Annotated in this window: 48 protein-coding genes (1 of these 48 cut by a window edge); 28 read left to right on the forward strand and 20 right to left on the reverse strand. The window is 64.6% G+C overall.

Annotated features, from left to right (window positions below; all coding sequences use genetic code 11):
* The first annotated feature begins 231 nt into the window (after positions 1-231).
* Positions 232-945: an MgtC/SapB family protein gene (locus ACSMEV_RS14055; protein WP_296268108.1), complete on the forward strand. Its 714-nt coding sequence runs from the start codon at positions 232-234 to the stop codon at positions 943-945.
* A gap of 110 nt (positions 946-1055) precedes the next feature.
* Here the strand turns inward: ACSMEV_RS14055 and ACSMEV_RS14060 are convergent, their stop codons facing one another.
* The gene (locus tag ACSMEV_RS14060; protein WP_459205694.1) at positions 1056-2621 is read right to left on the reverse strand and encodes a GGDEF domain-containing protein; all 1566 of its coding nucleotides are present in this window, start codon (positions 2619-2621) and stop codon (positions 1056-1058) included.
* A 220-nt stretch (positions 2622-2841) separates the two neighbouring features.
* Here ACSMEV_RS14060 and ACSMEV_RS14065 point away from each other — a divergent pair, with 220 nt between their 5' ends.
* Positions 2842-3108: a hypothetical protein gene (locus tag ACSMEV_RS14065; protein WP_459205695.1), complete on the forward strand. Its 267-nt coding sequence runs from the start codon at positions 2842-2844 to the stop codon at positions 3106-3108.
* A gap of 18 nt (positions 3109-3126) precedes the next feature.
* On the opposite strand, the gene ACSMEV_RS14070 is transcribed toward ACSMEV_RS14065, so the two are convergent.
* Positions 3127-4152: a DNA-binding protein gene (locus ACSMEV_RS14070; RefSeq protein WP_459205696.1), complete on the reverse strand. Its 1026-nt coding sequence runs from the start codon at positions 4150-4152 to the stop codon at positions 3127-3129.
* Between the two features lie 373 nt (positions 4153-4525).
* On the opposite strand from ACSMEV_RS14070, the gene ACSMEV_RS14075 reads away from it, so the two are divergent.
* The 3 genes from ACSMEV_RS14075 to ACSMEV_RS14085 all read left to right on the forward strand — a co-directional run bounded on the left by ACSMEV_RS14075 (position 4526) and on the right by ACSMEV_RS14085 (position 8139).
* On the forward strand, positions 4526-6874 hold the full coding sequence (locus ACSMEV_RS14075) for a putative bifunctional diguanylate cyclase/phosphodiesterase (protein WP_459205697.1): 2349 nt from the start codon (positions 4526-4528) through the stop codon (positions 6872-6874).
* A gap of 67 nt (positions 6875-6941) precedes the next feature.
* Positions 6942-7892 carry a site-specific integrase gene (locus ACSMEV_RS14080; protein WP_459205698.1) on the forward strand — a complete coding sequence of 317 codons (951 nt, stop codon included), beginning with the start codon at positions 6942-6944 and terminating at the stop codon, positions 7890-7892.
* Positions 7893-7956: 64 nt separating this feature from the next.
* Positions 7957-8139 (forward strand): hypothetical protein, encoded by a 183-nt coding sequence (locus tag ACSMEV_RS14085; RefSeq protein ID WP_313739264.1) that lies wholly within the window; start codon positions 7957-7959, stop codon positions 8137-8139.
* Positions 8140-8212: 73 nt separating this feature from the next.
* Here ACSMEV_RS14085 and ACSMEV_RS14090 read toward each other — a convergent pair whose 3' ends face one another.
* Positions 8213-9223, reverse strand: a complete 1011-nt coding sequence (locus tag ACSMEV_RS14090; RefSeq protein ID WP_459205699.1) for an alpha/beta hydrolase family protein — start codon at positions 9221-9223, stop codon at positions 8213-8215.
* Positions 9224-9421: 198 nt separating this feature from the next.
* Complete coding sequence (locus tag ACSMEV_RS14095) at positions 9422-10030, reverse strand: FMN-dependent NADH-azoreductase (RefSeq protein ID WP_459205700.1); 609 nt, start codon at positions 10028-10030, stop codon at positions 9422-9424.
* Positions 10031-10260: 230 nt separating this feature from the next.
* Here ACSMEV_RS14095 and ACSMEV_RS14100 point away from each other — a divergent pair, with 230 nt between their 5' ends.
* A complete protein-coding gene (locus ACSMEV_RS14100; RefSeq protein ID WP_459205701.1) occupies positions 10261-11190 on the forward strand; it encodes a LysR substrate-binding domain-containing protein in 930 nt (309 codons plus the stop codon).
* 32 nt (positions 11191-11222) lie between these two features.
* Here the strand turns inward: ACSMEV_RS14100 and ACSMEV_RS14105 are convergent, their stop codons facing one another.
* Positions 11223-11492 carry a DUF1294 domain-containing protein gene (locus ACSMEV_RS14105; protein ID WP_459205702.1) on the reverse strand — a complete coding sequence of 90 codons (270 nt, stop codon included), beginning with the start codon at positions 11490-11492 and terminating at the stop codon, positions 11223-11225.
* Between the two features lie 250 nt (positions 11493-11742).
* Positions 11743-12573: an undecaprenyl-diphosphate phosphatase gene (locus ACSMEV_RS14110; protein WP_459205703.1), complete on the reverse strand. Its 831-nt coding sequence runs from the start codon at positions 12571-12573 to the stop codon at positions 11743-11745.
* A 286-nt stretch (positions 12574-12859) separates the two neighbouring features.
* Here ACSMEV_RS14110 and pnuC point away from each other — a divergent pair, with 286 nt between their 5' ends.
* From pnuC to ACSMEV_RS14125, 3 genes are all read left to right on the forward strand, one after another.
* Positions 12860-13426, forward strand: coding sequence for a nicotinamide riboside transporter PnuC (gene pnuC, locus ACSMEV_RS14115; RefSeq protein ID WP_459205704.1), 567 nt, complete (start codon positions 12860-12862; stop codon positions 13424-13426).
* Positions 13423-13953, forward strand: coding sequence for an AAA family ATPase (locus tag ACSMEV_RS14120; RefSeq protein ID WP_459205705.1), 531 nt, complete (start codon positions 13423-13425; stop codon positions 13951-13953). The genes pnuC and ACSMEV_RS14120 overlap by 4 nt, the downstream gene beginning before the upstream one ends.
* A 125-nt stretch (positions 13954-14078) precedes the next feature.
* Positions 14079-16310 (forward strand): LTA synthase family protein, encoded by a 2232-nt coding sequence (locus ACSMEV_RS14125; protein WP_459205706.1) that lies wholly within the window; start codon positions 14079-14081, stop codon positions 16308-16310.
* Between the two features lie 69 nt (positions 16311-16379).
* Here ACSMEV_RS14125 and ACSMEV_RS14130 read toward each other — a convergent pair whose 3' ends face one another.
* Both ACSMEV_RS14130 and ACSMEV_RS14135 read right to left on the reverse strand, forming a co-directional pair.
* Positions 16380-17678 carry an ATP-binding protein gene (locus ACSMEV_RS14130; protein ID WP_459205707.1) on the reverse strand — a complete coding sequence of 433 codons (1299 nt, stop codon included), beginning with the start codon at positions 17676-17678 and terminating at the stop codon, positions 16380-16382.
* A 6-nt stretch (positions 17679-17684) separates the two neighbouring features.
* Entirely contained in the window at positions 17685-18386 is a 702-nt protein-coding gene (locus ACSMEV_RS14135; protein WP_459205708.1) for a response regulator, read from the reverse strand.
* Between the two features lie 157 nt (positions 18387-18543).
* Here ACSMEV_RS14135 and ACSMEV_RS14140 point away from each other — a divergent pair, with 157 nt between their 5' ends.
* The 3 genes from ACSMEV_RS14140 to mobA are packed head-to-tail and all read left to right on the forward strand — an operon-like array spanning position 18544 to position 23486.
* Positions 18544-19719: an efflux RND transporter periplasmic adaptor subunit gene (locus tag ACSMEV_RS14140; protein ID WP_459205709.1), complete on the forward strand. Its 1176-nt coding sequence runs from the start codon at positions 18544-18546 to the stop codon at positions 19717-19719.
* Between the two features lie 11 nt (positions 19720-19730).
* Positions 19731-22856, forward strand: a complete 3126-nt coding sequence (locus ACSMEV_RS14145) for a multidrug efflux RND transporter permease subunit (RefSeq protein WP_459205710.1) — start codon at positions 19731-19733, stop codon at positions 22854-22856.
* A 60-nt stretch (positions 22857-22916) separates the two neighbouring features.
* Entirely contained in the window at positions 22917-23486 is a 570-nt protein-coding gene (gene mobA / locus ACSMEV_RS14150; protein WP_459205711.1) for a molybdenum cofactor guanylyltransferase MobA, read from the forward strand.
* A 30-nt stretch (positions 23487-23516) separates the two neighbouring features.
* Here the strand turns inward: mobA and ACSMEV_RS14155 are convergent, their stop codons facing one another.
* Complete coding sequence (locus ACSMEV_RS14155; protein WP_459205712.1) at positions 23517-24716, reverse strand: amino acid aminotransferase; 1200 nt, start codon at positions 24714-24716, stop codon at positions 23517-23519.
* Positions 24717-24832: 116 nt separating this feature from the next.
* A complete protein-coding gene (locus tag ACSMEV_RS14160; protein WP_459205713.1) occupies positions 24833-25852 on the reverse strand; it encodes an Ldh family oxidoreductase in 1020 nt (339 codons plus the stop codon).
* 303 nt (positions 25853-26155) lie between these two features.
* Between ACSMEV_RS14160 and ACSMEV_RS14165 the strand changes: the two genes are divergently transcribed.
* The 7 genes from ACSMEV_RS14165 to ACSMEV_RS14195 all read left to right on the forward strand — a co-directional run bounded on the left by ACSMEV_RS14165 (position 26156) and on the right by ACSMEV_RS14195 (position 30761).
* On the forward strand, positions 26156-26569 hold the full coding sequence (locus ACSMEV_RS14165; protein ID WP_459205714.1) for a hypothetical protein: 414 nt from the start codon (positions 26156-26158) through the stop codon (positions 26567-26569).
* Positions 26570-26943: 374 nt separating this feature from the next.
* Positions 26944-27756 carry a gamma-glutamyl-gamma-aminobutyrate hydrolase family protein gene (locus ACSMEV_RS14170; protein ID WP_459205715.1) on the forward strand — a complete coding sequence of 271 codons (813 nt, stop codon included), beginning with the start codon at positions 26944-26946 and terminating at the stop codon, positions 27754-27756.
* A gap of 174 nt (positions 27757-27930) precedes the next feature.
* A complete protein-coding gene (locus ACSMEV_RS14175; protein ID WP_459205716.1) occupies positions 27931-28254 on the forward strand; it encodes a hypothetical protein in 324 nt (107 codons plus the stop codon).
* A gap of 347 nt (positions 28255-28601) precedes the next feature.
* Complete coding sequence (locus ACSMEV_RS14180) at positions 28602-29438, forward strand: bifunctional allantoicase/(S)-ureidoglycine aminohydrolase (protein ID WP_459205717.1); 837 nt, start codon at positions 28602-28604, stop codon at positions 29436-29438.
* Between the two features lie 234 nt (positions 29439-29672).
* On the forward strand, positions 29673-29882 hold the full coding sequence (locus tag ACSMEV_RS14185) for a hypothetical protein (RefSeq protein ID WP_459205718.1): 210 nt from the start codon (positions 29673-29675) through the stop codon (positions 29880-29882).
* A 171-nt stretch (positions 29883-30053) separates the two neighbouring features.
* A complete protein-coding gene (locus ACSMEV_RS14190; protein WP_459205719.1) occupies positions 30054-30302 on the forward strand; it encodes a cytoplasmic protein in 249 nt (82 codons plus the stop codon).
* A 72-nt stretch (positions 30303-30374) separates the two neighbouring features.
* Positions 30375-30761, forward strand: coding sequence for a VOC family protein (locus ACSMEV_RS14195; RefSeq protein ID WP_459205720.1), 387 nt, complete (start codon positions 30375-30377; stop codon positions 30759-30761).
* 11 nt (positions 30762-30772) lie between these two features.
* Here the strand turns inward: ACSMEV_RS14195 and ku are convergent, their stop codons facing one another.
* From ku to ptrR, 3 genes are all read right to left on the reverse strand, one after another.
* Positions 30773-31645, reverse strand: coding sequence for a non-homologous end joining protein Ku (gene ku / locus ACSMEV_RS14200; protein ID WP_459205721.1), 873 nt, complete (start codon positions 31643-31645; stop codon positions 30773-30775).
* Between the two features lie 93 nt (positions 31646-31738).
* The gene (locus tag ACSMEV_RS14205) at positions 31739-31921 is read right to left on the reverse strand and encodes a KGG domain-containing protein (protein ID WP_414707845.1); all 183 of its coding nucleotides are present in this window, start codon (positions 31919-31921) and stop codon (positions 31739-31741) included.
* A gap of 159 nt (positions 31922-32080) precedes the next feature.
* A complete protein-coding gene (gene ptrR, locus ACSMEV_RS14210; RefSeq protein ID WP_459205722.1) occupies positions 32081-32953 on the reverse strand; it encodes a putrescine utilization regulator PtrR in 873 nt (290 codons plus the stop codon).
* Positions 32954-33058: 105 nt separating this feature from the next.
* Here ptrR and ACSMEV_RS14215 point away from each other — a divergent pair, with 105 nt between their 5' ends.
* The gene (locus tag ACSMEV_RS14215; protein ID WP_459205723.1) at positions 33059-34444 is read left to right on the forward strand and encodes an aldehyde dehydrogenase family protein; all 1386 of its coding nucleotides are present in this window, start codon (positions 33059-33061) and stop codon (positions 34442-34444) included.
* 16 nt (positions 34445-34460) lie between these two features.
* On the opposite strand, the gene ACSMEV_RS14220 is transcribed toward ACSMEV_RS14215, so the two are convergent.
* Together ACSMEV_RS14220 and ACSMEV_RS14225 are read right to left on the reverse strand one after the other, a co-directional pair.
* Positions 34461-36374: an AAA family ATPase gene (locus ACSMEV_RS14220; RefSeq protein WP_459205724.1), complete on the reverse strand. Its 1914-nt coding sequence runs from the start codon at positions 36372-36374 to the stop codon at positions 34461-34463.
* Between the two features lie 74 nt (positions 36375-36448).
* Complete coding sequence (locus ACSMEV_RS14225) at positions 36449-38965, reverse strand: UvrD-helicase domain-containing protein (protein ID WP_459205725.1); 2517 nt, start codon at positions 38963-38965, stop codon at positions 36449-36451.
* Between the two features lie 176 nt (positions 38966-39141).
* Here ACSMEV_RS14225 and ACSMEV_RS14230 point away from each other — a divergent pair, with 176 nt between their 5' ends.
* From ACSMEV_RS14230 to ACSMEV_RS14250, 5 genes are all read left to right on the forward strand, one after another.
* Entirely contained in the window at positions 39142-39840 is a 699-nt protein-coding gene (locus ACSMEV_RS14230) for a pirin family protein (protein ID WP_459205726.1), read from the forward strand.
* Positions 39841-40009: 169 nt separating this feature from the next.
* Positions 40010-41251, forward strand: coding sequence for a multidrug efflux RND transporter periplasmic adaptor subunit MexE (gene mexE / locus ACSMEV_RS14235; RefSeq protein ID WP_459205727.1), 1242 nt, complete (start codon positions 40010-40012; stop codon positions 41249-41251).
* Between the two features lie 12 nt (positions 41252-41263).
* Positions 41264-44446, forward strand: coding sequence for an efflux RND transporter permease subunit (locus ACSMEV_RS14240; protein WP_459205728.1), 3183 nt, complete (start codon positions 41264-41266; stop codon positions 44444-44446).
* Positions 44443-45858: an efflux transporter outer membrane subunit gene (locus ACSMEV_RS14245; RefSeq protein ID WP_459205729.1), complete on the forward strand. Its 1416-nt coding sequence runs from the start codon at positions 44443-44445 to the stop codon at positions 45856-45858. The genes ACSMEV_RS14240 and ACSMEV_RS14245 overlap by 4 nt, the downstream gene beginning before the upstream one ends.
* Positions 45859-46127: 269 nt before the next feature.
* Positions 46128-47132, forward strand: coding sequence for a FecR family protein (locus ACSMEV_RS14250; RefSeq protein ID WP_459205730.1), 1005 nt, complete (start codon positions 46128-46130; stop codon positions 47130-47132).
* Between the two features lie 3 nt (positions 47133-47135).
* On the opposite strand, the gene ACSMEV_RS14255 is transcribed toward ACSMEV_RS14250, so the two are convergent.
* Positions 47136-48455, reverse strand: coding sequence for a Na+/H+ antiporter family protein (locus tag ACSMEV_RS14255; protein ID WP_459205731.1), 1320 nt, complete (start codon positions 48453-48455; stop codon positions 47136-47138).
* A gap of 391 nt (positions 48456-48846) precedes the next feature.
* Between ACSMEV_RS14255 and ACSMEV_RS14260 the strand changes: the two genes are divergently transcribed.
* Complete coding sequence (locus tag ACSMEV_RS14260; protein WP_459205732.1) at positions 48847-50994, forward strand: methyl-accepting chemotaxis protein; 2148 nt, start codon at positions 48847-48849, stop codon at positions 50992-50994.
* Positions 50995-51147: 153 nt separating this feature from the next.
* On the opposite strand, the gene ACSMEV_RS14265 is transcribed toward ACSMEV_RS14260, so the two are convergent.
* Both ACSMEV_RS14265 and ACSMEV_RS14270 read right to left on the reverse strand, forming a co-directional pair.
* Positions 51148-52329, reverse strand: a complete 1182-nt coding sequence (locus tag ACSMEV_RS14265) for an MFS transporter (protein ID WP_459208352.1) — start codon at positions 52327-52329, stop codon at positions 51148-51150.
* 102 nt (positions 52330-52431) lie between these two features.
* Positions 52432-53106, reverse strand: coding sequence for an RraA family protein (locus ACSMEV_RS14270; RefSeq protein WP_459205733.1), 675 nt, complete (start codon positions 53104-53106; stop codon positions 52432-52434).
* Positions 53107-53337: 231 nt separating this feature from the next.
* Here ACSMEV_RS14270 and ACSMEV_RS14275 point away from each other — a divergent pair, with 231 nt between their 5' ends.
* Complete coding sequence (locus tag ACSMEV_RS14275) at positions 53338-54321, forward strand: hydroxyacid dehydrogenase (protein ID WP_459205734.1); 984 nt, start codon at positions 53338-53340, stop codon at positions 54319-54321.
* A gap of 85 nt (positions 54322-54406) precedes the next feature.
* Positions 54407-55735, forward strand: coding sequence for an MFS transporter (locus ACSMEV_RS14280; protein WP_459205735.1), 1329 nt, complete (start codon positions 54407-54409; stop codon positions 55733-55735).
* A gap of 156 nt (positions 55736-55891) precedes the next feature.
* Here ACSMEV_RS14280 and ACSMEV_RS14285 read toward each other — a convergent pair whose 3' ends face one another.
* Positions 55892-56605 carry an IclR family transcriptional regulator gene (locus ACSMEV_RS14285; RefSeq protein WP_459205736.1) on the reverse strand — a complete coding sequence of 238 codons (714 nt, stop codon included), beginning with the start codon at positions 56603-56605 and terminating at the stop codon, positions 55892-55894.
* Between the two features lie 189 nt (positions 56606-56794).
* Positions 56795-57671, reverse strand: the 3' portion of a protein-coding gene (cysS, locus tag ACSMEV_RS14290) for a cysteine--tRNA ligase (RefSeq protein ID WP_459205737.1). It continues 506 nt past the right edge of the window; only the last 877 of its 1383 coding nucleotides appear in the window; its start codon lies beyond the right edge, outside the window — the gene reads right to left on this strand; its stop codon occupies positions 56795-56797.

Below are 57671 nucleotides of genomic sequence, written 5' to 3' on the forward strand. Positions count from 1 at the left end.
TACAGGAGTCCTGCATTGGACAGTAGCCCCAGTCATGTGCGACAGGCCCGTAGGGCGCGCTAGTCCGGCAGTGCAACCGCCAGGCTCGGCGCCCGCGCCGTCCCTGGTAACCCCGGCCCTTGGGCCAGGCTTCCCATTCCGTACCCTCGCGGCCCTGCGCATCTCTGGTTCGATCCCTGCCGCCCCGTGCGGCAAAGACGCAGGCAGTGGCCTGCACAGAGGTTTGTTGTCATGGAATGGAACGTCTTTCTGCTTCGCGCGGCCACCGCGCTCCTCCTCGGGGCGCTGATCGGCGCCGAACGTCAACTGCGCCAGCGCCTCACCGGCCTGCGCACCAATGCGCTGGTCAGCACCGGCGCCTGCCTGTTCGTGCTGATGACCCAAGCGGTGCCCGGCATGCAACCGGCCGATGCCTCGCGGGTGGCAGCCTATGTTGTGTCCGGCATCGGCTTTCTTGGTGGCGGCGTGATCATGCGCGACGGTTTCAACGTCCGCGGCCTCAACACGGCCGCCACGCTGTGGTGTACGGCGGCAGTCGGGGTGCTGTGCAGCCTGGGTCTGCTGCTCGAAGCGGCATTGGGCAGCCTGGTGGTGCTGTGCGCCAACATTCTTCTGCGCGAGGTCGCTCAGCGCCTCGATCGCCAGGACGTGGTGCCCGCCAGCGAAGTGGAGCAGCACTTCGAAGTCCGGGTGATCTGCCGCGCGCAGGATGAGATTCAAGTGCGCAGCCTGATGCTGCACAGCCTCAACGATCCGCAACTGCGCTTGCAGTCCTTGCACAGCGAGGACCTGGCCGACAGCGACCGCCTCGAGGTGCGCGCCGAATTGCTGGGTGGCGCGCAAGCGCCCTTGCAATTGGAACGAATGGTGAGTCGAGTGAGCTTGGAGAAAGGCGTCAGTTCGGTACGCTGGCAGTTGCTGACACCTGCTTTGGCAGTCGACTGAACGAGCGTTGGTCGCGCTGTAGACCATATCGGGTTTACAGACCGCTCCTGCGTCGTGGGGTGCGCCTTGACGAGCGACCGAGCAAAGAAGGCATGGCGGATCAGCCAGGATCAGCCAACGCCGTCCGCCACGTCGCAGGTCACGTGCAGGCGGTCGCGGCCTTGCTCCTTGGCGGCATACAACGCGCCGTCGGCCGCCGCCATCAAGGTTGCCGCCGTCAAGGCCTGCCGCGCCGGATAATCCACGGCGATACCGGCGCTGATCGACACGATGCCCAAGGGGCTGGCCAGGTGTTCGATGCCCAGTCTGCGCAGGTTGTCGAGGATCTCCTGCACCAGGGCAATGGCGCCGTCCACGCCGGTGTCGGGCAACAACAGGGTGAACTCTTCGCCGCCATAGCGTACCGCCAGATCGCCTGGACGCTTGAGCGCCGCCTGCAACACTTCCCCTACCCGCTGCAAACACCGATCGCCGGCTGGATGCCCGTAGTGGTCGTTGTAGCGTTTGAAATAGTCCAGGTCGAGCATCACCACCGCCAACGAATAACCCTGGCGCCGCGCGCGGCCCAATTCCGAGTCCAGTACGCCGTCGAGTCGGCGACGGTTGCCAAGGCCTGTTAGGGCATCGGTCAGCGCCAGGGATTTCAATGTCTGATGCGCCTGCAGCAATGCCCGCTCGATGGCGATGCGCTCGCGTAACTGACGCAGCACGATCCAGCCGAAGGCAGAGAGGCCGATCAACAGCAGCACCAGGATCAATACGCTTTTGATCATGTCATGGCGCCACGGCTCCACGATCGACGCTCGCGACAAACCTGCTTCGGCCACCAGAGGGTAAGTCGGCAAAGCCTGAAAGCCATAGATGCGCTGGGTACCGTCCACCACCGCCGTGGCTTCGGCCACGCCTTGGTCGGCATTGGGCAGATGCTTGAGGAAGATGTCGCTCTTGGCCAGGCTGGTGCCGATGATCTTCTCGCTGAACGGCCGGCGCACCAGGATGGTCCCGTCGCGCATCGCCAGCACCAATGCACCGCGCTGGTCGATCTTGAAGTCACCGTAATACTGCAGGAACCAATCGACCTTGATGGTCCCCAGCAACACGCCGGCGAAGCTGCCGTCAGGGGCATCGAGGCGGCGCGAGATGGGGATGATCAGTTCGCTGGTCGAGCGGCTCTTGATCACCGGGCCGATGTGCACGTCGCGCGAAGGGTGGGTGCGGTGGTACTCGAAGTAATCGCGATCGGCATTGTTGGCGTTGGGCGGAACGGAGGTCTTGTCCGTCACCAGCCAGTAGCCCTGAGCGTCGTAGATGAACAGTCCGTGCAGTTGCGGCATGATCTGCGCCTGTTGATGCAGCAGACGATGCAGACGCTTGCGATCGAGGTTGAGTATCCCGTCACCCTCCACTCGCTCGGCCAGCGCGGCGGTGATGGCATCCACCTGGCGGATGGCGTCCTCGGCATGCTGGGCGGTCGCGCGAGCCAGGTTGCTGACCGAGTTCTCGGCATTGACGAAGGCGTGTCGGTAGTCGCGCCAAATGCGCCAACCCTCGACCAGCACGAAGGCGAGCATCACCACCGCCATGAAACTGGCGACAAGACGGAACAGCGTCGCCGCGCGCGCTTCCCCACTGGCGGTAAGCAGGCTTTCGTCGTCCTGTGGTTTGCCTGAACGCATTGCGATCCCTGTTGTAGAGCTATCCGGCCGTGACTATAGCGCCCGCGACTCAGCTACGCAGCGCTTGTGTAGCATGGGAACCGCGAGCGAACGGCACGGTTCCTTCGCAGTGCACCAACGTGGCGCAGAAAAAATTCAAACGTTTGCGCTGCGACAGGCTCAACCGTACTGCACATGGCGGCCATCGCTGTTCAGATGAACCCAACCTCGAGGTAACTACATGAGCAACCAAGCACTGCAATCCGAACTGCTGACGCGTCTCCTGCATGCCCATCCCCACGGGCTGGGCAAGGAGATCCTCGATAACTACCGTGGCGAAAAAGCCGTGGCCGGTATGCTCAAGACGTTGCAGGACCAAGGTCTGATCCATGATGGCAGCGTGACGGTGGACGAACACAATGTCAGCGTCAGCTATCCGATCAAACTGTCCAGCGCGGGTGTGGAGTCGGCCAAGGCCGCCGAAGCGGCCAAAGATAGCGAACACTGATTCCGACCGGCCCCTCGCCTAAGGCGTGGGGCCTTCTTGAGTCTGTATCCCAGCTTGAAGCCGCTTCTCTAGTCGATCCACGTGCGTCCTGCACGCCTGCCATCCTTCCCTGGCGCTCTGCAACTCCACCTGCAAACGCTCCAGTTGCCGAGCTTGCTCCGTACAGATGCCCTGCCGCTGCTCCAACGCTTGCGCCTGGCTGCTTACCTGTCGCCGCAGTTCGTCGCTGGCCCCCTGCACTTGCGCGAGCATCGAGCGCAAGCCGTCGATCTGCGCGTCGCGTTGTTCGAGATGCTCGTCACGCACCTTGAGCTGCGCAACGGCTTGACGCTGCTCGGCGAGCAGACGCTCGTTGTCGCGGTGCAGGCGGGTCAGCTCGTCCTGCTTGACGACGACGCTCTGCTGCACCTGGCGCAGTTCGACCTGCAGCTGTTGCACCTGTCCTTCGTGGCGACGCTGGTCCTGCTCGCGTTGTTCGCGGGTAGCGGCGCGGTAGTGTTCCAAGGCGTCGCGGGCATGCCGATGCTTCTCCTCCAAAGAGCGCAGGTGTTCGTCCTTGTCGGTCAAGCGTACCTGCAACTCGCCCAGGGTCTGGTTGAGGCTGGCATTGCGCAATTGTTCGGCTTGCAGGGAGGCGGCGGTCTCGTTCAGCCGCTCGGACTCGGCAGCCAACGCCTCTGCTTGCACCTGCTGCTGCTGATGGGCTGTCGCGAGGGCCTGCTGAGCCAGGTCGAGTTGCGTTTGCAGGTGTTCGCGCTGCTGGTCGAATGCCTCTTGCGCATTGTTGAGCTCGGCCCGCGCTTCGTCTTCCACCTGCCTAGCCAGCAGCTGGACGAAATGGGTGAGCTGTTCGCTGAGCGTGGGGGCGCCGCCAGCGGCCGGGTCTTGCGCTTCCAGCTCTTTGAGATAGCGGTGGATGGTGGTTTTCGAGCCGGTATTACCCAGTTCGACGCGGACCGCATCGATGCTGGGATTTTCCCCTCGAGCCACTAGCGCCTGACGCGCCTGTTTCACCACTGCCTTGTTTATGCCGCCTCTGGCCATACGTACTCCAACAATTTCGTACTGTATTACGTACTATGTAATTACGATATATATTGCTCTGAAAATTACAAATTTTAAAGCGATTTATCACATTGAATAATCACGGCTTATCGCATCTGAGAGGCTATTTGCGGCTTTGTACAGGTATTCCCGGTAGCGACCAGTACGAAATGGCCGGTTTAGGCGCTCCTGGAAAACGCCCGTAGCGTGGCGTTCGAGACACACGTCTCGTTAGATGTCGAAACGCAGGCCTCACAGAAGGTTGAAAAAGGTGATGAGATCGACAGCAGACAGGCATTTCGCCACTAGTCATTCGGCTGTCATGTGCCTGCCGTACCTTCCCGGCCACCCTCCAGGCCGAGATGCCCTTGCCGTGACCCGTCGTACGTTCTCTTCCGCCGGTCTGCTTCCACAGCTGCTGCTGACGTTATGCGTCGTCACCCTGCTGTTTCTTTGGGGGCTGCATTTTTCGCAGAGGACCGCCCTGCGCGAACAGGCGTTGCAAGCCAAGGCTGCCGAGCACTTGAACCTTGCCAGCGTGATGGCCCAAAGCTTGCGTCAGGTCGTCGACCGCGCGCAGGTGATCGGGCGGGTGGCGCGTGCGAGCGCCGATGACCAAGGACCGGCACCGTTCAATTTGGCGCTGTTGCTGGCACAGGACCCTGTCTTCGCGCGCATGTCGCTCTACGATCGGCAAGGCTTGCTGTTGTCGTCGAGCCAGCCGGATGACAGGGTCAGTCTTCCTCGGGCTTGGATGGCGCAGCTGATCCGGCAGGTCGGGCGCAGCGGCTTCGCGCCACTGCTGGTCCACCTCGATCTACCGACCAATGCGTCATCCGCCGCGCCGCGCTTGCTGTTCATGCTGCCGCTCAGCGCGCCTGCGCGCCGTCACGCAGGCCGTGAACCCGCGCGCTCACTGGACAGCGTCCTGCTGGTGGAACTGGATGCGGGTTATCTGGCGGCGCTGTCCCACTACATCGATCTGGGGCGCAGCGGCCTGGTACGTGTTCTGCAGGACGATGGTCAGGAGCGGCTACGCATCGACCATCAAGGCGTGACGGCAGCGGGCCAGATGCTGATGCCGACGCTGCCCGCCGATGCTGGCGATGCCGGTTTGATCACCCAAGCCAACGCGCAAGGCGTCTATCAGAGCCTGTATCGGCGCTTGCCCGACCACGGCTTCAGCGTGGTGGTCAGTCAGCGCCACGAAGAAATCCTCGCGGGTGCCAGCGCGGCCACGGCACGCCAGCTCTGGCTGAACCTGTGCATGACCGCGCTGATCCTCGCTTGTCTGGCATGGGGCTTGCGCCTGCTGCACAAGCGTCAGGACGCGTTCAATGCGCTGGAGCAGGCACAAGGCATCAACCAGCAATTGATCGGCCGTCTGGAAGACGCGCACCGGCTGAGTAGCCACGCCGCGGCCACCGACCACCTGAGCGGCTTGCTGAACCGGCGGCAGTTCGTCGAACAAGCCGGCCAGACGCTGATCGTGCAACGCGGTCGGCGACAGTTGCTGGCCATCCTGTTCATCGATATGGACCGCTTCAAGTCGATCAACGACTCACTCGGACACAAGGTCGGCGATCTGTTGCTGCAAGCCGTCGCCGGGCGCATTCGACGACTGCTGGCAGACACCGACCAAGCCTCGCGCTTTGGCGGCGACGAATTCGTCGTGCTCCTGGCCGGCGAGCGCAGCGAAGAGCAAATCGACGCTTGGGTGCGCACCCTGGTGGAGAAACTCTCGGCCACCTACGCCCTGGACGGACAGGAAGTCAACACCAGCCCTAGCGTCGGCGTGAGCATCTGCCCGCGCGACGGCCAGGACATCGACAGCCTGATCCGCTGCGCCGACGCCGCGATGTATTCGGCCAAGCAGGCCGGCCGGGCCCAGTACCGCTTCTTCGACCCGTCGCTGAACCTCTCCGACATCCAGGCGTTCACCTTGGAGCAAGCTTTTGGCAATGCATTGGCCGAACGCCAGTTCGTCCTGCACTATCAGCCCCAGGTGCGCCTGGACACGCTGCAGGTCACCGGCTACGAAGCCTTGGTGCGCTGGCAGCATCCGCAATTCGGGCTGCTCTATCCCGACCGTTTCATCGGTCTGGCCGAACGCAGCGGCTTCATCGTCGCCTTGGGCTGGGAAGTGTTGCGCATGGCCTGTGTCGAACTGGTGCGCTGGTCGCAGCGCGAGGTGGCGACACGCTTGGCGGTCAACGTGTCGGCCTTGCAATTGCGCCAGGGCGATTTCAGCCAGCGGCTGCTGGCCAAGCTGCGCCACCATGGCCTGACACCGTCGCAACTGGAACTCGAGATCACCGAAACCACGGTGCTCGACGGCGAAGGCATGGCGCTCGAACATCTGCGCCGGCTGCGCGCGGCTGGAATGGCCATCAGCCTCGACGATTTCGGTTGCGGCTACGCCGGTTTCGCCCATCTGCAAGCGCTGCCTTTGAGCAAGCTGAAAATCGACCGTGCCTTGATCGCGCCGCTGTGCAACAGCTATGACGACAGCCCGATCGTGTCCTCGACCATCATCCTGGCCAAGCGCCTGGGCCTGGAAGTGGTGGCCGAGGGCGTGGAAACCCGCGAGCAGCTGGTGTGCCTGAAGCTCGCCGGCTGCGACATCGCCCAGGGCTATCACTTCAGCCGCCCGCTGTGCGCCACGCAACTGGAGCAGTACCCGCCCTTTCGTGGTGCCGCGCGTATAGCGTGCAGCCATTGAGCCATGCGCTTGGCCGTGACCGGGCACTGGTTTAAGGTGGCGGCATTTCCTGCTTGAAGCCGCCACCATGACCGACATCGAGCGCTACGTACGCGCCGCCACCCGCGACAACACGCGCCGCAGCTACCAGGCGGCCGTGGAGCATTTCGAGGTGCACTGGGGCGGCTTTCTGCCGGCGACTGCTGACAGCATCGCCCGCTACCTGGCCGAGCACGCCGACGTACACGCCGTCAGCACCTTGCGCCAGCGCCTGGCGGCACTCAGCCAGTGGCATGTCAGCCAGGGCTTTCCCGATCCGACCAAGGCCCCGCTGGTACGCCAGGTGCTGCGCGGTATTCGCACCCTGCATCCGGCGCCACCGCGCCAGGCGGCGCCGTTGTTGCTGCAACACCTGCAAAGTGCCATCGATTGTTTCGAACGCGAGGCGGCCAAAGCCCTTACCGAGCATGACCTGCCCAGCCTGCTGCGGGCCCGGCGTGACGGCGCCTTGCTGCTGTTGGGCTTCTGGCGTGGCTTTCGCGGCGACGAACTGGCCCGGCTGCAGGTCGAACACATCCAGGCCCAGGCCGGGGTCGGCATCAGCCTGTACCTACCGCGCAGCAAGGGCGACCGTGAGGCCCAGGGCGTGCAGCACCGCACTCCGGCGCTGAAGGCGCTGTGCCCGGTCAATGCCTATCTGCAATGGATAGAAGTCGCAGGCCTGGCCCACGGCCCGGTGTTCCGCAAGCTCGACCGCTGGGGCAACCTGGGCGACGCACCTCTCAACAGCAACAGCCTGATCGGTCTGCTGCGGCGCATGCTCGAGCGTGCGCAGGTGCCCGCAGCCCTGTACACCGGGCACTCGCTGCGGCGTGGTTTCGCCACGTGGGCCACGGCCAACGGCTGGGAGCTGAAGTCGCTGATGAGCTATGTGGGGTGGAAGGATGCCAAATCGGCATTGCGCTACATCGACGCCGCGCAGCGCTTCGGTGAATTGGCCATCGCAGCGCCGCCCGTCTTGCTCGCCTCGAAAGACTGAACACCTAGGCGCGTGTGCGGACCTAAGGTTCTGTCGTCAATGCAAAACCTGAAGGAGACTGGCCATGGCCGATCCACGCGACACTGACCCGTACATCGACAACGACCTGCACATTCCAGGCGAACCCAAACACGACAACCCCAACACAGATCCCAACCGTAGCGACACCACCTCGGATCAGGACGCTCCACCCGCACCCGAATGGCCCGAAGGCCAAGTGCCGCCGGAAGATCAGTCCGGCGGTTGACCACCCGCCTGGTCCGCCACCTGTCCGGCTCGCAAGGGGCCGGTCGGTGGCCTGAGGCACCGACCCCATCGAGTCAGCGCTGCACCTGCTGTTCGTCGCTCTGCAAAGCCTTCCTGAAGAATTTCGCCGCCTCGCGCTGCAACGTGCGATGGACGCGCTGCCTGTCCACGCCTTCGGCGTCCTCGCACAAGACCTTCATGCGCTGCGCCTGCTGGGGGTCGCACGGCGCCATGAAGACGAAGTGCCCTGCGCCTTGCAGCAAGCGATAATCGGGCGGCTGCGGCAGTTTGCGCGCCAAGGCTTCGGCGTTGCGTTCGAGCATGAGCAGCTGATCGTGGTCACCGCTGTAGATCAGCGCTGGCACCTGCACCTGAGCGAGGGACTGGCGACCGAACAGCAAACTCAGCGGCGCCATCAACATCACCGCGCCTACCCGTGGATCGGCCTGCGGCTTCAGCTCTGCATGGTCCACACGCAACACGCCCTGATGCTGGCAGGCGTCGGTGTCGTCGGGGTATTGCGCGCAGTGCTGTTGCAGGCGGGCCGGGTCCGGCTCGGCGCCGGCCAGGATCAGCGCCGTTTCGCCGCCCGCCGAGTAACCGATGACGCCTACTTTGCCGTGGTCGAGGACGGCGCCCAAGCGGGCGTCGGCACGCGCCGCAGTGATCGCAGCGCTGACCTGCAGCGGTCGGCCATACAGGTTGCTCGATGCGCCCAGACGGCTGTGGTCGCGGGCGTTGTCGCCTGGATGCTCCACCGCCACCACCACGAAACCTCGCCGTGCCAGAGCCGTGGCCAGATCGTGCAAGGCCAGGGGGCTGCCGCTGTTGCCAGGCGACATCACCAGCAACGGAAAACGCCCGACCGCCAACGGCAGCCGTTCGGCGGCCTCGACCCGGTAGCCATCGAGCAAGGTCGAGGCAGGGGCCGCCTCGGACGGATAGAACGCCAGTGCCTGCATGGGCAGACCGTCCACCGGGTCCACCACATTCAGCGTTTGCAGGCCGACGCTCGACGCGCTCGCCTGAGCGGGCAGGATCAGCGTGTTCAGGGCCAGGATGATTGCGAGACGCAGCGAGCCCATGTCGCGATTCCCATGCAGGGTTGCAGTAAGGTCAGAACGATGTTCCGGGCGTCTGTCCCGATTGGGATACAGAGGCGTTCGGCGTTGACTGAATAATGCAGAGGCTAGAGCTTGGCGCAGCACATCCAGATGAAATTTCAATGAAAAAAACCGGCTGATGCAGGAAGCGCCAGCCGGTTCGAGACACACGCATTTCGATCAGGCGGCGAACAGCCCATCGGCGATCTGCGCCTGGGCTGCGGCCAGCGCTGCGTCGCGTTGCTCAGGCCCATAGGCCAGGCCCTGGGCGCGTACGATCTGCAAGTCGGTGACACCTATGAAGCCAAAGAAGACTTTGAGGAAATCCTCGTGACCTACGCCGCTCGCCTGCCCTTCGTGCAGACCGCCGGCGGTGGACACCAGCACCACGCGCTTGCCGCCGCACAACCCCTCGGGGCCGGATTCGGTGTAGCGGAAGGTCTGACCAGCTACGGCGATACGGTCGATCCAGGCCTTGAGCTGGGTCGGTACGCTGAAGTTGTACATCGGCGCACCGATCACCACGGCATCGGCCGCGAGGAATTCGGCCAGGGTTTGCGAGCTGAGCTGGGCCTCGAAGGCTTGGGCAGCGTCACGCGCGGCTTCGGCGGTGCCGGCGGCGAGCAAGGTAGCGGACGAGAAGTGGCTAATGGCATCGGCAGCCAGGTCGCGATAGGTGACCTCGACGCTGGGGTCCGCCGCCTGCCAGGCCTGTACGACTTGCTGGGTCAGTTGGCGCGAGGCGGAATGTTCGCCGAGGATGCTCGAGTCGATGTGCAACAGTTTCATGGAAGTCTCCTATAGGGCAGGCAAGCAGCAAGCTGCTCTGGATGCTGGCCATCCTAAGGGAGATAGCAATGACTGATAAGTTGGCAAAAATACGCTTGATCGTCCTATTAGTAGGACGATCGATTCCGGCACGCTTGGCGCTGCTAAGATGTTCGGTGCTGCAGGCGTGCTCTTTTCGATACTGGGTTGTGCTGGCTATGATGCCGTCCTTTCTGCGAACGGCCAGCGCCATGACCTCTGTACGCCTCCACTCGACCGCGCGAGACCTCAACGATCTGTTCTATTTCGCCGAGGTGGTAGCCGCCGGAAGTTTCGCCGAAGCCGGCCGGCGCCTGGGCATTCCCAAATCGCGCCTGTCCCGGCGCATTGCCGAGTTGGAAGAGCGGCTGGGCACACGCCTGCTGCAACGCACCACGCGCCAGCTCAAGCTGACGGCGGTTGGCGAGCGCTACTTGCAGCATTGCCAGGCGATGCTGCTGCAGGCCGAGGCGGCCGACGAAGTGGTGGCCAGCATGAGCAGCGAGCCACGCGGGCGGCTGCGGGTGTCATGCCCGGTGGCGCTGGGCCATGCTTTCCTGCCGAACATCGTCAGCGGCTTTCTGGCGCAGTACCCGCAAGTGCAGCTGGATCTGGTCCTGGTCAACCGCCGGGTCGACCTGATTGCCGAAGGCATCGATGTGGCCTTGCGCGTACGCGAGCCGGGCGACGAAGATGCGGCACTGGTCACCCGCCGTCTGGCTCAGGCGCAGATGCAACTGGTGGCCGCGCCGGGTTTTGCCACTGGCTTGAGCGACCCCGCGCAGTTGGCCGGTCTGCCGGTGCTGGGCGCGGTCGAAGCGGATCGCCTGGTGCACCTGCGTCTGCTGCACGAAGATGGCCGTCGCCATGAGCTAGCCCTGGAGCCGCGCCTGGCGGTGGACGACTTCGTCATGCGCAATGCAGCGGTGCGCGCGGGACTGGGCTTCACCGCGCTGCCCAGCCTTTCCTGCGAGGCGGAACTGGCGCGTGGCGAGCTGGTGCGTCTGCTGCCTGATTGGTCGTTGCCACTGGCCTGGTTACAAGCGGTCTACCCGCATCGACGCGGACTGCTGCCGGCAGTGCGCGCCTGGATCGATCACCTGGCGGCGTCGTTCGAAACCTGTGGGGAGCGGTATGTGTGATGCCCAAGCCGTCGGCCGGCAGGCGGACGTGATCAGCCGGCCAGCCTGGCATTGAGCACTGGCATCAGCCAAACCCCTTGATGGATGGCCACGATCAGCCAGAACACGGCCTGATACGTCAGCTTGCGCGTCTTGTGCCGCCACAGTTGCTGCGCCAAGAGTGCGCCGGGCCAACCTCCGCACAGTTCCAACAGGTGCAGCCAACGCTCGGGTATGCGTTGACCTTGCAAGCGCGCCTGGCGTTTTTCGTACCCATAGAGCGCCAGGGTAGCGAGGCTGGCGGCCAGGTATGCGCCCAGCATCCATGGCGCCAGCCAGGCCTAGGTGCCGGCCGTTGCAGCCAGATGCACCAGGCCAATGCCCGGTAGTCCACACAGCATGAGGAAAACGGTCAGCTTGACCCATGGGTGGCGCAGGCCCGACGTCGAATCGGGCGCTTGCCGTCGAGATGGCGCGGCCCTTTCGGCCGAGGGGTGGCTGGAGCGTTCGCCGGTCGCCGGCACGCGCCGACCAGCCGCTTGCGTTGGCCGCTGTCGTCCTTGTTTCGCCATCTCAGGCGCTCGCCGTCGACCAGTCGACCCAACCGAATTGCCAAGTGGCCAGGATCAGCAGGCCGAAAACGATACGGTACCAGGCGAATACGGCGTAGCTGTGGTTGGCGATGAACTTGAGCAACGCCCGCACCGCGATCATGGCGAAAATGAACGACACCACGAACCCGATGGCGAACACCGGCAGATCGCTCGGCTGGAACAGATGCCGGTATTTGTAACCTGAGTACACCGCTGCGCCGACCATGGTCGGCATCGCCAGGAAGAAGGAGAACTCGGTCGCCGCCTTGCGCGACAAGCCGAACAGCAAGCCGCCGATGATGGTCGAGCCGGAGCGCGATGTGCCGGGAATCATGGCCAGGCACTGCACGAAACCGATCTTCAGGGCATGGTCCCAACGCATCTGGTCGACGTGCTCGACCTCTATGCAATGCTCGCGCTGCTCGGCCCAGAGCATGATCACGCCGCCTATGACCAGGGCCGCGGCCACGGTGATGGGGTTGAACAGATACTCATGGATCGTATCGGCGAAGATCACCCCAAGCACCACTGCCGGCATGAAGGCGATCAGCAGGTTGAGGGTGAAGCGTCTGGCGGGGGCCCGGGTCGGCAGGCCCACCACCACGTCCAGGATCTTGCGGCGAAACTCCCAGACCACCGCGAGGATCGCGCCGAGCTGGATGATGATGTTGAACGCCATGGCCCGATCGCCGCGGAAGTCGATCAGATCGGCGACGATGATCTGGTGACCGGTGCTGGAGATCGGCAGGAACTCGGTGAGCCCTTCGACGATGCCCAGAATGATTGCCTGAGCGGCACTCCAAAAATCCATCCATACCTCAGTCGATGCGAGAGTAGTCGTTGTCGGCCGGCACGAAGGCACGGACAAATGCAGGTGGCATGGCTCGCCCGTGTCTGCGTGATAAGCCTGCAAGCACGAAGAAACGCGCCTTTTTACAGCGACCCTTGGGACCAATACCAGCAGAAAAGTTCAGCGTCACAAAGGTTTCATCCAATTCCTACGGTATAGGCACAAAGCAGGGTCCAGCTTCTGGACGGTAGCATTGTCTGTATGCCGGGTTACAATCGCGGCCCCTCTACCCGTTACAGGAATGCCGATGTCCGGCCTAGAACTGTTCGCTGCCGCGCTCGGCGTCGTCGCCGTCTGGCTCACGGTCAAACAGAACCCTTGGTGCTGGCCCATCGGGCTGGTCATGGTGGTGCTTTACAGCTGGATCTTCTACGAGGTGAGGCTGTATTCGGACATGCTCCTGCAACTGATCTATGCCGTGTTGCAGCTCTACGGCTGGTGGCAGTGGACCCGCCCAGGCCGCCCTGCCGAGGCCCGCCATGTGACGCGCCTGGGGCTGCCGGCGATGGGCGCCGGGTTGGCGCTGGGCCTGCTCGCCAGTCTGGGTCTGGGCGCGGCCATGGCGCACTGGACCGACGCCGCGCAGCCCTGGCTGGACGCCGCCCTCACCGCCTTCAGCCTGGTGGCACAACTGTGGATGGCGCAAAAGCGTCTGCAATGCTGGACGCTGTGGGTGGTGCTCGACGTGATCTTCGTCGGTTTGTTCCTTTACAAGGGGTTGTACCTCACCGCCGGGCTGTATGCCCTGTTCACCCTGATCGCCGTGCGCGGGTTCCTCGAATGGCGACGTGATCCTGCGCTGGTGCCGGCATGAAAACGGTGGTGTTGTGCGGCCCGGAATCGAGCGGCAAGAGCTGGCTGAGCGGCGAATTGCAGCGGGTGTTCGGCGGTGTGCTGGTCGGTGAGTACGTGCGTCATTTCATCGAGCGCGAGCAACGCGACACCTGCTATGCCGACATTCCTGCCATCGCCGAGGGGCAACTGGCCTGGGAGGACCAGGCCCGTGCCCAGGCGCCCGACCTGCTGATTCTCGATACCCATCTGCTCAGCAACATCCTTTGGAGCCGAACGTTGTTCGGCGACTGCCCAGGCTGGTTGGAGGAGGCGCTGCTGGCCCGACGATATGACCTGCATCTGCTGCTGCGGCCCGAGGGCGTGGATTGGGTCGGCGATGGCATGCGCTGCCAGCCGGCGCTGAGCGAGCGCCAACGGTTTTTCGATGACAGCCTGCAATGGCTGATCCTGCACCAGCGTCCCGTGCAGACTCTCGAAGGCGCCTGGGAGCCACGTCGGCAGGCGGCGATCGAGGCGGTGGCGCAGCTGTTGGGCCGCTCGACCTGAACCAGCGGGTGGCTCAGCGCTGAAACACCGATCCAGTGCAGGCCGACCTTGCTGTACCACTTGCCGCTTCCGGCTCGCCCGCAGCGGTGCCCTGTTATCATCATCCAGATGTTTGTGACCACCCGATGACAACAAGGACTTTGCTCGTGAGCCACCCTACCGGCACGCCGCTGCGTTACGGCGCCCGCACCCTCACCTTGACCGCCCTGGTGCTGTTGATTCCGCTGGCCAGCCGTGCGCTGCTGGGCTGGTCGAACCCGGCCGGCTACCTGTCGGACCTGGCCATCGGCAGCGCTTTACTGCTGCTCGTGCAGCGCCGGGCCTGGTGGGTGGCATTGCCAGTATTGCTGTTTTGGTCCGTGCTGCTGGTAGCTTCGGCCGAACTGGTCAGTGCCGTCGGCCGACTGCCGACCAGCGCCGACCTGGGCTACCTGTTCGACGCGCAGTTCCTGGAGAACTCCGCCGGCGGTGCCCTCGCCCACGGCTGGTTGCCGCTGCTGCTGGGCGCTGGCGTGCTCGCCTGGCTGCTGAGCCGCTGGCGCGGCAAAGGTGTCAGCGAGCGACCGCTGCCAAACGCGCTGTGGGCGCTGCCGCTGGTACTGCTCGGCGTGCACTGGGCCGGCCAACATGTGTTGCCGTCCGAGGCCGAGCCTTGGCGGCAATACAACTTGAGTCACCAGTTGCTGGCCGCCGGCACCGGCGAGGTGCAGCGCGAGGTGAGCCACTGGCTGGGTACCGATACGCCGGCGCCGGCGCTGTCCACGGCCGGGCTGACCCAGAGCGATCTGATCGGTCAACGGCTGTTCGACGGCCCGGGCCAGGCGCGCAACCTGCTGCTGATCACCCTCGAAGGCATTCCCGGCGCCTACCTGCGGCCCAACCGCGAAGCACTGCACAGCCACTTCGACCAGGACCTGATGCCCAACCTCAGCCGCTGGGCCGAGCGCGGCATGAACACGCCCGACTATGTGTTGCACAGCCACCAGACCATTCGCGGCCTTTACGCCATGCTGTGCGGCGACTACGACAAACTGGCCGATGGCACGCCCAAGGGCGTCGAACTGTTGACCCAGCAAGCGCGCAACCGCGATTGCCTGCCAGCCCAGCTGCGCGAAGCAGGGTTCGCCACCCACTACCTGCAAGCGGCCGGGCTGCGTTTCATGGCCAAGGACCGCATCATGCCGCACATCGGCTTCGAGGCCGTACACGGGCAGGAGTGGTTCGCCAACGACAATTACCTTGAGTTCCCTTGGGGCAAGGACGACCGCGCTTTCTTCGAAGGGGCGCTGGACTACATCGGTGAGCTGCGCGAGCGGCCGCAACCCTGGATGCTCACCCTGCTCACCGTCGGCACCCACCAACCCTATGCTGCGCCCGACGCCTACCTGGAGCGCTATGGCTCGCCCAAACAGGCCGCCGTGGCCCATCTGGACGATGCACTGGGCCGGTTCCTCGATGAGCTGGAGCGTCAAGGCGTGCTCAAGGACACGCTGGTGGTGATCACATCCGACGAGTCCCACGGCATCGATGGCGTGCGTCTGGCGTCCTCGTGGGGCTTCAACCTGACTTTGGCGCCTGAGCAGGCGCAGTTGCCGCGGCTCAAGCCAGGTACCTTCGGCCATGTCGATCTGACCGCCTCGCTGCTCGACTATTTCGCCCTGCCCATCCCGGCCTCGCTCGGCGGGCGGTCGCTGTTTCGCAGCTATGACACGGGCCGCGAGATGATCTCGTTCACCAACGGCATGCTGCGCTACCACGACGGCCACGACACCTTTACCGAATGCGATTTCCAACAACGCTGCCGACGCTATGCCAGCCGCGGCTTCATCGCCGACCGCGCCACCTATCTGGGCCAGGCCGACTACAGCCGTGGTCCGCAGATCGCGGGGCTGGCCGAGGCCCTGGATCAGTCGCTGCTGAACACGCCGCTGAACCTGCGCTATCAGTTCGGCGGCCCCAGCGCCATTGCCCTGCAACCGCAGATCCGCGACGACTGGGCCGATAACTTGATCGGCGCCCAGTACCTGGAAATGCCCAAAGGCAGCCGGACCCGTGTGCACCTCAAAGTGCGCATGCTGGACCCGGCACACACCGCTTACATCCAGCTCAAGGCCAAGGAGTTCGAGCAGGACGTGCAACTCGGCTTTCCTGAAGAGATGCAGGTCACGGCCGAGCAACCGCTGGACGTGCAGTTCGACTTCGACAACCCCACCCTGCGCAAGGCCTTTTCCTTCCACCTGCTGGGTTACGGCGGCGGCGAAGTGGAGATCAGTGACTTCAGCGTGATCACTGCACTGCCCGACGAAGAGCTGCCGATGGACGAGCTGCAGGACAGCGCACTGGCCCACTCCAGCTAAGGCCTGCCCGCCAGGTGCAAGGCCCTGGCAAAACGCGGCAGGGGCAGGCCGTCGAGGCAGCGCCCCGCCTCAGGCCCCTGGCAGCCTGATCACGAAGCGTGCGCCACCCAGTGGTGACTGTCCGACCGTCAAGCTGCCGCCCTGGCCTTCGATGGCGCGTCGGCTGATCGCCAGCCCCAGACCGAAACCGCCGGTGCTGCGGTCGCGGCTGCGGTCCAGGCGGTAGAACGGTTGGAAGATACGTTCGCGTTCTTCGGGCGGAATGCCGATACCGTCGTCCTCCACCGTCAACACGCAACCGCCATCGGCCTCCAGGTGCAGGCGCAGCAGCAGGCGCCCGTCGCAATAGCGCATGGCGTTGCGCACCAGATTCTGCACAGCGCGGGCGGTCAGCCGTGGGTCGAGAACGAAGCGCGGCAGGGGCTCGTCGGCGCACACCTCCCAGGCGATAGCGCGGCTGTCCAGTTCCTCGGCGAAACCGCCGAGCACGCTGTCGAGCAGTTCGGGCAGCGACACTTCAACCCGCTCGCGGACCTGCTCGGCATTCTCCAGACGGCTGTAGGACAGCAGCTCCAGCACCAGCGCGTCTAGCTCGCGGACGTGCCCGACCAACTCCATCAAACGCTTGCGGCTGGCGGCGGGCACCTCGTCGTAGAGCAACACCAGGCCGAAGTCCAGGCGCGTCAGGGGCGTGCGCAACTCGTGCGAAACCGCGTTGAGCAGCTCGCGCTGCTGGTTCAGGTGGCGCTCCAGGTCGCCAGCCATGGTGTCGAACACCCCGGCCAGTTCCCCGATGTTGGAGTGCGCCGAGATGTGCGTGCGCTCGCCGAGCTGCCCGCGACCCAGCCGCCGTGCGGTGTGCTTGAGCCGTTCCAGGTCGCGCCAGTGCGGCCAGGCCCAGATCAGGATGCAGCCGAGCAAGGCGGCGCCGATCAGCACCGTCACGCCCCACGACAGCAGATTGATGTCCAGCGGGTCGGGCGGGTTATAGAGGCGCACTGCCCAGGTGTCGTCGATCGGCGCGAGCGCCGTTTGATAGAAGCCCCAGTCACCGAGGCGCACCACGTTCAGGCCCTGGCGCAGGCGCTGGCGCTCTTCGCTCGACAGGTTGGCGTCTTCCAGGGCCAGCAGACTGACTTGCAGCGGGGCGAAACGCTCGTCGAGGTCTGCCGCTACGGCCGGCCACTGCGCCTTGGGCATTTGGCGGAATTGCTGGACCAGCAGCGATTGCACACCCTTGGCCATTTCCAGGTTGTAGGCGGTGTACCGGCTGTTGAAGACACTGACGATGGTGTCGGGAATGAGCAGGATCGCGCTGGCGTAGGCCACGATGATCAGCAGGTACAGACGAATCAGCAGCTTGAGCATGGCGGCTCAGAACTCCCATTCGCTGCGGCTGAACAGATAGCCCTTGCCCCACACGGTCTTGATCTTGCGTGCTTCGCCCGCGCTGTCGTCGAACTTGCGCCGCAGCTTGGAGATGGCCACGTCCACCGAACGGTCGGTGCCGTTGAACTCGATGCCACGTAGTTGTTGCAGGATGCGGTCGCGGCTGAGCACTTCGCCGGCATTGCGCGCCAGCACCACCAGCAGGTTGTATTCGCCGCTGGACAGCTCCACTTCCTCGCCACGCCAGCCGACCCTGCGTTCGGCGAGGTCGATGGACAGCCCGCCGATCTGGATCTGGTCGTGGTCCAGGCGCGGTTCGTTGACGCTGCTGCGGCGCAGCAGGGTGCGGATGCGCGCCAGCAACACCCGCGGCTCGCAGGGCTTGGTGACGTAATCGTCGGCACCCATTTCCAGACCCAGCACTTGATCGTGGCTGTCGTCGCGCGCGGTCAGCATCAGGATCGGCAGGCTTTGCGTTTCCTGGCGCAGCCGCCGGCACACTTGCAGGCCGTCGAGGCCGGGCAACATCAGATCGAGCACGATCAGGTCCGGACGCTCGCGGTGCACGGCCTCGAGTACCTGATCGCCCCGAGCGATGACGTGTACGTGAAAATCGTTGCGGCGCAGGTAGCTGGCGATCAGCTCGGACAGGGCGCTGTCGTCTTCGACCAGAAGAATGTTCGGCATAAGGGGTCCGTCAGCGATGGCAGTCGGCGCAGGATAAAGAATCCTACGCAAGTAAAGGCCGACTCTTTACAGTTTTTCACACTCGTCCTACAGAGCTTCACAGCTGGACGGCAAGCCTTGCCGTAGCATACGGCCGGTCAATCTCGGGAAAGTCCGTATGCCCACCTCACTCCCCCTGCACCTGCGGCGCTGCGCGCTGCTCGCCCTGCTGGGCCTGGCACTGGTCGGCTGCAACGATGCCGCCGACCAGGAAAAACAGCCCCCGGCGCCCAAGGTGCGCGTCGAAACCCTTCAACCACGAGCGCTGGCCATCAGCACCGAACTCAGTGGCCGCCTGCTCGCACCCCGTGTGGCCGAAGTGCGCGCCCGGGTCGCGGGCGTGGTGCTCAAGCGCGTGTACCGCGAAGGCAGTGACGTGAAGCAAGGCGACGTGCTGTTCCTGATCGACCCGGCGCCGCTCAAGGCCGACCAGGACAGCGCCCGCGCCGCCTTGGCCCGTGCCGAAGCCACGCGCTACCAGACACGCCTGCAAGACCAGCGCTACCGCCAGTTGGTGGACGAAAACGCCATCAGCCGCCAGGAAGCCGACAACGCCCACGCCGCCGACCTCCAGGCCCAGGCAGCCGTGGCCGAGGCCAAGGCTGCGCTGGAGCGGGCGCGGCTGAACCTGGGCTACGCCACGGTCACCGCGCCGATCTCCGGACGCATCGGCCGTGCGCTGGTCACCGAGGGCGCGCTGGTTGGCCAGGGCGAAACCACGCCGCTGGCGACCATCCAGCAGCTGGACCCGATCCATGCCGACGTCACCCAGTCGACCCGCGAGATCAACGCCCTGCGCCGCGCTCTGCGTGCCGGGCAGTTGCAGCAGGTGGGCCAGGACCAGGCCGAAGTCACCCTGATTCAGGACGACGACCAGCCCTACCCGCGCCCCGGCAAGCTGCTGTTCTCCGACATCAGCGTCGATGCCAGCACCAACCAGATCACCCTGCGCAGCGAATTCCCCAATCCCGACCTCGACTTGTTGCCCGGCAGCTACGTGCGCGTGCGCCTGGAGCAAGCGGTGCAGCCCCAGGGTTTGAGCGTGCCGCAGCGCGCCATCAGTCGCGACACCGCAGGTCTGCCCAAGGTGATGGTGGTCGACGAGCAGTCGCGGGTCAGCGAACGGTCGATCACCCTGGGGTCGGTGCAGGACGACCGCTGGATCGTCACCGCCGGCCTCGAGGCCGGCGAACGCGTGGTGGTCGAGGGGCTGCAGCACATCAAGCCAGGCGACCCGGTGCAGGTCGAGGCGGCCGATGCGGCGCCTGACCTCGCCACGCACAACGATCAGTGAGGCGCTGACACATGCCGCAGTTTTTCATCGACCGGCCCATCTTCGCTTGGGTCGTGGCGCTCTTCATTCTGCTCGCCGGGGCCTTGGCCATTCCCAAGCTGCCAGTGGCGCAGTACCCCAACGTCGCGCCGCCGCAGATCGAAATCTACGCCGTCTACCCCGGTGCTTCGGCCACAACCATCGACGAGACCGTGGTGAGTCTGATCGAGCAGGAGCTCAACGGCGCCGATAACCTGTTGTATTTCGAATCCCAGAGCAGCCTGGGCAGTGCGACCATCACCGCGACCTTCGAGCCTGGCACCTTGCCGGACCTGGCCCAAGTCGACGTACAGAACCGCCTGAAGGTGGTCGAGTCGCGCTTGCCGCGTGCCGTGACCCAGCAGGGTTTGCAAGTGGAAAAGGTGTCCACCGGTTTTCTGTTGCTCGGCACCCTCACTTCGGTGGACGGCAGCCTCGACGAGACGGCCCTGAGCGACATCCTGGCGCGTAACGTGATGAACGAGATCCGCCGCCTCAAAGGGGTTGGCAAGGCGCAGCTGTACGGGTCGGAGCGGGCCATGCGCATCTGGATCGACCCGCGCAAGCTCGTGGGCTACAACCTCACGCCTGTCGATGTGACCGATGCCATCGCCGCGCAGAACGCCCAGGTGGCACCTGGCAGCATCGGCGACCTGCCAGGACGCAAGACCCAGGAAATCACCGCTAACGTGGTGGTCAACGGCCAACTGAGCACGCCCGAAGCGTTCGCTGCGGTGGTGCTGCGGGCCAACCCCGATGGTTCGGTGGTGACCATCGGCGACGTGGCGCGGGTGGAAGTCGGTGCGCAGGAGTACCAGTTCGGCACGCGTCTGAACGGCAAGCCCTCCACCGCCTTCGCCGTGCAACTGTCGCCGGGCGCCAACGCCATGCAGACGGCGACCCTGGTGCGCAACAAGATGGAAGAGCTGGCCAAGTTCTTCCCCGAAGGCACCCAGTACGACATCCCCTACGACACCTCGCCCTTCGTCAAGGTATCGATCAAGCAAGTGATCACCACGCTGTTCGAGGCCATGCTGCTGGTGTTCGCAGTGATGTTCCTGTTCCTGCAGAACGTGCGTTACACCCTCATCCCCACGTTGGTGGTGCCGGTGGCGCTGGCAGGCACCTTCGCCGTGATGCTGGGGCTCGGCTTTTCCATCAACGTGTTGACCCTGTTCGGCATGGTCTTGGCCATCGGCATCCTGGTCGACGACGCCATCGTGGTGGTGGAGAACGTCGAGCGCATCATGGCCGAGGAAGGCCTGCCACCGCGTGACGCGACGCGCAAGGCCATGGGCCAGATCAGCGGCGCGATCGTCGGCATCACCCTCGTGCTGGTGGCGGTGTTCCTGCCCATGGCCTTCATGAGCGGTTCGGTGGGCGTCATCTACCAGCAGTTTTCGGTATCGATGGCGGTGTCGATCCTGTTCTCGGCGTTCCTGGCCCTGAGCCTGACGCCGGCCTTGTGCTCTACGCTGCTCAAGCCGCTGGCCAAGGGCGAGCACCAAGAAAAACGTGGTTTCTTCGGCTGGTTCAACCGCCGCTTCGCGCGCATGACCGAGGGCTACGAGGGCTGGGTCGGGCAGGCCCTGACCCGGTCCGGGCGCTACCTGCTGGTGTATGCGGCGTTGCTGGGCGCGCTGGCCTATGGCTTCAGCCAGTTGCCCAGCGACTTCCTGCCGACCGAGGACCAGGGCTACACCATCACCGACATCCAACTGCCGCCGGGCGCCAGCCGTGCCCGCACCGAGCAGGTGGCGGCGCAGATCGAGGCGCACAACGCGCAAGAGCCGGGTGTGGCAGATACTACTGTGATCCTGGGCTTCAGTTTTTCCGGCAGCGGGCAGAACGCCGCCCTGACCTTCACCACGCTCAAGGACTGGTCCGAGCGCGATGGCGACGCCAGCGCGCAGTCGATCGCCGATCGCGCCAATGCGGCGTTCGGCCAGATCAAGGATGCGGTGGCCTTTTCCGTACTACCGCCGCCGATCGACGGCCTGGGCGAATCCACCGGCTTCCAGTTGCGCCTGCAAGACCGCGCCGGCCTCGGCCATGCGCAGTTGATGGCGGCACGCGACACCCTGCTCGCTGCGGCGGCCGACAGCAAGCTGCTGACCAACGTACGCGAAGCATCGCTGGCCGAGAGCCCGCAGGTGCAACTGGACATCGACCGGCGCCAGGCCAACGCATTGGGCGTCTCGTTCGCCGATATCAGCGCGGTGCTCGATACGGCGGTGGGCTCGGCCTATGTCAACGACTTCCCCAACCAGGGCCGCATGCAACGGGTGGTGGTGCAGGCCGAGGGCGACCAGCGCAGCCAGGTCGAAGATTTGCTGAACATGCACGTGCGCAATGCCAGCGGCAAGATGGTGCCGCTGGCCGCCTTCGTCAGCGCGCGCTGGGTGACCGGCCCGGTGCAGTTGACCCGCTACAACGGCTACCCAGCCGTGTCGATCTCCGGCGAGCCGGCCGCGGGTCTGAGTTCCGGCGAGGCCATGGACGAAGTGCAGCGGTTGGTCGATCAATTGCCGGCGGGCGTGGGCCTGGAATGGACCGGGCTGTCGTTGCAGGAACGCTTGTCCGGCAGTCAGGCGCCGCTGCTGTTGGCGCTGTCGCTGCTGGTGGTGTTCCTGTGCCTGGCGGCGCTGTACGAAAGCTGGTCGATCCCGACCGCAGTGCTGCTGGTGGTGCCGCTCGGGGTGTTCGGCGCGGTGCTCGCGGTGACGCTGCGTGGCATGCCCAACGATGTGTTCTTCAAAGTGGGGCTGATCACGCTGATCGGCCTGTCGGCGAAGAACGCCATCCTCATCATCGAGTTCGCCAAAGCCCTGGTGGACCAAGGCCTGGACGCGCGCGATGCGGCCTTGCAGGCCGCGCGTCTGCGCCTGCGGCCCATCGTCATGACTTCGCTGGCGTTCATCCTCGGCGTGGTGCCACTGGCCATCGCCACGGGCGCGAGTTCGGCCAGCCAGCAGGCCATCGGTACCGGGGTGATCGGGGGCATGCTCAGCGCCACCTTGGCGGTGGTGTTCGTGCCGGTGTTCTTCGTGGTGGTGATGCGCCTGGCCGGCCGTCGCGTGGCGGCCGATGCGCCGCAAGCCAGCGTGGAGCACGACTGACTGGACACGGCGCTGGCCACATGGGAGGGTTCCGGGCGTCATCGCTCGGAGCCCTTTTTCATGTCGAATGTTTCTTGCTGTTCGGTGTTGATCCTGGCGGGTGGCCGCGGGCAGCGCATGGGCGGCCGTGACAAGGGGTTGGTTCCTTGGCACGGCCAGCCGTTGATCGCCCATGTGCATGACGTCGTGCGGCCTTGGACCGATGACCTGATCCTGTCCTGCAACCGCAATGCCGCGCTGTACGCCACCTACGCCGACCAGGTGGTCAGCGACGAGCAAGCGGATTTTCCAGGCCCGCTGGCGGGCGTGTTGGCGGGGTTGGCGGTAGCGCGCCGACCCTGGATGGCGGTGCTGGCCTGCGATGCGCCTCGCATCGACCGGGCGCTGCTGGACGCGCTGCTGGCCCGGGCCCTTGCGGGTGGAAGCGCGGCGATGGTGCGCCAGGGTGGGTTCTGGCAGCCGATGTTCAGCGTCTTGCCACGCACCAGTCTGGGCATGCTACGCGAGGCTTGGGATGAAGGGGAACGCAGCTTGCACCGGGCCTTGGCCCGTGGCGCGTTGCTGGCGGTGGAGTGCGCCGAGGGCGATCCGCGCCTGGAGAACTTCAACAGCCCGGAGCATTACCTGTAGAGGCGACCGGGCGGCCGCCCCTACAGGTGTTCAGCCGTGCTGGACGGCGGCGAACGCCTCGGCGACGCGGCGCAGGTTGTCCTTGCGCAGGCCGGCCATGCACACGCGGCCGCTGTCGATCAGGTACACACCGAACTCGTCGCGCAGACGCTGCACCTGGGCCACGCTGAAGCCGGTGTAGCTGAACATGCCGCGCTGGCGCAACAGGAACTGGAAGTCCTGCTCGGGCAGCAGCTCGCTCAGCTGATCGACCAACGCTTGGCGCATGTCCAAGATGCGCTGGCGCATGGCCTCGACTTCGGCCACCCAAACGGCAGTCAGCCCGGCATCGTTCAGCACCCCGGCCACCAGTTGTGCGCCATGGCACGGCGGGCTGGAGTAGTTGCGGCGTACGGTGGCCTTGAGCTGGCCGAGCACGCGTTGGGCGCTGTCGGTGTCGTCGCTGACCACCGACAGGCCGCCGACGCGCTCGCCATACAGCGAGAAGATCTTCGAGAACGAATTGCTGACCAGGCACGGTACGCCGGCGCGGGCCATTTCGCGGATGGCGAAGGCGTCCTGCTCCAGGCCTTCGCCGAAGCCCTGGTAGGCGATGTCGAGAAACGCGATCAGCTCGCCCGTCTTGACCACTTCGACCACTTGCTGCCACTGCTGCGGGTCAAGGTCGACACCGGTCGGGTTATGGCAGCACGGGTGCAGCAGCACGATGCTGTGCTTGGCCAGCCCTCGCAGGGTGGCGAGCATACCGGCGAAGTCCAGACCACGGGTGCCCGCGTCGAAGTACGGGTAAGTGTTCACGGTGAAACCCGCGCCTTCGAAGATCGCGCGGTGGTTGTCCCAGGTCGGGTTGCTGACCCACACCTGCGACTGCGGGAAGTAACGCTTGAGGAAGTCGGCACCCACTTTCAAGGCACCGGAGCCGCCCACGGTCTGCACCGTGGCGATGCGGCCGGCCTGCAGGGCCGGGTGCTCGGCACCGAACAGCAACGCCTGGGTCGCCTGGCGATAGGCGGCCAGACCTTCCATCGGCAGATACAGCGACGCCTGATGCGGCTGGTCGGCCAGGCGCCGCTCCATCTCGGCGACCGCCTCCAGTTGCGGAACCACCCCGCCCTCGTCGTAGTAGAGACCGATGCTCAGATTGACCTTGTCGGCGCGCGGATCGGCCTTGAAGGTTTCCATCAATGAGAGGATCGGGTCGCCCGCATAGGCATCGACATGTTTGAACACAGCGCACAGCTCCTTGGCTCAGGTCGGGGGGAAAAGCTGCCTGAGCATACCCGTCCTGTCGGCCGAGGAACATCACCGCGACGCAATGCGCGCCTGCAACCGCGCAAGCGCCGTATTCAGAGCTCGCGAAGTTGAGCCAGCGCCTCAGCCGCCAGCGCCACGCCTTCACGCGAGGCGATGGCGCGTTCGTGGTGTCGGCGCTCGCCTGGCAGCCGGCTCAGGCCCGCTTCCTGCATCCGTTCGAGCAATGCGCGGCTGCGCTGGGCGAAACGCTGGCCTTGGGTCTTGCTGGGGTCGATGAGCACGAGCAGCTGCCCGGTCCAAGGCGTTTTCGCGCCTGGGTGGCGGGTCCAGTCGAACTCCCAGGAAAAATGACCGCCGGTGAGCGCGGCGGCGAGCAGCTCGACCATCATCGACAACGCCGAGCCTTTGTGATCGCCGAAAGGCAACAGCGCTCCGCCCTCCAGCACCGCTTGCGCATCGGTGGTCGGCTCGCCTGCGGCGTCCACGCCCACGCCTAGGGGCAAGGGCCGGCCGGCGCGCGCGGCGAGCTGCACGTCGCCATGGGCCATGGCGCTGGTGGCCATGTCGAAGACGATGGGCGCTTGCCCTTCACAGGGTGCAGCGAAGGCGATCGGGTTGGTGCCGAAGACCGGCTTTCGCGCGCCGTGGGGCACCACACAGGTCATGCTGTTGACCACGCTCAAGGCGATCAGGCCTTGCTCGGCGAACGGTTCGACGTCGGGCCAGAGCGCTGCGAAATGGTGGGAATTGTGGATCGCCAACGCGGCCACCCCGGCACTGCGCGTCTTGTCGAGCAGCAGGTCGCGCGCTGCGGCCAGCGCAGGCTGGGCGAAGCCGCCGCAGGCGTCGACGCTGACCAAGCCTGACGCCACGTCGCTGACGCGCGGCTCGGCCTTGCCGTCGACCCAGCCGCTGTCCAGCGTCGAGACATAGCCCGGAACACGGAACACACCATGGCTGTGGGCACCGTCGCGCTGGGCGCTGGCGCAGTTGTGCGCCAGTAGGGCGGCGACTGAGTCGCTGCAGCCATGGCGCTGGAAAATGCCTCGCAGCAGCGCTAACAGTTCGGTGAAGGGAATACGCACGGTCGAGGCGGAATCAGGGACAGACACAGGGAGCTCCTTCCAGGGGGCGAGATACACCAGCATGGCCGTGGCCCAGGCATGACGCAACCAGGGAGCGCAGCGGAATGAGGCCGTCGATGGCTCGGTTCGATTCAGTAATGACTTGGCCGGACCAAAAGCGTTGTGTGTAGCGATTCGGCGCTTGCCGTGGATCGGTGCTGACCGCTCGGCGCTCTGTCAGGGCGGGTTGGTTGAGTAGGCGCCAGGCAAGCGGTGCGTCGGCCTGGCATCGTGCTAGCATCGGCCCGGATTGCCCTATTCCCGGCGGCAACATCTAGGAGTGACATCGGTATGGCTGTGCCTTCTCGCTTTGCGGTCTTGGTCTTGGGCCTGATGGGCATCGCGTCGCTCGCGGGCTGTCAGTCGACGGACGATGTGCTGCCCCAGCGCCTCCCAATCCAGGCGCCTGAAGTCGAGCCTGCCCCGCCGCCCTCCGAGGTCTCCGCCGCGCTCCAGATCATGCTCCCACGGCGCTTGGTCGAGCAGCGCTCGCCGGCGCTTGGCCAGCAGCTGCAGTCACTGGGCGAGCAGTTGGCCAGTCATGGCGAATCGAGTCTGGTGACCATCGTCACCACCGATCCTGCGACATTCAGTTACTTGCAGAGCCTGATCGCCGTCGGCGCTGGAAGCAGTCCATCGGTGCAGTACGCACTGCAAGAACGACCGGATGCGCACCAGAGCCTGGTCCTAGTCAGCCATCCCTGATGGCCTTGCCTGGGTGCGCATCAGTTTCCGCACATAGGTGCATAGCTCAAGATTTCCAATACGTTAGCGAAACATCATTGCAGCTGCGCAATGATTCGACTGCGCCCGTCAAGTATTGTTGACTAACCAAGGGGGGCAAGCCTTGCCGGGCAAGGCCTGCGGCGTGCAAACGCTTGGCCGGTCCGGCCGTGGCGATAGCCAGTGGCCTTGTAGGTCGTTTGACATATCGAACGGCTCTGGCAAGCTGTGGCCACCCCCCGACCGGATGACAGCGTTTCCCGCTGTACCGGCAGTGCTCGGGGTGTCAGGCGCGTCGAGCCATCCGGTTCCGCCCTGCACGATCATGACGGGCCGTGCCTGTCCCAAGGTGACATATGTCCAACAGCAACATTGGCAGTACCTCCACTTCCCTGCGCAAACCTGTGGTCCTGATGACCATGGGCACGCAAGAGCGCAAAGGCCATGACTATCAGGTCATGACCCACAAGTACATCACCCCTTTGGTCGATTTCGGCGGATGCGTGCCCGTGCTGGTACCCACCTGCTGCGGCATCGACGAGTTGGAAACCTATCTGTCCATGGCCGACGGGGTGTATCTCACCGGCGCTGGCAGCAACATCGACCCTGGCCTGTACGGGCAGGAGAACCAGACCCCAGGCAAGGCTCAGGACAAACACCGCGACGTGTTCGACATTGCCTTGGTGCAATTGGCGTTGGCACGTGGCCTGCCGATCTTCGGCATCTGCCGTGGCATGCAGGAAATCAACGTTGCGCTGGGTGGCGACATCTATCAGAAGGTGTATGCCGAACCCGGCTTCAACGATCACCGGGAAAACCCCGACGATCCTGTCGAGGCTCAATATGCGGCGGCCCACGGGGTGCAGATCGCTGCCGGCAGTTGGCTGGAAACCGCGCTGGGCACCGACCGTATCCGCGTCAACTCGCTGCATGGCCAAGGCTTGCGCACGCTCGGTCAGGGTCTGGAAGCACTGGCAGTGGCAGAAGATGGCCTGGTCGAAGCGATTCATGGCCCGAGCCTGTCGCCCTTCCTGTTCGCAGTGCAGTGGCATCCTGAGTGGCAAGCGGCCAGCAATCCGAATTCCATCGCTTTGTTCAAGGCGTTCGGTGACGCTTGCCGTGCACGCGTCAACCAAACCCAGGGTAGGCCTTGCGCTGTCGTGGCCTGAAGTAGGCTACTTCGATCGAGCGCCACGCAATGTGGCGCTCGATCAAGTGGAAACACTGTGAGACGCCGTTCGTCGCTACAACCCGCCCTGAGCTCATCTGACAGCATTTTGCTGGCCCTGCTCTATCCTTGATACAAGCAAAATCCTGGCTATACAAATGCTTAGGACAACTACATGCGGCTTTTTCTACTTTCACTCGGTGCCCTCACCTTACTGAGCGTCCAGGCTCATGCCCGGCCGTTGACCGAGCATGATCGGCAGCTCTGCAAATGGGGTGGGCAGATCGCCGGCAGTGCGCAACAGGCCAAGCTGTCAGGTGTAAACCTGTATACCCAGCGCAAGCGCCTGCAGAACCACAGGTTCGCGAAATCCTGGATGCGCATGACGGCGATGGGGATCACCGAGCAAACCTACAGCAGCCGCTCGCAGCTACCTCCGGCGGATATCAACAAGACTTACACCGAACAATGCATCCAGCATTCTAAGAATAAAAAATGAATAAATTCAGTCAGTTGCGTGTATTTCATAAAGTAGATTACTTAATGTCGATTCTAGCTTGAACCCGTGAATCCGCTGGGCAGGCCACCTAATCTATTCAAGTGTTGTGATGTGGCCAGCCCCTTCTAGGGTCTTTCGAGCGCTCGATGTATCGCATGTGGCCGCAGAACGGCCCATCCATGGGATCTATAAACGTCTATGCTCATTCATAAAGTAAATACCTAAAATTTTCACATTTAATTTGTAGATATTCGCTCCTCGCCCCTATGCTCGCCCTACCTTCCTGGCGGCGCACCGGCCGGTGTGGTCCACGGCACGGGAAGATAACAACAACGTCGAGACCGTCCATGTCCAAGCACTCCTATTTCGCTCCCCACGGTGGTCATCCGGGTCAAACCGAACTGCTGACCGACCGCGCGATGTTCACCGAAGCCTATGCTGTCATTCCCAAAGGCGTGATGCGCGACATCGTCACCAGCCATCTGCCTTTCTGGGACAACATGCGCATGTGGGTCATCGCGCGACCCCTGACCGGCTTCGCCGAAACCTTCTCGCAGTACATCGTCGAAGTCGCTCCGCAAGGCGGCAGCGAGCGTCCGGAACTGGACCCCAACGCCGAAGCGGTGCTGTTCATCGTCGAAGGCCAGTTGGACATCACCCTGGACGGCCAGCAGCACACCCTGACCCCAGGCGGCTACGCCTTCATCGCCCCTGGCGCCGAATGGAGCCTGCGCAACCGCAGCGCCAGCAACGTCAGCTTCCATTGGCTGCGCAAGCATTACCAGCGCGTAGAGGGCCTGGACGCTCCGGCCTCCTTCGTGACCCATCGCGACAACGCCACCGTGATCGAAATGCCCGGCACCGAGGGCTGCTGGATCACCACGCGTTTCGTCGACATGGCCGACATGCGTCACGACATGCACGTCAACATCGTCACTTTCAAGCCGGGCGGCGTGATCCCCTTCGCCGAAACCCACGTGATGGAACACGGCCTTTACGTACTCGAAGGCAAAGCCGTGTACCGCCTGAACCAAGACTGGGTCGAGGTCGAGGCCGGCGACTTCATGTGGCTGCGCGCATTCTGCCCTCAGGCTTGCTACGCCGGGGGGCCTGGTCCGTTCAGCTATCTGTTGTACAAAGACGTCAACCGTCACGCACACCTCACGCTCAACCCCAAACGCTGATGCTTGCGCTGCTGCCTGGCTTACGTCGGGCAGTCCCCCAACACTTGCGTCAAGGCATAGCCTGGCATTTCTGTCAGTTGCCTGCATCGGAGCGGTCGACAACACTGACGGCCATACGCCACGTTCGCAGTTCGCGCATCGAGCCGCGAACATGGTCATCCGCGACGCGGCTCCGGGTCGTGCCTACCGGCCGGGCCCAATGCTGCGTCTCCTCGCTGCCAGGAGCTTTTAGCCATGACCCAATCACGCGTCAGTACCCAGTTTTTCTATCAGAACGATAAGTTGATTTCGTTGGTCCAGCCCGGAGCGAACCGCACAGTCTTTCGCGGCGAGGGCGTACCCTTGGCGGAACTCGCGCCCGATGACGACGCAGGCAACGTTCAGTTACTCGTGACCGACCAGCAGCAGTCGGTATTGGGCGTGAGCGGCGAATCGCAAGACTGACTGCCCCCGGGGCAGAGCCCCCACCGCCCTTGCCCTTCCCGCCGTTGGTCACGCGGAACCTTCCGCCCGTCGCGCCTATCTCACAGGCATGCAGCCAGGGCGCCGACGTCGTACCCGTCAACCGGGTCTACCGCGCTTGCGTCCGTCCCCGACCCCTGACGGAGCAGATTCGTGAACCATGACATCCTCAATGCTCACCGCTTTTCTTCGTGGAATCGCGAGCAATTGCTCACCAGCAAATATTGCGCCTGCTTCGCCTGCCTGGCCCGCTTCACCCCGGTCAAGATCAGCGAATGGACCGACGACGACCAGACCGCAGTATGTCCCGAGTGCCACGTCGACGCCGTATTGGGCAGCGCCTGCGGCGTCGATCTGACTGACGAATTCTTGCAGCGCATGCATGAGTACTGGTTCGAATAACACACCGTTTGAACGGTCCTTACCGCTGAAAAGCTTTACCGACACGAACAATCACAACACCAAGGAAACGCCATGAAGATCGTGGTGACGCGAATTTTCGTCGATGACCAAGCTAAAGCCGGCACGTTCTACCACCATGTCTTGGGATTCGAGCCCAAACAAGATGTTCCGATGGGCCAACACCGCTGGCTGACCTTCACTGCACCGGGAGACTCACACGGCGTCCAACTGTCGCTTGAACCCAATCTGCACCCGGCCGCCAGTGCTTTTCAGGCAGCTCTCAAGGCCGATGGCCTGCCTGCCATCACTTTCGAAGTAAGGAACGTCGAAGGTGAATACCGGCGTTTAACAGAGGCAGGGGTGGAATTCGTCAAACCGCCTACCAGCGACGAAGGTTTCATCGTGGCTGTTTTCGACGATACGTGCGGGAATTTGGTACAGCTTGCGCAACGGCAATGACACCCCGCCGGTCAGGACGCTTTACGTGAGCGCTTGGCCGGCTTCTTCTCGGCAGACGTCGAGCTTTTCTTCTCGCCGGTTTTCTTGGCAGCGCCTTTGCCCGCCAGGCTGCGCTTGAGCAGTTCGGTGAGGTCGAGAATGTCCGCACCTTTGCCAACACCACCGGCCTTGGGCTTTTTCACGGCACTGAGTTTGCCCTTGCGCGCCTTTTCCCGCACCAGCTGCATGATGGTGTCGCGAAAGGCGTCATGATATTCGTCCGGCGACCAGGGGCCACTCATGTCCTCCACCAGGCGTTTGGCCATGTCGCGCTCCTGCTTGGTCAGGGTCGCCTTGGTGACTTTCTGATTCAGCTCGAGGGTGTCCAGGCCGCGGACCTCGTCAGGCCACCGCAGTGTGATCATAACCAGGGCATCGTTTAGAGGGCGCAGCAAGGCCAAGTGCTGACGGGTATGCAACACCACCGTAGCCAAAGCCACTTTTCCAGAGGCTTCCAAAGTTTCCCGCAGCAGGGCGTAGACTTTGCCGCCACGTTTGTCGGGGCTCAGGTAATACGGGGTGTCGAAGTGCTGTAGGGGGATTTCGGAGGCTTTGACGAAGGAAAAAATATCGATGGTCTGCGTCGCTTCAGGCCTGGCTTTGCGAATTTCGTCTTCGCTGATCACCACGTAGCGGCCTTTTTCGTACTCCACACCCTTGACCACGTTGTCTTTGTCGATGTCCTTGCCGGTGGTCTTGTTAATGCGCTTATAGCCCACGCGGTCCATGCTGCGCTTGTCGAGCCAGTCGAAGTCGACACGCTCGTCGCGTACCGCGGTATTGAGGCTGACGGGGATGTGGACCAAGCCAAAGCTGATGGCGCCCTTCCAGATCGCTCTCGCCACGGGCAGCTCCTTCATGACAGGGGGGGTGCTGCATAAAACGGAGGGGTGAAAAATCGCAGTGCCAGCTAGGCTGACACTGCGTCTGGGTCGGTATTAGGAGCGTCCGCCCTTGCCACCGCCCGAACCTGAATTGTCTTTGCTCGTACCGCTGGATGCCTTGCCGCCTTTCCTACCGGCTTCCGACGCTTTTTGCGGGTCGTTGGCAAAGTTGCCGCCGTTACCCTTGCCGCCGTGGCTACCCGACTTCTCACTCGTCTTGCTGTCTTTCTTGTCCATGATCTTTCACCTATAGGGCTTCAGAAAATGCACGACAACATGCCGTACATAGCCTGGGAGTACGGCCAATGAAAAGGATTCGATACTCTGTGCCGTTGCCGGACCGGTGGCACTAACAGACGCTTGAGGGTTAATTGCGACGCCAAGCAACCGCCTGCATTAGAGCTGCTGCGAGACGTTTTCTTCGAGCAACTGGATGAACGTACTCAAACTGCGCGATACCGTCCCACGCCGCCAGACCAGCCAGGTTTTCAAATAGCGGAAGTCCTCGGACATCGGCCAGGCGCTGACCATGCTGCACCCGGGCATGTTGTCGAGCATGCTGCGCGGCAGCATGGCCAGGCCTGCGCCGGCACTGACACAGGCCAACATGCCATGGTACGACTCCATTTCGTGGATTTTGCCCGGCACGGCATCGTCCTGGACGAACCAGTTGGCGAAGTGGTGGCGATACGAGCAGTTGGCGCGAAAGGCGTAGATGCTTTCGCCGTTGACGTCCTGGGCGCGGGTTACAGGGGGGTGGTTGAGAGGCGCGATGATGACCATCTGCTCTTCGAACACCGGCATGCCTTCCAGCGTGGGGTGGAGCACCGGCCCGTCGACGAAGGCGGCAACCAGGCGCCCGCTCAGTACCCCTTCGAGCATGGTCCCAGAGGGGCCGGTGGACAGGTCGAGGTCCACTTTCGGGTAGCGCTGGTTATAGGCCGCGAGCACCGCTGGAATGCGTACGGCGGCGGTGCTCTCCAAAGAACCCAAGGCGAAGGTGCCTTGCGGGTCTTGGCCGGCGACTGTCAGCCGGGCTTCGTGTACCAGATCCAAGATGCGCCTGGCGTACTCGAGAAAATTCCATCCTGCCGGTGACAGGCGTAGACGGCTCTTTTCGCGGATGAACAAATCGACCCCGAGGTCTTCTTCCAACTGTTTGATGCGGGTCGTGAGGTTCGACGGCACGCGGTGGATCTGCTGCGCCGCTGCGCTGATGCTGCCGTGCTCGGCGACGGCCTTGAACATTTCCAGTTGCACCAAATCCACAGCCATTCTCCAAATGTGAAAGTTTCGCTCATTATTATTCAGTTTTCAGTAGTCAGGTGAACCATTAGTCTGGCCTTACTCATCCATGAGCAGAGGAAGTTCGCCATGACCACCATCAGCAGCCAGACCCACGCCATCTCCGTCGATCCGTTCACTGGCGAACAGATTGGCCACTACCCGTTCGACGGTGCCGCCACTCAACAGGCCACCCTGCAACGTGCCGCCGACGGCTTCAAGCAGTGGCGCAAGGTGTCGTTGGCAGAGCGCAGCGAACACCTGGTGCGCCTGGCCGATGCCCTCGAAGCCAGGGCCGAAGCCTTCGCGCAGATGATCGCCCGGGAAATCGGCAAGCCGATCAGCCAGGCCCGTGGCGAAGTCGGCAAGTGTGTGGGCCTGTGCCGTTGGTACGCTGAGCATGGCCCGGCCATGCTCGCCCCCGAAGCCACGCAGATCGCCACTGCGCGCATCGAGTACCGCCCATTGGGGCCGATTCTGGCGGTGATGCCGTGGAACTTTCCGGTCTGGCAGGTGCTGCGCGGCGCCGTGCCGGCACTGCTGGCGGGCAACACCTATGTGCTCAAGCACGCCCCCAACGTGATGGGCAGCGCCTACCTGCTGCTGGAGCTGTTCCAGCGCGCCGGTCTGCCGCAGGGCGTCTTCGAGCTGCTCAACGTCACCCCCGACGGCGTGACCCGTGCGATCAACGATCCGCGCATCGCCGCCGTCACCCTGACCGGCAGCGTGCGTGCTGGCATGGCGATCGGCGCCCAGGCAGGTGCCGCCTTGAAGAAGTGCGTGCTGGAACTGGGCGGCTCCGATCCGTTCATCGTGCTCGCCGATGCCGACCTCGACGCCGCCGTCAAGGCCTCGGTCATCGGTCGTTACCAGAACACAGGTCAGGTCTGCGCCGCTGCCAAGCGCATGATCGTCGAAGCATCCGTTGTCGAGGCCTTCACCGCCAAGTTCGTCGAAGCGACGCGCGCCTTGACCCTGGGCAACCCGCTGCACGACGACACCTACATCGGCCCGATGGCGCGCTTCGACCTGCGTGACGAGTTGGATGGCCAAGTCCAGGCCAGCCTTGCCGAAGGTGCCACGTTGCTGCTGGGCGGCCACAAACTCGAGGGCGTGGGCAATTTCTATGCGCCCACCGTGCTGGGTGACGTGACCCGTGACATGACCGCCTTCCAGCAAGAACTGTTCGGCCCCGTCGCGGCGATCATCAGCGCTCGCGACGCCGAGCACGCGGTGGAGCTGGCCAACGACAGCGAGTTCGGGCTGGCGGCGACCATCTATACGGCAGACCTGGTCCTGGCCGAACGCATGACCAGCGCCCTGGACACCGGTGGCGTGTTCATCAACGGCTATTGCGCTTCCGACCCCCGCGTGGCCTTCGGCGGCGTGAAGAAAAGCGGCTTCGGTCGTGAGCTGTCGCACTTCGGCGTACGCGAGTTCACCAACGTGCAGACCGTGTGGCTGGACCGCAACTGACCGCCCGGGCCGCGCTTCAGCCGCGGCCTTGGTCCTTGACCCAATCGAGCATCCCGCCCGGCACGATCAACTCGTGCCGGGCGCGCGAGCAGGCGGTGTACAAACCGGCCAGGGTGCGCGCACGCTCGTTGCGCCCACCACCGGCACTCGGCGCGACCATGAGCTCTGGCGAAACCATGACGCGTGAGAACTCGCGGTTCTTCACGTCTTCCACACGGGCCAGAAACAGGGTCGGCGTTTTGGTCCAGCGGTAGCGGCTCTTGGCCTTGGCGAAGTCCTCGGCGGTATAGCCCCTGCGCAGCATCTGCGCCACGGCGGCGAAGGCGCGGTCGTTGCTCTTGTCCTGCTCCAGGGCCTGCCAGCTGGCATACCGGAACAACAGGCGGTGGCGTGGCCGAGTGCCGTAGCGGAACAGCTCGATGCAGTCTTCGACGAACAACTCGAACTCCTTGCGCGCTTCGGGCAACAGCACGAACGGCACCCGTTGGTGGCTCAGGCGCTGGAACCAGCCGAACAGGCCCCATTCGTCATCCACCAGCAACACAGTGGGCTGCTCGGGCACGCTCACCGCGTCGTAGAAGCTGATCCGGGTGTAATGCTCGGCGGTGCCGGTGAAGGCGGCCTGGATGCTGGCCGGATGGGCTTCGATCAAGGGGTTGAGCACTGCGTCCATGGCCGGCCCCGCGCGTAGCGAGCGATGGATGATGCGCTGGCGGATGAAGCTGCCGTGGTGGGCGCTCAGGCCGTTGAGGTTTTGCAGCTCGTCGCCCAGAGCGATGATCGATTGCGGGCTACGGTCCAGAATCGCCAGCATGGGCGCCGACAGTTCGTGGGCCTCGTCGACGATGGCATGGCTGAAGCGGTCGTCGATCACCTCGTCGAGCAGCGACAGCAGCTTGATGCGGTGGTAGTCGCGGATCGGTAGTTGCACCTCGCGCGCCGAAGGGCGGATCAGCGCTTGCCAGTAGCGCCGGGCCATCTCCAGCAGTATTTCCTGGTCGAGCGGCGTCAGGCCCGGTCCGGCCCACGGCAAGTGGCGTAGTTGCACCTCGGTCTCACCGCCGTGGCAGAAGCTGCGCACCGCCCCAATGCACACGGCAACCACCTCGCGCGCCGCCAGCGGGCCGACGTCGGGGATACCCAGCCACTGCACCACCTTGGCCTCCTGCGGCCGCCACGACAGCTTGGTGCGGTAACGGTCGCGCACGCGCCAGCCTTGGGCAGTTTGGTCGCGGTCTAGGATCAGGTCGGCCAGTTGCCCGAACGTTAGCGCGGTGAACGCATCGGCGTTCTTGACCCGTGCCTGCAACGCCCGCAACTGCGCCTCGGTGCGCGCCAGCAGCAAGGTGCGCGGCGGCTCCAGCAGGCGCGCCAGCTGATGGATGAGGAAGGTTTTGCCGGTACCGGCGAACCCCTGCACCGCTACCGACTCTTCGGCGCCGCACAGGAATTCGCGCAGCAGCCGTTGCTGCGGGTCGCTCAGCACCAGGTCGCTGGCCAGCCCCGGCAGTGGCGCAGAGTGCAGTGGCGTGACTTGCTGGCGATAGCGCGGCGAGAAGCCGAAATCCCAGCCGCCTTCGGGCGTACGCAAGCTGGACCTGTCGAGAGCCACATCGGCATCGAGCAGGCTGATGCCATTGACGCCCAGCAGGCCCAGACCCTTGGCGAAGGTGACGGCCTCGAAGCGCTGTCGCACCTGCTCCAGGAACCGACCTGGGGCGTTGGCCTCGACTTCGTCGGCGATCGCCAGCACCTCGGCGAAGCGCCGCTCCAAGGCTTCCACCCCCAGCGCCGCCGTGGCCTGGCGTGGCAAGTTGAGGACGAACAGAATCGCGGCGGCTTGCAGGGCATCGGCCTGGCGCAGCAAGCCGTCATCGGCGCCGCGGGCCAGGGCCTCGGCGTCGTCGTGGGTCAGGGGCAGGTAGAACATCGGCACCTCGGCGAACAATGCCCGGCACCATACCAACAATCGCTGCGCCCTGCCCGATTGGCGCTACCTCAGCTTCAAGGCAAGCGCTGGTCGTCGAAACAGGGCAGCTGGCCTTGCACCTGGCGGGACGCGCGCGGCACCTGTGGCGCATCGGCGGTGGACTTTTCCACGTGCCAGTAGCAGTGCCGCACCGCACGGGTCACGGCCACGTAGGCCAGCCGCTGCACTTCGTCTTTCTGCGCAGTGTCGAAGGGCTGCGCGTCGCCTGCACGGCCCAGGCCTGCCAGGCGATAGACTTGGTTCTTGTAGGGCGAGCTGGTCTGGTATTGGCAGTCGCCGAGCATGAACACCGCATCGGCCTGCAAGCCCTTGGCGCTGTGGTAGGTCAGTTGGCGCAGGCGCCGCTCTGCGGCAGGCAACCTGGAATCGGCTTTAACTACAGCTTCAATATGCTCTGAAATCAGTAACTTATCGCTTCCTTTTCGAAACAACATCATCACCGTTTCGCCAGCGTCGTAGTGTTCTTTGAGCGTTGCGGCCAGGGCCGCCTCATCACGGTCCATGACGTTGACCGGCGTATTGGGCAGCGCCGCCGCCAAGCCGCTCGCCGTGGCCTTCTTGCCGGGGATCGCAGGCGTGCCACGCACCAGATGCTCGGCCGCATCGATGATCGACTGCTGGCTGCGGTAGTTTTCCACCATCATCACCCGGGTATGGCTTGGTGAGAGGAAGGTCTTGGTGAAGGCCATGAAGAAGCTAGGCGAACTGCCGCGCCAGCCGTAGATAGACTGCCAATCGTCACCCACGCACAAAAAGGACGATTGCTGCGCATTGCGCCCTGCATGCAACTGCGGGCCGCGGCGGCGAATCTCCCGCAGGCTGGCTCGCAGCCAGCTGACGATCTGCGGCGAGACGTCCTGGAATTCGTCGACCATCACGTGCGCCAGCGGGCGCAGCAGCGCGTCCGGCAGCAGATGCAGATTCTCCGGGTTACGCTCGCTGAACAGCGCGAACATGCGGTTGTAGGTCATCACCGGCGGCGACTGCGCCAGCAGATGGGCCTCCAGTGCCCGGTGGTACAGCGCCAGGGCCTCGAAGAAGGCAGCGTCGCTGTCCCCCGGCGCGAAGCGCATGGCCGCCACTGCAGCACTGACCTCCAGGCCGAGGTTTTCGATGAAGTTACTGGCGGCGATGAACCCATCGAGCAAAGGTGCGGCAGCCAGCTCGCCTTTGACCTTGAATTCGAAGCCTGGTCCGGCCACCGCATCACCGGCCAGGGCCGCCGCCAAGCGCTGAGCAGAAGCGTAGTTATCCAGCCATATCAACGGCTTATCGCAGAAAGCTTGAAACAAGGTGCGTTTGACCGCCCACTCCGCGCGTACCGTCAGCTTGGCGCCGGGACGCTGGTATTGCGCACTTTCATTGGGATCAAAACCCAGCACGACCCAGGCATCCAGCCCTTCGAGGCGGCCATGGACGTGGAACCGGCTGCCACGGATCTCAAGGGTTTCCCGGCACGGCTCGATGCCCGGGATCGGCCAGGCGCCTGCGGCGAACCACAGGTCTTCGATCACATCGCACAGCTCTTCGTCGCGCTGGGCGGCGAGCTGGGTCACCTGCGCACGCTTCTGCACGTCCGGGTGCTCGGGGTCCAGTGCCTTCAACTGCATGGCCTCGCAGCGCATCTGTGCGACCAGCTCGGCGAAACGCGGGCTGCTGTGCAGCAAGTCGCGGTAGCACAGGTTCATCTGCTGGCGCTGGGCATCGTTCAAGCGCAAGTCGAACGGATTGCTGTCGGCGTCCTGCTCACGGCCTTGCGGCAGATCGTTGCCCAGCGTCTCGAACGCGCGCAACTCGCCGAAGCCCGGAAGGCCGCGTACCCAAGGCAGGATGCGCGAATGGAAGGTGCGCACCAGATCACGGGCCTGTGCCTGGTCCAGGGCCACTTGCCAGAGGCCGAACACGTTCAGCAGCCGCTTGATGAAGTCCTTGCGCGATTCGCGGGTGAAGGTCACCACCGTCATGGCATCGAGTTCGAAGCCCAGGTAGCGGTGCAGCAGCAACAGCCGCAGCACCAAGGAGGTCGACTTGCCGGCCCCTGCTCCGGCCACCACGCAGGTGGACGGGGTGTCGCTGAAGATCAACTTCCATTGCGCCGCGCTCGGCTGGGCGGTGGCCGGCAGGCGCTCGGCGACATCGGCTTTGAAACGTTTCTTCAGTTCGGCGCTCAGCGGCAAGCGCCAATCGTCGAACAGGTTCAAGTCCTGCCCAGGCACGGCAGGTGTGGGTTCGCGGCTGTCGCGGATCACCAGCACCTGGCGACCGGCCTCGAAACCCTCGGCATGCCCCTGTTCGAAGCCTTCCCGACTGCCCTGGCCATGGCCTTTACGGTGGCCGCTGGCGTGGCCGAGCAACCAGGAGTCGCGGTGCTGCGCCTGCAACCCGCTCAGGCCGCGGCCCAACAGACGCGCCGCGAACCGACGCAACCAGGGCAATTGGGCCGGAGGGGTCAGCGCCAGCGGCACCTCGGGGAAGTCGTCGGACACGGTCGTTTCCTTGTTCTTCAAATCAGCGGGGCATGTTCGCCGCATCTGTAGGAAAGCGCCAGTGATTGCTTGTAGATCAGTGTATTAGTCGATGAATCGCAGGCGGATAGGCAAGTGTAAATATCTATTCATTGAATGTTTTAGAGCCAAAATTTACGCTTTTTATCGATGATTCCGCGGCGCATCATGCATCCATTCCACCTTCAACCTTGGAGCCTCCCATGCTGCAACTGCGCCCCTTCGATACCCTCGGCCATGCCAACCATGGCTGGCTCGATGCCCACCACCATTTTTCCTTCGCCGAGTACCACGACCCGGCCCGCATGAACTGGGGCAACCTGCGCGTCTGGAACGACGACCTGATCGCCGCCGGCAGCGGCTTTCCTGCCCACCCGCACCGCGACATGGAGATCATCACCTATGTCCGCGAAGGCGCCATCAGCCACGAAGACAGCCTGGGCAACAAAGGCCGTACCGAAGCCGGCGACGTGCAGGTGATGAGTGCGGGTACCGGTATCGTGCACAGCGAATGGAACAGCGAACCTGTCGATGTGCGCCTGTTCCAGATCTGGATCATTCCGGAGCGCCGGGGCGAGGCGCCTTCATGGGGTACCCGGCCCTTCCCTCGCGGCGAGCGCGACGAGGGTTTCGTGACCCTGGCCAGCGGCCGCGACGGCGATGACCAGGCTCTGCGCATCCGTGCCGACGCGCGCCTGGCAGCCGCCACGGTGCGCGCGGGCGAAACCGCGGTGTACACCTTCGAACCTGGCCGACGTGGATACCTGGTACCGGCGCGCGGTGTGATCGAGGTCAACGGGCTACGCGCCAATGCGCGCGATGGCGTGGCGATCGAGCAGGAACGTGAAGTGCGCGTGACGGCCCTCGAAGACGCCGAGATCGTATTGGTCGACGTGGCCTGATCGAGCGGATGGGCGGCTCTCATTTGGGCCGCCTAGCGCCATCATCAACCGGCAGACATACTTTGCATCATTCAGATCGATAATAACCTTCGTCCCATTCGATTCGTCCGCTTCTCCCGCCCCGCGCACACTCCGCCCACTTTCCTATCGGTCAATGGCGGGCTCTCCCATGCAACGTTCCTCCCTTCCCTTGCGTTTTCCCCTGGCGGCCCTGGCCGTCATGGTGATCAGCGCCTGCGGCCGCGCGCCCGACGCGGTGCAGGCGCCCGCAGCTCCCAAGGTCACCGTGGCCAAGGTGATCGAACAGCCGATCAACGAATGGGACGAGTTCACCGGCCGCCTGGAAGCGCCGGAAACCGTCGAGGTGCGGCCACGGGTTTCCGGACAGATCGACCGCGTGGCCTTCACCGAAGGGGCGCAGGTCAAGCAAGGCGACCTGCTGTTCCAGATCGACCCGCGCCCGTTCCAGGCCGAAGTGCGACGTCTGGAGGCGCAACTGCAGCAAGCCCGCGCCAATGCCAGCCGCAGTGACAACGAAGCCCAGCGCGGCGCCCGTCTGCGCGATAGCAACGCCATTTCCGCAGAACTCGCCGAATCGCGCAGCAGCGCTGCCGCCGAAGCCAAGGCCGGTGTAGCGGCGATCCAGGCCCAGCTCGACCTGGCGCGCCTGAACCTGAGCTTCACCCGCGTCACCGCGCCCATCGCCGGGCGCGTAGGCCGCGCGCAGTTCACCGCAGGCAATATCGTCAGCGCCGACGTCACGCCGCTGACCACGCTGGTGTCCACCGACAAGGTCTACGCCTACTTCGACGCCGACGAGCGCGTCTACCTCAAGTACGCACAGCTCGCCCGCCAAGGCCAGCGCGGCCAGACCACCCCGGTGTACCTGGGCCTGAGCAACGAGGCCGACACCCCGCACCTGGGCCAGATGAACTTCGTCGACAACCAGGTCAACCCGCGCACCGGCACCATTCGCGGCCGCGCCGTGTTCGACAATGGCGACGGGGCATTCACCCCCGGCCTCTACGCGCGGCTGAAACTGGTCGGCAGCGCCCAGTACGACGCCGTGCTGATCAACGACGAAGCCGTGGGCACGGACCTGGGCAAGAAGTTCGTGCTGGTCATGGACAAGGACGACACCGCCGAATACCGCAGCGTCGAACTCGGGCCCAAGCTCGAAGGCCTGCGCATCGTGCGCAGCGGCCTGGGCAAGGACGACCGTATCGTGGTCAAGGGCCTGCAACGGGTACGCCCCGGCAGCAAGGTCACGCCCCAGGAAGCGCCAATGGCCAGCGATGCCACCCTCGCCGCCCTCGCCCGCCAGCGCCAGGCGCTGCAAGCCAGCCAACCGGCCCCCAAGGCCGCAGCGGGCGACGCCAAGCTCGCCAGCGTTTCGGCCCCTCGCGGCTAAGGACTCAGACCGATGAACTTCTCGCGCTTTTTCATCACTCGGCCGATCTTCGCCGCAGTGCTGTCGTTGATCCTACTGATCGCCGGCAGCATCGCGCTGTTCCAGCTACCGATCAGCGAATACCCCGAAGTGGTGCCGCCGACCGTCGTGGTGCGCGCCAACTTCCCCGGCGCCAACCCCAAGGTCATCGGTGAAACCGTGGCGTCGCCCTTGGAGCAAGCCATCACCGGGGTCGAGAACATGCTGTACATGTCCTCGCAGTCCACCGCCGACGGCAAGCTGACCCTGACCATCACCTTCGCCCTGGGCACCGACCTGGACAATGCCCAGGTGCAGGTGCAGAACCGCGTGACCCGCACCCAGCCCAAGCTGCCCGAGGAAGTGACGCGCATCGGCATCACCGTCGACAAGGCCTCGCCCGACCTGACCATGGTCGTGCACCTGACTTCGCCCGACCAGCGCTACGACATGCTCTACCTGTCCAACTACGCCATCCTCAACGTCAAGGACGAGCTGGCGCGGCTGAACGGCATCGGCGACGTGCAGCTGTTCGGCATGGGCGACTATTCGCTGCGGGTCTGGCTCGACCCGAACAAGACCGCCTCGCGCAACCTGACCGCCAGCGACGTGGTCACCGCCATCCGCGAGCAGAACCGTCAGGTCGCCGCCGGCCAGCTCGGTGCGCCGCCCGCACCCGGGGCGACCAGCTTCCAGCTGTCGATCAATACCCAAGGCCGCCTGGTCACCGAAGAGGAGTTCGAGAACATCGTGGTGCGCGCCGGCACCAATGGCGAGATCACGCGCCTCAAAGACGTCGCCCGCGTCGAGCTGGGTTCGAGCCAGTACGCCCTGCGTTCGCTGCTGAACAACCAACCGGCCGTGGCCATTCCGATCTTCCAGCGCCCAGGCTCCAACGCCATCGACATCTCCGACGAGGTGCGGGCGAAGATGGCCGAGCTGAAGAAAGATTTCCCCGAGGGCATGGACTACAGCATCGTCTACGACCCAACGGTGTTCGTGCGCGGCTCCATCGAAGCGGTGGTGCACACCCTGTTCGAAGCGCTGATCCTGGTGGTCCTGGTGGTGATCCTGTTCCTGCAGACCTGGCGCGCTTCGATCATTCCGCTGCTGGCAGTGCCAGTGTCGCTGATCGGCACCTTTGCCGTGATGCACCTGTTCGGCTTCTCGCTCAATGCGCTGTCGTTGTTCGGCCTGGTGCTGGCCATCGGCATCGTGGTGGACGATGCCATCGTGGTGGTGGAGAACGTCGAGCGCAACATCGGCCTGGGTCTCAAGCCCATGGAGGCCACGCAGAAAGCCATGAGCGAGGTCACAGGCCCCATCGTCGCCACGGCGCTGGTGCTGTGCGCGGTGTTCGTGCCGGCAGCGTTCATTTCCGGGCTGACGGGCCAGTTCTACAAGCAGTTCGCCCTGACCATCGCCATTTCCACGGTGATCTCGGCCTTCAACTCGCTGACGCTGTCGCCGGCCCTGGCCGCGGTGCTGCTCAAGGACCACCACGCGCCGAAGGACCGTTTCTCGCGTCTGCTGGAGCGCCTGCTCGGCGGCTGGCTGTTCGCCCCGTTCAACCGCTTCTTCGAGCGCGCCTCGCTGCGCTACGTGGCAGGCGTAGGCCGGGTCATCCGCTCCAGCGGCATCGCGCTGTTCGTCTATGCCGGGCTGATGGCCCTGACCTACCTGGGCTTCGCCTCGACGCCCACCGGTTTCGTGCCTGCGCAGGACAAGCAATACCTGGTGGCCTTCGCGCAACTGCCGGATGCGGCGAGCCTGGACCGGACGGAAGCGGTGATCAAGCGCATGAGCGAAATCGCCTTGAAGCAACCGGGTGTATCCGATTCGGTGGCCTTCCCGGGCCTGTCGATCAACGGCTTCACCAACAGCCCCAACAGCGGTGTGGTGTTCACGCCGCTGAAGCCCTTCGACGAACGCAAGGACCCGAGCCAGTCGGCCGCCGCCATCGCCGCCGCGCTCAACGCCCAGTTCGCCGACATCGAAGACGCCTACATCGCCATCTTCCCACCGCCACCGGTCCAGGGCTTGGGCACCATCGGCGGCTTCCGCCTGCAGATCGAAGACCGCGGCAACCTGGGCTACGAAGCGCTGTACCGCGAAACCCAGAACATCATCGCCAAGAGCCATGACGTGCCGGAACTGGCCGGGCTGTTCACCAGCTACCAGGTCAACGTGCCGCAGGTCGATGCCGCCATCGACCGTGAGAAAGCCAAGACCCATGGCGTGGCGATCAACGACATCTTCGACACCTTGCAGATCTACCTGGGCTCGCTGTACGCCAACGACTTCAACCGTTTCGGCCGCACCTACCAGGTCAACGTCCAGGCCGAGCAGCAGTTCCGCCTCGATGCCGAGCAGATCGGCCAGCTCAAGGTACGCAACGACCGTGGCGAGATGGTCCCGCTGGCGAGCTTCCTCAAGGTCAGCGACACCTCCGGCCCCGACCGGGTGATGCATTACAACGGCTTCATCACCGCCGAGATCAACGGCGCCGCAGCCCCCGGCTACAGCTCCGGCCAAGCGGAAGCGGCGATCGAGCGGCTGCTCAATCAGGAGTTGCCCAACGGCATGGTGTTCGAATGGACCGACCTGACCTACCAGCAGATCCTCTCGGGCAACACCGCACTCTTGGTGTTCCCGCTCTGCGTGCTGCTGGCGTTCCTGGTGCTGGCGGCCCAGTACGAAAGCTGGAGCCTGCCGCTGGCGGTGATCCTGATCGTGCCGATGACGCTGCTGTCGGCCATTACCGGGGTGATGCTGGCCGGTAGCGACAACAACATCTTCACCCAGATCGGCCTGATCGTACTGGTGGGCCTGGCGTGCAAGAACGCCATCCTCATCGTCGAATTCGCCAAGGACAAGCAAGCCGAAGGCCTCGACCCGCTGGCGGCCGTACTGGAAGCCTGCCGCTTGCGCCTGCGGCCGATCCTGATGACCTCGATCGCCTTCATCATGGGCGTGGTGCCGCTGGTGCTGTCGTCCGGCGCCGGTGCCGAAATGCGCCATGCCATGGGTGTGGCGGTGTTCTCGGGGATGATCGGCGTGACGCTGTTCGGCCTGTTCCTGACCCCGGTGTTCTTCTTCCTGATCCGCCGTTTCGTCGAACGTCGCGAGGCGCGCAAGGCCGCCGTTCGCCCCGCCGCCTTGGAGAGCCAGCCATGAACCTGCTCAAAGCCCTGACCCCGAGCCTGCTGGCATTGGCCCTGGCGGCCTGTGCGGTGGGCCCTGACTACCACGCGCCGGATACCGTGCCGGCGCAGCTGGACGCACAACTGCAAGGCCAGCGCCTGGACCGCGCGCGCTTCGAGAGCGCCTGGTGGCGGCAGTTCGACGACCCGGTGCTGAACCAGTTGGTCAGTGCCTCGCTGGCCGGCAACCGCGACTTGCGCGTGGCGTTCGCCCGGCTCAAGGCCGCGCGCGCACTGCGTGAAGAAGACAGCCTGGACCGCGTACCCACGGTCACCAGCCGCGCCAGCAGCGAGCTGGGCAAAAGCCAGATTCCGGGGCAGACCGACGATCGAGTCAACATCGAGCGCTATGACCTGGGCCTGGACATGGCCTGGGAGCTCGACCTGTTCGGCCGCATCCAACGGCAGATCGAAGCCAGTCAGGCCCGTGAGGATGCTGCGGCCGCCGACGTGCAACAGCTGCAGGTCAGCCTGATTGCGGAGCTGGTCGATGCTTACGGCCAACTGCGCGGTGCCCAACTGCGCGAACGCATCGCCACCGATAACCTCGACAACCAACGCCAGTCGCGCTCGCTCACCGAGCGGCTGCGCGATGCCGGCGTGGGCAATGAGCTGGACGTGATGCGCGCCGAGGCGCGCCTGGCCGGCGTCGAAGCGACGGTGCCGCAATTGCAAGCGCAGCAGGCACGGGCGCGCAACCGCATCGCCACCCTGCTCGGCCAGCGCGCCGATGCGCTGAACGTCGACCTCTCGCCCAGTGCTCTGCCGGCGATCGCCAAGGCCCTGCCGGTGGGCGACCCCGGCGAGCTGCTGCGCCGGCGCCCGGACATCCGCCGCGCCGAGCGCGAACTGGCCGCCGCCACGGCCTCGGTCGGCGTGGCCACCGCCGATCTGTTCCCACGGGTCAGCCTCAGCGGCTTCCTTGGCTTCACCGCCGGGCGAGGTTCGCAACTGGGCAGCGCCGCAGCCAATGCCTGGGCCTTGGGGCCGAGCATCCAATGGGCGGCGTTCGACCTGGGCAGCGTGCGCGCCCGCCTGCGCGGCGCCAAGGCCGACGCCGAGGGCGCGCTGGCCAGCTACGAGCAGCAGGTGCTGCTGGCCTTGGAGGAGTCGGCCAATGCCTTCAGCGATTACGGCAAGCGTCAGCAGCGGCTGCGCGCCCTGGTGCGCCAGAGCGAGGCCAGCCGCAAGGCTGCGGAGCTGGCCTCGATACGCTATCGCGAAGGCAGTGTCGATTATCTGGTGCTGCTCGATGCCGAGCGCGAACGTCTGGCGGCCGAGGATGCGCAAGCTCAAGGCGAGGTCGAGCTGTACCAGGGCATCGTCGACATCTACAAAGCCCTGGGCGGAGGCTGGGAGCCGACGGTGGTGGCCAGCACCCGCTGAATGCCAAAGGGCGCGTCTAATGGCGATGCCCCTACGACAAGGTTCGAAGGGGCCGCTGTGTTCGGGCCCTGATGACTACGAGTACTGTATGCAACCGTTCGCCTGCGCATCGCGCAGGCACCCTCCATTTCGGCTGCCATGCAAGCTGGCAGTGGGCAGCAACCGGTCCAGCAAACCAGCAGAAAAATCGCATCTGATAGTGGTTCGCCATTATCCCGGTTCTCGCACAGGGGCCGTCGGGGTTAGAATGCGCAAAACCCGGAGCGCCGATGAACCACGAACGCCTGCCACCCAGTGACCCCGATGCGATTACCGATGCCGCCGCGCACTGGTGCATGCGCCTGCATGCCGACGACTGCACCGAAGCCGAACGCCAGGCGTTCGCACAGTGGTTGGCGGCCGATCCACGGCACGTCGAGGAGTACAAGGCCATCGGCGCGATCTGGCAGAACGTCGAGCATGTGCCGCGCCGCCATACGCACGTGGTCTACAACCCGCCCTACCGTCGTCCGCCGCTGCGCTATCGCCTGCGTCGCTTCGCGCCCGCATTCGCCTGCGCACTGCTGGCACTGCCCGTTGCCGGCTGGTTCGGCTGGGAGCAAGGGCTGCTGCCCAACAGCTACCAGCACTTGAGCAGTGGCGCCGCCCGCCAGACGGTGCAGTTGAGCGACGGCAGCCAGGTCGAGCTGAACCTGCACACCGAGTTGCGGTACTTCAACTTCAAAGACCAGCGCAAGGTGGTCCTGGTCGAAGGCGAAGCCTTCTTCGAGGTAGCCCACGACAGCGAGCACCCGTTCATCGTGCAGGCCGGGCGCGGTCAAACCCGCGTCACCGGCACGCAATTCAACGTGTGGAAGTATCAGGATCAGGTCAAGGTCACGTTGGTACAGGGCTCGGTGCTGGTCAGCAGCGATGGCGACAGCGGCTATCGCCTCAGCCCTGGCATGCAGGCCACCTACCGCAAGGGCGACTTCGAGCCGCAACTGGCCCAGGACGACGACTACGAACGCAGCCTGGCCTGGCGTAGCGGCAAGCTGGTGCTGGACGACCTCAGCCTGCAACAGGCCCTGCCCATCATCAGCCGTTATCTGGACAAGCCGCTGCGCGTCGCCGACGACAGCACCGGCAAGATCCGCATCAGCGGCGTGTACAACACCGGCGAGGTCGAGCGCCTGGTGGCCATGTTGCCCAAGGTGCTGCCGGTCTACCTGACCCGCAGCAAGGATGGCGGCACCGTGCTCAACCGCATCGCCCTGCCACCACCGCGCGGTTGAGCCTTACAGCACCATCGCCGCGATCCAGCCGAAGCCCAGCAACGGCAGGTTGTAATGCAGGAAGGTCGGTACCACGGTATCCCAGATGTGATGGTGCTGGCCGTCGACGTTCAGGCCCGAGGTCGGCCCCAGGGTCGAGTCCGAGGCAGGGGAACCGGCGTCGCCCAACGCCCCTGCCGTACCGACGATGCACACCGTGGCCAGCGGGTCGAAGCCCAGTTGCAGGCACAGCGGCACGAAGATCGCCGCCAGGATCGGCACGGTCGAGAACGACGAGCCGATGCCCATGGTCACCAGCAACCCCACCAACAGCATCAACAGCGCGCCGATGCCCTTGCTGTGGTCGATCCACTGCGCCGCGGCCTCGACCAACGACTTCACTTCGCCGGTGCTTTTGATCACTTCGGCAAAGCCCGACGAGGAAATCAGGATGAAGCCAATCATGGCCATCATCTTCATGCCTTCGGTGAAGAGGTCGTCGGTGTCTTTCCAGCGCACGATGCCCGACAGCGAAAAGATCAGAAAGCCGACCATCGCGCCGATGATCATCGAATCCAGCCACAGCTGCACGACGAACGCCGCCAGGATGGCCAGCCCGGCCACCAGCAAGGTCAGCGGGTTGTACTGCACGCTGACCTGTTCGACCTGCTCGATACGCGCCAGGTCGTAGTCGCGCTTGCGCCGGTAGCTGACGAACACCGCCACCAGCAGGCCGAAGAGCATGCCGGCCGCAGGCAGGGCCATGGCGTGGGTGACGTTGATGCCACTGACGTCGACCCCGGCGCGGCTGACGTTGGCCAGCAGGATCTGGTTGAGGAAGATGTGGCCGAAGCCCACCGGCAGGAAGATGTACGGCGTGATCAAACCGAAGGTGATCACGCAGGCGATCATTCGCCGGTCGATGCGCAGGCGCGTCAGCACGTACAACAGCGGCGGCACCAGCAGCGGAATGAAGGCGATGTGGATCGGCAGGATGTTTTGCGATGCCACCGACACCACCAGCAGCAGCCCAATCAGCAGCCACTTGACCTTGCCGCCTTCGGCCTGCCCCTGGCGGTCGAACATCGCCAGCGCGCGGTCGGCCAACGCGTGGGCGAGGCCTGACTTGGCAATGGCTACGGCGAACGCGCCGAGCAAGGCGTAGGACAACGCCACCGTCGCGCCGCCGCCCAGGCCAGTGTTGAAGGCTAGCAGCGTGCCTTCGATGCCCAGCCCTCCGACGAGCCCACCGGTCAGGGCGCCGATGATCAACGCGATGACCACGTGCACACGGGACAGGCTCAGGATCAGCATGACGCCGACCGCGGCAATGACTGCATTCATTTCTTCGAGTACCTCGTTGCGACAGACGAAAGCGAGCGCACCGGCGCCAGGCTGCCCAAGGCAAGGCCGGTACGAAAGGATGGTTGTTCTTGGAGGGCGCACACTCTGAAGCAGCCCTGCCCGCTTGTCAAAGCGACGCAGCCCACGTCTCGCACGCTCGCCAGGTTTTTCTTGAACGCTCGGATAAAGAAAAAACGCGCGCCGCCGATGCAGTTGCGAGCCCAGGAAACCAACGACGGACCCGCGGGCCGACGCCAGGCTGGAGGGATCAAGCCGGGCGCTTGCAGGGCGCGCCTCCATTCGAGGCGGCTGGGCAGGAGTGCGTGGCAGCGCCACGGGATTACGCGGGTGGTGTCGTCCAGAACTAGAACCGATTCCAAGAGAGTGCCTCATGCCGCTGCGTCAATTGTCCATCCAATGGAAGATCACCCTGCTGGCCGGCTTGTGCCTGGCCAGCATCGTCACGTTGCTGGTCGGCCTATCGCTGTATCGCATGAACGCCAGCGCCGGCCTGGTCGAAGCCAGCAGCATGCAGATGCTGGGCAAGGTCGCCCAGGCGCGGCTGGAAGCGCAGAGTGAGGCCCAGGGCCTGAACGTGCGCCGTCAGTTCATGGACGCCTATCAGTACGGCGCCGGCGTCGCGCGCCAGGTGATGTTCGTGCGCGAGCAGGCGCGCAAGCGTCAGTTCGACGCCCGCGACCTGCGCCAGGACCTGACCGACCAGGTACACAAGGCCTTGCAAGGCAACCCTGACCTGCTCGGGTTCTCGCTGGTCTTCGAGCCTAACGCCCTCGACCGCCAAGACAGCCAGTTCGCCGGTCAGGGGGCCCTGGGCAGCAACGCCGACGGCCGCTTCGCGTTGTACTGGTCGCAACCGCGTCCTGGCCAGCTCACGGCCATGGCCCTGCCCGAGCGGGACATGGCCGACACCAGCATCGGCCCGAGCGGCGAGCCGGCCAACACCTGGTGGGTCTGCCCACGTAGCACGGGCAAGGTGTGCATCAGCGAACCCTATTTCTATGCCATCGACGGCCAGCAGGTGCTGATGACCAGCATCGTCTTCCCGCTGATGGAGAACGGCAAAGCCATCGGTACGTTGTCCACCGACATCAACCTCAACAGTCTGCAAGCCATCAGCGAACGCGCCAGCGCCGGCCTCTACGAGGGCCGCACCACCGTCGGCATTCTCAGCCCCGCTGGGTTGCTGGCCGGCTACAGCGCCGACGCCAGCAAGCTCGCGCAGCGCTATGAGCAGGTCGACCCGGCCCAGGGCGCGGAGCTGGTGCGCACCCTCGGCCAGGGCCAGGCGCAGCAGGTGGTCGAACACGAGCACCGGCTCAAGGTGCTGACCAGCTTCGAACCGGTGCCCGGCAGCAAACGCTGGGGCGTGTTGCTGGACTTGCCCAAGAGCGTGTTGACAGCGCCTGCTGAAACCCTGAAAAGCGAGCTCGACACCCTCAACCGTGAAGGCATGCTGCTGCAACTGGCTCTTGGCATCGCCGCGGCCATCGCCGGCCTGTTGTTGGTCTGGCTGCTGGCGCGCGGTGTGACTCGGCCGATTCTGGGTGTGGCGGCCATGCTCAAGGACATCGCCAGCGGCGAAGGCGACCTCACCCGCCGCCTGACCTACGACAAGCGCGACGAACTGGGCGAGCTGGCCGGCTGGTTCAACCGTTTCCTCGACAAGCTGCAACCGACCATCGCCGAGGTGAAGGCGTCGGTGCAGGCCGCACGCGGCACCGCCGACCAATCGGCAGCCATCGCCAGCCAGACCAGCGCGGGTATGGAACAGCAGTACCGTCAAGTCGATCAGGCTGCCACGGCGTCCCACGAAATGAGCGCCACCGCCCAGGATGTCGCCCGTAGTGCGGCCCAGGCGGCGCAAGCGGCACGCGACGCCGACCAGGCTACCCGCGAAGGCTTGACGGTGATCGAACGCACCACGCAAAGCATCGACCACCTGGCCGCCGACATGAGTACGGCCATGGCCCAAGTAGCGGGCTTGGCACAGAACAGCGACAAGATCGGTTCGGTGCTCGAAGTAATCCGCTCGATTGCCGAACAGACCAACCTGCTCGCCCTCAACGCCGCCATCGAAGCGGCCCGCGCGGGCGAAGCGGGTCGCGGCTTCGCCGTGGTGGCCGACGAGGTGCGCAACCTGGCCCGACGGACCCAGGAGTCGGTCGAGGAAACGCGCCAGGTGATCGAAGCCCTGCAAGCCGGCACCCAGGAGGTGGTCGGCGCCATGCAAGGCGGCCATCAGCAGGCTCAAGGGGGCGTGGAACAGGTGTCTGCCGCCGCGGCTGCGCTGCAACGGATCGGCCATGCGGTGTCGGTCATCACTGACATGAACCTGCAAATCGCCAGCGCTGCGGAAGAGCAAAGCGCTGTGGCCGAAGAGATCAACAGCAACATCGCCACCATCCGTGACGTGACCGAGTCGCTGTCGGGGCAGGCCAACGAATCGGCGCGGGTCAGCCAGTCGCTGAACCAGCTGGCGAACCAGCAGCAGGGGTTGATGGATCAGTTCCGGGTCTGAAGGCTGGGTGGGCGGTACGGCCGGCCTTGCTGGCCGTGCCTGATGCACGGCGCTGCCAGCGCAGCTGCCAAGGCCGTGCATTACCCTCGCATAGGGTTTGACGGTTGGCCTCCGAGGCGCACGCCACCCTGCCCTAGCCATTGCTCTGGTGCGCTAGCGGCGCCGCCTGGCGATTTCACGCGCGAGCGTCACCAGCAGCAACACCCCGCCGGCAAGCCCCAGGGTCAGCGACGCGCCGACGTGGGCGGCCACAGCGCCCGCCAGCAGACCACCGATCGCTTCGAAACCGAAACGCAAGGCGATGTAGAACGACACCACCCTGCCGCGCAAAGCGCTCGGTGCGCCGCTCTGCAATTGCATGTTGGTACTGACGTTGCTCACCGTGATGCCGAACCCCAGTGCGCCCAGTGCCACCAGTGCCACCGGCAACGGCCCAGGTGCCGCCAGACCCAGCAGACCGGCCGCGCAAAGCACGGCACCCGCGGTGATGAACGTACGCAGGCGCGATGACGAACCGCTGACTGCCAGCACCAGTGTGGCGACGAATGCCCCTGCGCCGGCACCGCCCCACAGCCAGCCCAGAGTCCGTGCATCCCCCTGGTACACCGACTTGGCCAGCACCGGCAGCAGCGCCGTGTAGCACGAGGCCAGGACATTGACCACCACCACGCTGACCATCAGCTGCCGCACATCGAGCGTGCACCACAGGTAGCGCAGGCCTTCGCGGATGACCTCTCGGGTCGAGCCGCTGGCTTTGCTGGCAGGGCTGCCGCGCACCTTGATCAGGCCCACCAGCAGCGCGGAAAACGCCAGCGCCGTGAGCAGGAAGCACAAGGCTTCGCCCGCCCAAGCGATCAGCGCGCCGGCCAGCGGCGGGCCGACGAAGCGTGCCGCGTTGATCAGCATGGCGTTGAGTACCAAGGCATTGGGCAGGTCGGCCGGGTCGGCGACGAAGCTGCCGATCAACGCCTGGCGCAGCGGCGTCTCGAAAGCGTTGAGCAGGCCCAGCAGCAAGGCCATGCCGACCAGGCTCGACGCATTCAACAGGTGGGCATAGGCCAAGCCGGCCAGGGCCAGTGACTGCAGGGCCAGCAATGTCTGCACCGCGATCAGCAGGCGGCGCTTGTCATGGCGGTCGGTCCAGGCGCCGGCGATGGGGCCGATCAGCAACTGCGGCGCCAGGGTGACGAAAGCGATCACGCCGAGCAGCGCTGGGGAATCGGTCAGGTGGTAGGCCAGCCAGGCCAGGGCGACCTGCTGCACCCACTTGCCCAGGGTCGACACCGCTTGGCCGGTGAAATAGACCTGGAAGGCTGGATGCGCCAAAGCCCGCACGGGGGCGGGCCAGGCGCGTACGGGGACGCGGTGTGGATCGGGCAAAGCGCTACTCCTGTGGGTACGGCGACCGCTCGGCCCAGCCGCGCAACTGCGCGCAGGTCAAGGCAACAGGCAGCCTTTGGCTTTCAGTGAGGCCAGGACCCAGGTCCGGTCATTGGTGCCCTGGGCGATCTGGTCGAGTTGTTTCTGTTCGGCCGCATGCTTGGCTGCGGCACGGTCGTACACCTCGCCCACCTGATCGAACGGGACGCACAACAGGCCGTCGTCGTCACCGATGATCAAATCACCGGGCTCGATCACCATGCCGTCGATGGCGATGGGTACGTTGATCTCGCCTGGACCGTCCTTGTAAGGGCCGCGATGCGAAATGCCGGCCGCGAACAACGGAAAATCACCGGCGCCGAGAGTGCCAGCATCGCGGATCGCGCCATTGATGACGATTCCGGCCACGCCCCGCTTGATGGCGTAAGCGACCATCATCTCGCCGATCAGGGCATTGGACAGGTCACCGCCGGCATCCACCACCACCACGTCGCCGGGTTCGGCGATGTCCAGGGCGTAATGCAGCATCAGGTTGTCGCCCGGACGCGCCTTGACCGTCAATGCCGCACCCGCCAGCACACCAGCGCGGTGCATGGGGCGGATGCGTGCGCCGCCGGCGGTCATGCGGTTCATTGAATCGCTGACATTGGCCACTGGCACGTCACGGTAGCGGGCGACCCATTCGGCGTCGACTTTGCGGGCACGCTGCAGAACTCTGAATCCAATGCTCATGTGGCCAACCTCTTGCTGGGGTCATAGGTGAGCGGCAAGTCCGCTCGTTTTTTGTTTTTTCAGAATGGCATTTCATTTATTCCATTGCAATGCTTCTGAAGCTTTCCTTTACCCAGCGGCAACAGGTTTCTATTTTGGTTATTGCAACGCCATTTCAATATGGTTAGTGTTTGCTCAACCCGCCACAGCGCGTGGCGCAGATGCTCCAATCACAAGAACAAGGCATACATCATGAGCACGACCAAAACCGTTCTGCTGACCGGACCCGAACTCGCACCCGACGCCATGCGCCTGGCCGCTGACCAGGGCGTGCGTGTGATTCCCACGACGCCCTACCTGCCCGCTGCCGAGCTAGAAGCGATCATTCGCGCCGAGCAGCCCGACGCGATCATCGTCCGCCAGGGCGAACTGAGCGAGTCGATGATCGCCGCCTCTGCCAACCTCAAGGTGGTCGCCAAGCACGGCGTGGGTTACAACACCATCGACATCCAGGCCGCCGCCGCGCGTGGCATCCCCGTGACCATCGCGGCCGGGGCCAACGCGCAGTCGGTCGCCGAACATGCCTTCGCCCTGCTCTTCAGCGTGGCGCGGCAAACGGCATCGCTCGACGCGCGCATGCGTGCCGGGCACTGGGACAAAGCCTCGGCCAACGGCGTGGAGCTGTTCGGCAAGACGCTCGGGCTGGTCGGCCTCGGCTCGATCGGCAGTGTGCTGATGGACCTGGTGGCGCCTTTGCAGATGAAGGTCAAGGTCTACGACCCGTTCCTGCGACAATTGCCTGAACGTGCTCACGTCGAACGGGAAACCGATTTCGACCGACTGCTCGGCGAAAGCGATATCATCAGCCTCCATTGCCCCCTGACCGAGACCAACCGCCACCTCATGGGCGCCGCTCAGTTCGCCCGCATGCGCCCTGGCAGCATCCTCATCAACACGGCCCGTGGCGAGCTGGTGGACACCGCAGCACTGGTCGAGGCCCTGCGCTCGGGCCAGCTTGCCGGCGCCGGGCTGGACACCTTCGAACCGGAGCCGCCGCCGGCCGACAGCCCGCTGTGGAGCCTGCCGACCTTGGTCGCCACGCCGCACATCGGCGCCAACACTTCGGCCGCACGGGACCGCGTAGGCCTGCTCGCGCTGCAGCAGGTGTTCGCGGCCTGGGCAGGCGAGCCGCTCGACCCGCGCTGCGTGGTCAACCGCCACCTGCTGGACAACTAGCCTCTCGCCATACGGCCGGGCTTTGCCGCAAAAAGCCCCACCCAGATCCGCGTAACTCCAGAAAAAATAACAATTGGAGCGCTCTATGACTGCGACCACAACACCCGTCAGCGAACTTGAACGCGCCACCATGCGTCGCGTCGCCTGGCGTATCCTGCCGTTCCTGATCGTCTGCTATCTGATCGCCATCATCGACCGTGGCAACATCGGCATGGCTTCTTTGCAGATGAACGAAGACCTTGGCCTCACCGCCAAGGTCTTCGGTTTCGCCAGCAGCCTGTTCTTCTTCGCCTACTTCCTGGTCGAGGTGCCGAGCAACCTGGCCATGCAGCGCTACGGCGCGCGCATCTGGATCGCTCGGATCATGATCACCTGGGGCATCATCTCCGCCGGTACCGCCTTCGTGGGCGGCGCCAACTCGCTGTACGTCATGCGCTTCCTGCTCGGTGCGGCCGAAGCCGGCTTCTTCCCGGGCGTACTGCTCTACCTCACCTACTGGCTACCCGCCGCCTACCGCGCACGCATGGTGGCGATCTTCATGGTCGCGATCCCGGCGGCCAACTTCATCGGTTCGCCGCTTTCCGGCCTGCTGTTGAGCCTCGACGGTTGGCTGGGCATGCGCGGTTGGCACTGGCTGTTCATCATCGAAGGCATTCCAGCCGTACTGCTCGGCGTCGCTTGCCTGTTCGTGCTGACCGATCGTCCCGAGCAGGCCACATGGCTCACCGACGAGCAGCGTGGCTGGCTGATCCGGCGCCTGGCCGACGAGTCGGCGAAGAAAACTGCGATCGGCCACATCTCGCTGTGGAAACTGCTGCGGCACAAGGACATCTGGTTGCTGGCCCTGATCTACTCGGGCGCGTCGGCTGCCGGCAGCACCATGAGCGTGTGGGCGCCGCAACTGCTGAAGACCTTTGGGCTCAGTTCGATGGAGATCGGCCTGGTCAATGCCATCCCCTATGGCCTGGCGTCGGTGATGATGGTGATCTGGGGCCGCAGCTCCGACCGCACTGGTGAACGTCGCTGGCATACGGCGATGACCATGCTGCTGATCGCGGCTGGCCTGCTGATGACCCTCTTCACCTCGTCCCTGCCCGCTACCGTGCTGATGCTGAGCATGGTGCTGATCGGCGCCTACTCCATGAAAGGTCCGTTCTGGGCGCTGGTGTCGGGCTGGCTGTCGTCCTCGACGGCAGCGGCGGGCCTGGCGGCCGTCGGTGCCTTGGCCAATCTGATCGGCGGCGGCCTGATGGTCAACGCCTACGGCGCCATCCACGACGCCACTGGCAGCTATGCCATCGCGCTCATGCCGCTGGCTGCGCTGTGCGCCTTGGCAGGCGTGCTGGTGCTGATCATCGGGCGCAAGCGTCAGCAGGAACAGACCCAGGCGGCCCAAGCGGCCGTGGCCAAGTAACGCGCTCGCACATGGTTCCTGCCCAACCGCTGCACGGGCAGGAACCGATGCATACCCGCCGACCCCAGCCGATTGCCTGGCCCCGCGTGCACGGAGCTGGCGTCGGCAAGGTCGCATGCAGGCCAGCAGCCGCTGAGCCCGAACCCACTCGCAGCGTCACTTCACGGACGCTGCGCCCTCCTCGGTCTTACAGCCCAAACTGCGCATCAGATCGCGTGCGGTGTGGAAAAACACCTCGCGCAAGGTGTGCGCCGTCTCTTCCGTGAGGCGACTGGCCGGACCCGATATGACCAACGCCCCCATCAGCTCTTGCTGGGCGCCATAGATGGGCAAGGCCATCGAAGCGGCATGCGGGTCGGTGGCGCCGCGGGAATAATAGGGCCTGTCGAGCGCCATACCGGCCGCATAACCGGCCCTCAGCGCCTGCGCGCCTGCGGCTTCGTCCATGGGACGCATGTCGCCGGGCTGCAGATTCAGGCGCAGGCTGTGAGGCGAATTGACCCGGTACTGGCACATCCGGTAGGCACCGTGCCGGACATAGAAGGAGGCCGTTTCGCCCGTCTGTTGCGACAGGTGGTGCAGCCTGGGCATCACGTGCCTTTCCAGATCCAGCGCTTCCTGGTAGACGGCGTTGAGGCGCATCACCTCGCTGGCCAACTGATAGCGGCCGTCGGCCATACGCGTGATGAAACCGTGGGTTTCGAGCGACACCATCAAACGCATGATGGTGCTCTTGATCAGTCCAGTGCGCTCGGCGAGGTCCACCAGGCTCAGCGCCGTGTCACCCATTTGGAAGGCCGTCAGGACAGTGAGCACCCGATCGGCCGAGGCCACCCCATTCACCGCCGGGCGCGGTCGCGCTTTTACCATTGCGAATACCTTCTAAGGCTTGCAGCCCCTGGAGATTCGGGGCCGAAAAAAGGGAAATGATGGGGCGCCGCCGGGCGTGTGCAGCTGGCCGGGCGTGGCCAACCGCACAGGATGCTCTTGGGCGAAGCGCGTCAGCGGCACGGCGGGCCGGCGATCCTTGCGATGGGGCCCGCCTTCACGACCTGTCGATCAGTCCGCCAGACGCCAGGTCGTAGTGCCTTTGCTGTCTTCCAATACCACGCCCATGGCCGTGATCTGGTCGCGAATGCGGTCCGACTCGGCCCAGTTCCTCTCGCTGCGCGCTTGCAGGCGCGCCTGGATCAGCGCTTCCACTTCGGCGGCGTCGACCTTGCCTTCGGCGCCTGCGCGCAGAAAATCGTCGGCCTCGAGCTGCAGCACACCCAGCACGTCGCCCAGCTCGCGCAGACGCCCGGCCAGCCCAGCGGCTGCCTCAGGGCCGCTCTCGCGCAGACGGTTGATTTCGCGCACCAGGTCGAACAACACGGCGCAGGCTTCGGGCGTGCCGAAATCGTCGTTCATCGCCTGAGTGAAACGTTCGACGAACGCCTCGCCACCGGCCGGCGCCACCCGCGGCAGCCCGCGCAGCGCATGGTAGAACCGCTCCAGAGCAGCCTTGGCGTCACGCAGGCTGTCTTCGGAATAGTTGATCGCGCTGCGGTAGTGGCTGGCGACCAGCAGGTAGCGCACCACCTCGGGGTGGTACTTGTCGAGCACGTCGCGGATGGTGAAGAAGTTGTTCAAGGACTTGGACATCTTCTCGCCATTGATGCGGATCATGCCGCAGTGCATCCAGGCGTTGGCGTACGGCTTGCCGGTGGCCGCCTCGCTCTGGGCGATCTCGTTCTCGTGGTGCGGGAATTCCAGGTCGCTGCCGCCGCCGTGGATGTCGAAGCTCTCGCCCAGGCAGCAGGTCGACATTACCGAGCACTCGATGTGCCAGCCCGGACGGCCCGGCCCCCACGGCGAATCCCAGCTCGGCTCGCCAGGCTTGACGCCCTTCCACAGCACGAAGTCGAGCGGGTCCTGCTTGGCTTCGCCGACCTCG

The organism is Pseudomonas sp. MLB6B (assembly GCF_054508135.1).

Excerpts from the sequence above, each read along its gene's own strand:
- ACSMEV_RS14055 (WP_296268108.1), top strand. The coding sequence starts at position 232 with ATGGAATGGAACGTCTTTCTGCTTCGCGCGGCCACCGCGCTCCTCCTC.
- ACSMEV_RS14060 (WP_459205694.1), bottom strand. The coding sequence starts at position 2,621 with ATGCGTTCAGGCAAACCACAGGACGACGAAAGCCTGCTTACCGCCAGT.
- ACSMEV_RS14065 (WP_459205695.1), top strand. The coding sequence starts at position 2,842 with ATGAGCAACCAAGCACTGCAATCCGAACTGCTGACGCGTCTCCTGCAT.
- ACSMEV_RS14070 (WP_459205696.1), bottom strand. The coding sequence starts at position 4,152 with ATGGCCAGAGGCGGCATAAACAAGGCAGTGGTGAAACAGGCGCGTCAG.
- ACSMEV_RS14080 (WP_459205698.1), top strand. The coding sequence starts at position 6,942 with ATGACCGACATCGAGCGCTACGTACGCGCCGCCACCCGCGACAACACG.
- ACSMEV_RS14085 (WP_313739264.1), top strand. The coding sequence starts at position 7,957 with ATGGCCGATCCACGCGACACTGACCCGTACATCGACAACGACCTGCAC.
- ACSMEV_RS14090 (WP_459205699.1), bottom strand. The coding sequence starts at position 9,223 with ATGGGCTCGCTGCGTCTCGCAATCATCCTGGCCCTGAACACGCTGATC.
- ACSMEV_RS14095 (WP_459205700.1), bottom strand. The coding sequence starts at position 10,030 with ATGAAACTGTTGCACATCGACTCGAGCATCCTCGGCGAACATTCCGCC.
- ACSMEV_RS14100 (WP_459205701.1), top strand. The coding sequence starts at position 10,261 with ATGACCTCTGTACGCCTCCACTCGACCGCGCGAGACCTCAACGATCTG.
- ACSMEV_RS14105 (WP_459205702.1), bottom strand. The coding sequence starts at position 11,492 with ATGCTGGGCGCATACCTGGCCGCCAGCCTCGCTACCCTGGCGCTCTAT.
- ACSMEV_RS14110 (WP_459205703.1), bottom strand. The coding sequence starts at position 12,573 with ATGGATTTTTGGAGTGCCGCTCAGGCAATCATTCTGGGCATCGTCGAA.
- pnuC (WP_459205704.1), top strand. The coding sequence starts at position 12,860 with ATGTCCGGCCTAGAACTGTTCGCTGCCGCGCTCGGCGTCGTCGCCGTC.
- ACSMEV_RS14120 (WP_459205705.1), top strand. The coding sequence starts at position 13,423 with ATGAAAACGGTGGTGTTGTGCGGCCCGGAATCGAGCGGCAAGAGCTGG.
- ACSMEV_RS14125 (WP_459205706.1), top strand. The coding sequence starts at position 14,079 with ATGACAACAAGGACTTTGCTCGTGAGCCACCCTACCGGCACGCCGCTG.
- ACSMEV_RS14130 (WP_459205707.1), bottom strand. The coding sequence starts at position 17,678 with ATGCTCAAGCTGCTGATTCGTCTGTACCTGCTGATCATCGTGGCCTAC.
- ACSMEV_RS14135 (WP_459205708.1), bottom strand. The coding sequence starts at position 18,386 with ATGCCGAACATTCTTCTGGTCGAAGACGACAGCGCCCTGTCCGAGCTG.
- ACSMEV_RS14140 (WP_459205709.1), top strand. The coding sequence starts at position 18,544 with ATGCCCACCTCACTCCCCCTGCACCTGCGGCGCTGCGCGCTGCTCGCC.
- ACSMEV_RS14145 (WP_459205710.1), top strand. The coding sequence starts at position 19,731 with ATGCCGCAGTTTTTCATCGACCGGCCCATCTTCGCTTGGGTCGTGGCG.
- mobA (WP_459205711.1), top strand. The coding sequence starts at position 22,917 with ATGTCGAATGTTTCTTGCTGTTCGGTGTTGATCCTGGCGGGTGGCCGC.
- ACSMEV_RS14165 (WP_459205714.1), top strand. The coding sequence starts at position 26,156 with ATGGCTGTGCCTTCTCGCTTTGCGGTCTTGGTCTTGGGCCTGATGGGC.
- ACSMEV_RS14170 (WP_459205715.1), top strand. The coding sequence starts at position 26,944 with ATGTCCAACAGCAACATTGGCAGTACCTCCACTTCCCTGCGCAAACCT.
- ACSMEV_RS14175 (WP_459205716.1), top strand. The coding sequence starts at position 27,931 with ATGCGGCTTTTTCTACTTTCACTCGGTGCCCTCACCTTACTGAGCGTC.
- ACSMEV_RS14180 (WP_459205717.1), top strand. The coding sequence starts at position 28,602 with ATGTCCAAGCACTCCTATTTCGCTCCCCACGGTGGTCATCCGGGTCAA.
- ACSMEV_RS14185 (WP_459205718.1), top strand. The coding sequence starts at position 29,673 with ATGACCCAATCACGCGTCAGTACCCAGTTTTTCTATCAGAACGATAAG.
- ACSMEV_RS14195 (WP_459205720.1), top strand. The coding sequence starts at position 30,375 with ATGAAGATCGTGGTGACGCGAATTTTCGTCGATGACCAAGCTAAAGCC.
- ACSMEV_RS14205 (WP_414707845.1), bottom strand. The coding sequence starts at position 31,921 with ATGGACAAGAAAGACAGCAAGACGAGTGAGAAGTCGGGTAGCCACGGC.
- ACSMEV_RS14215 (WP_459205723.1), top strand. The coding sequence starts at position 33,059 with ATGACCACCATCAGCAGCCAGACCCACGCCATCTCCGTCGATCCGTTC.
- ACSMEV_RS14220 (WP_459205724.1), bottom strand. The coding sequence starts at position 36,374 with ATGTTCTACCTGCCCCTGACCCACGACGACGCCGAGGCCCTGGCCCGC.
- ACSMEV_RS14225 (WP_459205725.1), bottom strand. The coding sequence starts at position 38,965 with ATGCGGCGAACATGCCCCGCTGATTTGAAGAACAAGGAAACGACCGTG.
- ACSMEV_RS14230 (WP_459205726.1), top strand. The coding sequence starts at position 39,142 with ATGCTGCAACTGCGCCCCTTCGATACCCTCGGCCATGCCAACCATGGC.
- mexE (WP_459205727.1), top strand. The coding sequence starts at position 40,010 with ATGCAACGTTCCTCCCTTCCCTTGCGTTTTCCCCTGGCGGCCCTGGCC.
- ACSMEV_RS14240 (WP_459205728.1), top strand. The coding sequence starts at position 41,264 with ATGAACTTCTCGCGCTTTTTCATCACTCGGCCGATCTTCGCCGCAGTG.
- ACSMEV_RS14245 (WP_459205729.1), top strand. The coding sequence starts at position 44,443 with ATGAACCTGCTCAAAGCCCTGACCCCGAGCCTGCTGGCATTGGCCCTG.
- ACSMEV_RS14250 (WP_459205730.1), top strand. The coding sequence starts at position 46,128 with ATGAACCACGAACGCCTGCCACCCAGTGACCCCGATGCGATTACCGAT.
- ACSMEV_RS14255 (WP_459205731.1), bottom strand. The coding sequence starts at position 48,455 with ATGAATGCAGTCATTGCCGCGGTCGGCGTCATGCTGATCCTGAGCCTG.
- ACSMEV_RS14260 (WP_459205732.1), top strand. The coding sequence starts at position 48,847 with ATGCCGCTGCGTCAATTGTCCATCCAATGGAAGATCACCCTGCTGGCC.
- ACSMEV_RS14270 (WP_459205733.1), bottom strand. The coding sequence starts at position 53,106 with ATGAGCATTGGATTCAGAGTTCTGCAGCGTGCCCGCAAAGTCGACGCC.
- ACSMEV_RS14275 (WP_459205734.1), top strand. The coding sequence starts at position 53,338 with ATGAGCACGACCAAAACCGTTCTGCTGACCGGACCCGAACTCGCACCC.
- ACSMEV_RS14280 (WP_459205735.1), top strand. The coding sequence starts at position 54,407 with ATGACTGCGACCACAACACCCGTCAGCGAACTTGAACGCGCCACCATG.
- ACSMEV_RS14285 (WP_459205736.1), bottom strand. The coding sequence starts at position 56,605 with ATGGTAAAAGCGCGACCGCGCCCGGCGGTGAATGGGGTGGCCTCGGCC.